This is a genomic window from Parvimonas micra (genome assembly GCF_021300775.1).
In the GTDB taxonomy this organism is placed as follows: domain Bacteria; phylum Bacillota; class Clostridia; order Tissierellales; family Peptoniphilaceae; genus Parvimonas.
Genome location: NZ_JAJTJP010000002.1, coordinates 307,285 through 364,955, shown reverse-complemented (window position 1 = coordinate 364,955; position 57,671 = coordinate 307,285). Strand labels below are relative to the sequence as shown.

General features: G+C 29.8%; 60 protein-coding genes and 1 tRNA gene (1 of these 61 running past the window's edge). 1 reads left to right on the top strand and 60 read right to left on the bottom strand.

Annotated elements, in window-relative coordinates; genetic code table 11:
* The 37 genes from LW893_RS05035 to LW893_RS04855 all read right to left on the bottom strand — a co-directional run.
* A protein-coding gene (locus LW893_RS05035; protein ID WP_233056170.1) for a hypothetical protein crosses the window boundary here: on the bottom strand, positions 1–400 show its 5' portion. The gene continues 1,667 nt to the left of window position 1, outside the view; 400 of the gene's 2,067 nt are visible here — the first part of the coding sequence; its start codon is at positions 398–400; its stop codon lies off the left edge, out of view.
* Between the two features lie 408 nt (positions 401–808).
* The gene (fusA, locus tag LW893_RS05030) at positions 809–2,869 is read right to left on the bottom strand and encodes an elongation factor G (protein WP_233056168.1); all 2,061 of its coding nucleotides are present in this window, start codon (positions 2,867–2,869) and stop codon (positions 809–811) included.
* A gap of 151 nt (positions 2,870–3,020) precedes the next feature.
* Positions 3,021–3,854 (bottom strand): RnfABCDGE type electron transport complex subunit B, encoded by an 834-nt coding sequence (locus LW893_RS05025; RefSeq protein ID WP_233056166.1) that lies wholly within the window; start codon positions 3,852–3,854, stop codon positions 3,021–3,023.
* Positions 3,855–3,864: 10 nt separating this feature from the next.
* A complete protein-coding gene (rsxA, locus tag LW893_RS05020; RefSeq protein WP_233056164.1) occupies positions 3,865–4,440 on the bottom strand; it encodes an electron transport complex subunit RsxA in 576 nt (191 codons plus the stop codon).
* Positions 4,440–5,054 (bottom strand): electron transport complex subunit RsxE, encoded by a 615-nt coding sequence (rsxE, locus tag LW893_RS05015; protein ID WP_233056162.1) that lies wholly within the window; start codon positions 5,052–5,054, stop codon positions 4,440–4,442. Before rsxE ends, rsxA begins: the two co-directional genes overlap by 1 nt.
* A 10-nt stretch (positions 5,055–5,064) precedes the next feature.
* Entirely contained in the window at positions 5,065–5,643 is a 579-nt protein-coding gene (locus tag LW893_RS05010) for an RnfABCDGE type electron transport complex subunit G (RefSeq protein WP_233056160.1), read from the bottom strand.
* The gene (locus tag LW893_RS05005; protein WP_332908908.1) at positions 5,643–7,097 is read right to left on the bottom strand and encodes an RnfABCDGE type electron transport complex subunit D; all 1,455 of its coding nucleotides are present in this window, start codon (positions 7,095–7,097) and stop codon (positions 5,643–5,645) included. The genes LW893_RS05010 and LW893_RS05005 overlap by 1 nt, the downstream gene beginning before the upstream one ends.
* Before the next feature lie 10 nt (positions 7,098–7,107).
* Positions 7,108–8,433 (bottom strand): electron transport complex subunit RsxC, encoded by a 1,326-nt coding sequence (gene rsxC, locus LW893_RS05000; RefSeq protein WP_332908907.1) that lies wholly within the window; start codon positions 8,431–8,433, stop codon positions 7,108–7,110.
* A gap of 295 nt (positions 8,434–8,728) precedes the next feature.
* Complete coding sequence (locus tag LW893_RS04995; RefSeq protein ID WP_233056157.1) at positions 8,729–9,214, bottom strand: hypothetical protein; 486 nt, start codon at positions 9,212–9,214, stop codon at positions 8,729–8,731.
* A gap of 198 nt (positions 9,215–9,412) precedes the next feature.
* Positions 9,413–9,498, bottom strand: a tRNA-Leu gene (locus LW893_RS04990).
* Positions 9,499–9,524: 26 nt separating this feature from the next.
* Positions 9,525–10,406, bottom strand: a complete 882-nt coding sequence (gene sdaAA / locus LW893_RS04985) for an L-serine ammonia-lyase, iron-sulfur-dependent, subunit alpha (protein WP_233056156.1) — start codon at positions 10,404–10,406, stop codon at positions 9,525–9,527.
* 8 nt (positions 10,407–10,414) lie between these two features.
* The gene (sdaAB, locus tag LW893_RS04980) at positions 10,415–11,077 is read right to left on the bottom strand and encodes an L-serine ammonia-lyase, iron-sulfur-dependent subunit beta (RefSeq protein ID WP_233056154.1); all 663 of its coding nucleotides are present in this window, start codon (positions 11,075–11,077) and stop codon (positions 10,415–10,417) included.
* A complete protein-coding gene (locus LW893_RS04975; protein WP_233056153.1) occupies positions 11,077–12,024 on the bottom strand; it encodes a TIGR01212 family radical SAM protein in 948 nt (315 codons plus the stop codon). The genes sdaAB and LW893_RS04975 overlap by 1 nt, the downstream gene beginning before the upstream one ends.
* Positions 12,024–12,464, bottom strand: a complete 441-nt coding sequence (locus LW893_RS04970) for a peroxiredoxin (protein WP_233056148.1) — start codon at positions 12,462–12,464, stop codon at positions 12,024–12,026. Before LW893_RS04970 ends, LW893_RS04975 begins: the two co-directional genes overlap by 1 nt.
* 1 nt (position 12,465) lies before the next feature.
* Positions 12,466–13,314: a Cof-type HAD-IIB family hydrolase gene (locus tag LW893_RS04965; RefSeq protein ID WP_233056147.1), complete on the bottom strand. Its 849-nt coding sequence runs from the start codon at positions 13,312–13,314 to the stop codon at positions 12,466–12,468.
* Positions 13,315–13,370: 56 nt separating this feature from the next.
* A complete protein-coding gene (locus LW893_RS04960; protein ID WP_233056145.1) occupies positions 13,371–13,673 on the bottom strand; it encodes a DUF1292 domain-containing protein in 303 nt (100 codons plus the stop codon).
* Positions 13,674–13,817: 144 nt separating this feature from the next.
* Positions 13,818–14,750, bottom strand: a complete 933-nt coding sequence (locus LW893_RS04955; RefSeq protein WP_233056144.1) for a DUF4097 family beta strand repeat-containing protein — start codon at positions 14,748–14,750, stop codon at positions 13,818–13,820.
* On the bottom strand, positions 14,743–15,357 hold the full coding sequence (locus LW893_RS04950) for a DUF1700 domain-containing protein (RefSeq protein ID WP_233056143.1): 615 nt from the start codon (positions 15,355–15,357) through the stop codon (positions 14,743–14,745). The genes LW893_RS04955 and LW893_RS04950 overlap by 8 nt, the downstream gene beginning before the upstream one ends.
* Positions 15,350–15,670, bottom strand: coding sequence for a PadR family transcriptional regulator (locus tag LW893_RS04945; RefSeq protein WP_233056142.1), 321 nt, complete (start codon positions 15,668–15,670; stop codon positions 15,350–15,352). Before LW893_RS04945 ends, LW893_RS04950 begins: the two co-directional genes overlap by 8 nt.
* A gap of 561 nt (positions 15,671–16,231) precedes the next feature.
* Entirely contained in the window at positions 16,232–17,029 is a 798-nt protein-coding gene (locus LW893_RS04940) for a hypothetical protein (protein ID WP_233056140.1), read from the bottom strand.
* Between the two features lie 154 nt (positions 17,030–17,183).
* A complete protein-coding gene (locus tag LW893_RS04935) occupies positions 17,184–17,819 on the bottom strand; it encodes a V-type ATP synthase subunit D (protein WP_233056139.1) in 636 nt (211 codons plus the stop codon).
* A 13-nt stretch (positions 17,820–17,832) separates the two neighbouring features.
* Positions 17,833–19,209: a V-type ATP synthase subunit B gene (locus LW893_RS04930; protein WP_233056138.1), complete on the bottom strand. Its 1,377-nt coding sequence runs from the start codon at positions 19,207–19,209 to the stop codon at positions 17,833–17,835.
* Entirely contained in the window at positions 19,202–20,971 is a 1,770-nt protein-coding gene (locus LW893_RS04925) for a V-type ATP synthase subunit A (protein ID WP_233056137.1), read from the bottom strand. The genes LW893_RS04930 and LW893_RS04925 overlap by 8 nt, the downstream gene beginning before the upstream one ends.
* A 16-nt stretch (positions 20,972–20,987) precedes the next feature.
* The gene (locus LW893_RS04920; RefSeq protein WP_233056135.1) at positions 20,988–21,296 is read right to left on the bottom strand and encodes a V-type ATP synthase subunit F; all 309 of its coding nucleotides are present in this window, start codon (positions 21,294–21,296) and stop codon (positions 20,988–20,990) included.
* Positions 21,289–22,275, bottom strand: coding sequence for a V-type ATP synthase subunit C (locus tag LW893_RS04915; protein WP_233056134.1), 987 nt, complete (start codon positions 22,273–22,275; stop codon positions 21,289–21,291). The genes LW893_RS04920 and LW893_RS04915 overlap by 8 nt, the downstream gene beginning before the upstream one ends.
* Positions 22,276–22,288: 13 nt before the next feature.
* Positions 22,289–22,840, bottom strand: coding sequence for a V-type ATP synthase subunit E (locus LW893_RS04910; RefSeq protein ID WP_233056133.1), 552 nt, complete (start codon positions 22,838–22,840; stop codon positions 22,289–22,291).
* A 34-nt stretch (positions 22,841–22,874) separates the two neighbouring features.
* Positions 22,875–23,360, bottom strand: coding sequence for a V-type ATP synthase subunit K (locus tag LW893_RS04905; RefSeq protein WP_233056132.1), 486 nt, complete (start codon positions 23,358–23,360; stop codon positions 22,875–22,877).
* 44 nt (positions 23,361–23,404) lie between these two features.
* Positions 23,405–25,348, bottom strand: coding sequence for a V-type ATP synthase subunit I (locus tag LW893_RS04900; RefSeq protein ID WP_233056131.1), 1,944 nt, complete (start codon positions 25,346–25,348; stop codon positions 23,405–23,407).
* The gene (locus LW893_RS04895; protein WP_233056130.1) at positions 25,335–25,661 is read right to left on the bottom strand and encodes a hypothetical protein; all 327 of its coding nucleotides are present in this window, start codon (positions 25,659–25,661) and stop codon (positions 25,335–25,337) included. Before LW893_RS04895 ends, LW893_RS04900 begins: the two co-directional genes overlap by 14 nt.
* Before the next feature lie 442 nt (positions 25,662–26,103).
* Positions 26,104–26,427 carry a nitrous oxide-stimulated promoter family protein gene (locus tag LW893_RS04890; RefSeq protein ID WP_233056129.1) on the bottom strand — a complete coding sequence of 108 codons (324 nt, stop codon included), beginning with the start codon at positions 26,425–26,427 and terminating at the stop codon, positions 26,104–26,106.
* A gap of 4 nt (positions 26,428–26,431) precedes the next feature.
* On the bottom strand, positions 26,432–27,463 hold the full coding sequence (locus tag LW893_RS04885) for a S66 family peptidase (protein ID WP_233056128.1): 1,032 nt from the start codon (positions 27,461–27,463) through the stop codon (positions 26,432–26,434).
* A gap of 60 nt (positions 27,464–27,523) precedes the next feature.
* A complete protein-coding gene (locus LW893_RS04880) occupies positions 27,524–27,994 on the bottom strand; it encodes a YfcE family phosphodiesterase (RefSeq protein WP_233056127.1) in 471 nt (156 codons plus the stop codon).
* On the bottom strand, positions 27,975–28,577 hold the full coding sequence (rdgB, locus tag LW893_RS04875; RefSeq protein WP_233056126.1) for an RdgB/HAM1 family non-canonical purine NTP pyrophosphatase: 603 nt from the start codon (positions 28,575–28,577) through the stop codon (positions 27,975–27,977). Before rdgB ends, LW893_RS04880 begins: the two co-directional genes overlap by 20 nt.
* Positions 28,577–30,004 (bottom strand): Asp-tRNA(Asn)/Glu-tRNA(Gln) amidotransferase subunit GatB, encoded by a 1,428-nt coding sequence (gene gatB / locus LW893_RS04870; protein ID WP_233056124.1) that lies wholly within the window; start codon positions 30,002–30,004, stop codon positions 28,577–28,579. The genes rdgB and gatB overlap by 1 nt, the downstream gene beginning before the upstream one ends.
* Before the next feature lies 1 nt (position 30,005).
* Entirely contained in the window at positions 30,006–31,412 is a 1,407-nt protein-coding gene (gatA, locus tag LW893_RS04865; protein ID WP_233056123.1) for an Asp-tRNA(Asn)/Glu-tRNA(Gln) amidotransferase subunit GatA, read from the bottom strand.
* Entirely contained in the window at positions 31,412–31,696 is a 285-nt protein-coding gene (gene gatC / locus LW893_RS04860; RefSeq protein WP_233056122.1) for an Asp-tRNA(Asn)/Glu-tRNA(Gln) amidotransferase subunit GatC, read from the bottom strand. Before gatC ends, gatA begins: the two co-directional genes overlap by 1 nt.
* Positions 31,697–31,798: 102 nt before the next feature.
* Positions 31,799–32,341 (bottom strand): MarR family winged helix-turn-helix transcriptional regulator, encoded by a 543-nt coding sequence (locus tag LW893_RS04855; RefSeq protein WP_233056120.1) that lies wholly within the window; start codon positions 32,339–32,341, stop codon positions 31,799–31,801.
* 107 nt (positions 32,342–32,448) lie between these two features.
* On the opposite strand from LW893_RS04855, the gene LW893_RS04850 reads away from it, so the two are divergent.
* On the top strand, positions 32,449–33,219 hold the full coding sequence (locus LW893_RS04850; protein WP_233056115.1) for a biotin--[acetyl-CoA-carboxylase] ligase: 771 nt from the start codon (positions 32,449–32,451) through the stop codon (positions 33,217–33,219).
* 22 nt (positions 33,220–33,241) lie between these two features.
* On the opposite strand, the gene fabZ is transcribed toward LW893_RS04850, so the two are convergent.
* The 23 genes from fabZ to LW893_RS04735 form a co-directional block, all read right to left on the bottom strand.
* Entirely contained in the window at positions 33,242–33,673 is a 432-nt protein-coding gene (gene fabZ, locus LW893_RS04845; protein ID WP_233056114.1) for a 3-hydroxyacyl-ACP dehydratase FabZ, read from the bottom strand.
* A gap of 1 nt (position 33,674) precedes the next feature.
* Positions 33,675–34,907, bottom strand: a complete 1,233-nt coding sequence (gene fabF, locus LW893_RS04840; protein WP_233056112.1) for a beta-ketoacyl-ACP synthase II — start codon at positions 34,905–34,907, stop codon at positions 33,675–33,677.
* 7 nt (positions 34,908–34,914) lie between these two features.
* Positions 34,915–35,649, bottom strand: coding sequence for a 3-oxoacyl-[acyl-carrier-protein] reductase (gene fabG, locus LW893_RS04835; protein ID WP_233056111.1), 735 nt, complete (start codon positions 35,647–35,649; stop codon positions 34,915–34,917).
* The gene (gene fabD, locus LW893_RS04830) at positions 35,642–36,538 is read right to left on the bottom strand and encodes an ACP S-malonyltransferase (RefSeq protein ID WP_233056110.1); all 897 of its coding nucleotides are present in this window, start codon (positions 36,536–36,538) and stop codon (positions 35,642–35,644) included. The genes fabG and fabD overlap by 8 nt, the downstream gene beginning before the upstream one ends.
* Positions 36,539–36,542: 4 nt before the next feature.
* Positions 36,543–37,622, bottom strand: coding sequence for an NAD(P)H-dependent flavin oxidoreductase (locus LW893_RS04825; RefSeq protein WP_233056109.1), 1,080 nt, complete (start codon positions 37,620–37,622; stop codon positions 36,543–36,545).
* Positions 37,615–38,559 (bottom strand): enoyl-[acyl-carrier-protein] reductase FabK, encoded by a 945-nt coding sequence (gene fabK, locus LW893_RS04820; RefSeq protein WP_233056107.1) that lies wholly within the window; start codon positions 38,557–38,559, stop codon positions 37,615–37,617. The genes LW893_RS04825 and fabK overlap by 8 nt, the downstream gene beginning before the upstream one ends.
* A gap of 9 nt (positions 38,560–38,568) precedes the next feature.
* Positions 38,569–39,516 (bottom strand): beta-ketoacyl-ACP synthase III, encoded by a 948-nt coding sequence (locus LW893_RS04815; RefSeq protein ID WP_233056106.1) that lies wholly within the window; start codon positions 39,514–39,516, stop codon positions 38,569–38,571.
* Complete coding sequence (locus tag LW893_RS04810) at positions 39,516–40,433, bottom strand: acetyl-CoA carboxylase carboxyltransferase subunit alpha (RefSeq protein WP_233056105.1); 918 nt, start codon at positions 40,431–40,433, stop codon at positions 39,516–39,518. Before LW893_RS04810 ends, LW893_RS04815 begins: the two co-directional genes overlap by 1 nt.
* Positions 40,433–41,299, bottom strand: coding sequence for an acetyl-CoA carboxylase, carboxyltransferase subunit beta (gene accD / locus LW893_RS04805; protein ID WP_233056104.1), 867 nt, complete (start codon positions 41,297–41,299; stop codon positions 40,433–40,435). The genes LW893_RS04810 and accD overlap by 1 nt, the downstream gene beginning before the upstream one ends.
* Complete coding sequence (accC, locus tag LW893_RS04800; RefSeq protein ID WP_233056103.1) at positions 41,283–42,650, bottom strand: acetyl-CoA carboxylase biotin carboxylase subunit; 1,368 nt, start codon at positions 42,648–42,650, stop codon at positions 41,283–41,285. The genes accD and accC overlap by 17 nt, the downstream gene beginning before the upstream one ends.
* Position 42,651: 1 nt before the next feature.
* Positions 42,652–43,089, bottom strand: coding sequence for an acetyl-CoA carboxylase biotin carboxyl carrier protein (accB, locus tag LW893_RS04795; protein WP_233056101.1), 438 nt, complete (start codon positions 43,087–43,089; stop codon positions 42,652–42,654).
* A gap of 43 nt (positions 43,090–43,132) precedes the next feature.
* Positions 43,133–43,360: an acyl carrier protein gene (locus LW893_RS04790; protein ID WP_233056100.1), complete on the bottom strand. Its 228-nt coding sequence runs from the start codon at positions 43,358–43,360 to the stop codon at positions 43,133–43,135.
* Between the two features lie 231 nt (positions 43,361–43,591).
* Positions 43,592–44,110, bottom strand: a complete 519-nt coding sequence (locus tag LW893_RS04785; protein ID WP_233056099.1) for a biotin transporter BioY — start codon at positions 44,108–44,110, stop codon at positions 43,592–43,594.
* A 317-nt stretch (positions 44,111–44,427) separates the two neighbouring features.
* A complete protein-coding gene (locus tag LW893_RS04780) occupies positions 44,428–44,874 on the bottom strand; it encodes a hypothetical protein (RefSeq protein WP_233056098.1) in 447 nt (148 codons plus the stop codon).
* A gap of 101 nt (positions 44,875–44,975) precedes the next feature.
* Positions 44,976–45,560 carry a DUF3841 domain-containing protein gene (locus LW893_RS04775; RefSeq protein ID WP_233056097.1) on the bottom strand — a complete coding sequence of 195 codons (585 nt, stop codon included), beginning with the start codon at positions 45,558–45,560 and terminating at the stop codon, positions 44,976–44,978.
* Between the two features lie 118 nt (positions 45,561–45,678).
* Positions 45,679–46,749, bottom strand: coding sequence for an ABC transporter ATP-binding protein (locus LW893_RS04770; RefSeq protein WP_233056095.1), 1,071 nt, complete (start codon positions 46,747–46,749; stop codon positions 45,679–45,681).
* Positions 46,750–46,757: 8 nt separating this feature from the next.
* A complete protein-coding gene (locus LW893_RS04765) occupies positions 46,758–48,443 on the bottom strand; it encodes an ABC transporter permease (protein ID WP_233056094.1) in 1,686 nt (561 codons plus the stop codon).
* 92 nt (positions 48,444–48,535) lie between these two features.
* The gene (locus tag LW893_RS04760) at positions 48,536–49,594 is read right to left on the bottom strand and encodes an ABC transporter substrate-binding protein (protein WP_233056092.1); all 1,059 of its coding nucleotides are present in this window, start codon (positions 49,592–49,594) and stop codon (positions 48,536–48,538) included.
* Between the two features lie 330 nt (positions 49,595–49,924).
* Complete coding sequence (locus LW893_RS04755; RefSeq protein ID WP_233056090.1) at positions 49,925–51,034, bottom strand: metal ABC transporter permease; 1,110 nt, start codon at positions 51,032–51,034, stop codon at positions 49,925–49,927.
* Complete coding sequence (locus tag LW893_RS04750) at positions 51,031–51,915, bottom strand: metal ABC transporter permease (protein WP_233056089.1); 885 nt, start codon at positions 51,913–51,915, stop codon at positions 51,031–51,033. Before LW893_RS04750 ends, LW893_RS04755 begins: the two co-directional genes overlap by 4 nt.
* Before the next feature lie 3 nt (positions 51,916–51,918).
* Positions 51,919–52,629: a metal ABC transporter ATP-binding protein gene (locus LW893_RS04745; protein WP_233056088.1), complete on the bottom strand. Its 711-nt coding sequence runs from the start codon at positions 52,627–52,629 to the stop codon at positions 51,919–51,921.
* A gap of 69 nt (positions 52,630–52,698) precedes the next feature.
* Complete coding sequence (locus LW893_RS04740) at positions 52,699–53,661, bottom strand: metal ABC transporter solute-binding protein, Zn/Mn family (RefSeq protein WP_233056087.1); 963 nt, start codon at positions 53,659–53,661, stop codon at positions 52,699–52,701.
* 330 nt (positions 53,662–53,991) lie between these two features.
* Positions 53,992–57,671, bottom strand: a 3,680-nt coding sequence (locus tag LW893_RS04735) for a hypothetical protein (RefSeq protein ID WP_233056085.1), incomplete at its 5' end; no start/stop codon positions are given.

Genomic DNA, 57,671 nt, shown 5'->3' with positions numbered 1-57,671 from the left:
CAGGTTCTTCAGGTTCAACATTTTCTTTCTTTTTTAGTACAAAATTAATAATACTTTCATAATTATCAATTCCTTCATCAGTAACTGTAAAACTAATTTCTTCCATAGAATACTCATCATCTTTTAATTTAACTGTATAGTTTCCATTTGAAAGGTTTAGGTTTAACATTGACATTTTTGTTTGTACTTTTTTAATCTCACCTTTTTCATTTACAACTTCAAATGTAAAATCTTTAGTCATAATTGGACCATTTTGGTCTTGAATTATAAAAGTGAAATTTTGTTCTTCTTGAGCATATGTAATCTTACTTTCATTTCCTTGAACTGAAAATGCTGTTGTCGTAAAAATATTAAATGCTAACAAACCAACTAGAAATTTTTTAAAAATATTTTGGTTCATATAAATCCTCCTCGATTTTTTTTATTATTTTAGCATATAATAAATATTAAAAAAACATTACACTTTATATTAGCAAAAGTGTAATTTTGTTTTTTTACAATTATTCATATTATGACATCACTTTTAATAATTTCTTATTATTGTTAAAATTTTATCTATTATAAAAGTATAAAAATAAAGTAATATTACTATAAATACTCGCTAATATTAAACTACAAATATCTTAAAATTTTTCTTTTAATTTAAGTAAAAAATTTTATAAAATATCTTTGTTAAATATAAAACAAATAGATTTCTATTTTATGAAACTAAAATATTTTTTTAAAAATTATTATTTCAAAAATGTAATAAAGTATTTTAGATGCATAAAAAAACACCCTACTCTAAATGAGTAAGGTGTTGTAAAATCTATTTTTCTACTTTTGACTCTTCAATAATCTTTTCAGCTATATTTGCAGGAACTTCTTCATATCTATCAAATTCCATAGTGAAATCTCCTCTTGCTTGAGTCATTGATCTTAAATCTATAGCATATTCAAAAAGTTCTGAATGTGGAGCTTCTCCAATAACAAGTTGAGTTCCATCTTCAAGCATTTCCATACCTAAAACTTTTCCTCTTCTCTTATTTAAGTCTCCCATTACATCTCCCATGTAACTTTCAGGAATTCTTACTTCTATCTTCATTATTGGTTCAAGCAATACTGGATGTGCTTGTTCCATTCCTTTTTTAAATGCTAATGAAGCAGCAATTTTAAATGCCATTTCATTTGAATCAACTGGGTGATATGAACCGTCATAAAGAGTAGCTTTTACATTTACAACAGGATATCCTGCTAAAATTCCCTTTTCAAGACAATCTCTAATACCTTTTTCTACTGCTGGAAAGTAGTTTCTAGGAACAGCCCCACCAAATACTTCTTCAGCGAATTCAAATTCTTCAGTAGTAGGTTCAAATCTCATAAATACATCTCCATATTGACCTGCACCACCAGATTGTTTTTTATGTTTTCCTTGAACATCTGATTTTCCTTTAATAGTTTCTCTATAAGCAATTCTTAAAGGAATAATATTTGTTTCTACGCCATAAGCATTTTTAAGTTTATCTAAAACAATTTGAAGTTGAACATTTCCTTGTCCACCTATTAAATGTTGTTTAGTTTCTATATTTCTTTCAGATACAAAGCTTGGATCTTCTTCATGTAATTTGTGAAGAGCTTGTGATATCTTATCTTCATCATTTTTAGATTTTGGTTCAATAGCAAAGTATAGATTTGGTTTTGGATACTTAATCTTCTTATAAAGAGTTTTATTTTGTTTATCACAAAGTGTATCTCCTGTTTCAGTAATACTTAGTTTTGAAACTGCACCAATGTCCCCTGCATTTATTTCTGATGTTTCTACTTGAGTTTTTCCTCTTAAGAAGAAAAGTCCAGCAGCCTTATCACCTTCATCTTTAGTTGAATTGAAAATTTCTGTATCTTTAGTTATTTTTCCACTCATTACTTTAAAAATTGAAATTCTTCCAACAAATGGGTCAACAATAGTCTTGAAAACAACTGCTGAGAAAGGTTCATTTACATCAATCTTTCTTACATTATCATCTTCATTTCTAAAGCCTCTTTTTGCTCTTTCATCATTTGGAGCAGGCATATAGTCAGTGATAATATCAAGTAACATATCAATTCCAGCACCTGTTGTAGCTGAACCACAAATTAGAGGTACTGCAGAACCATTTAATAATGCACTTGTTACACCCTTCATAAACTCTTCATGACTAAATTCTTCACCATCAAAGAATTTTTCCATAAGTTCATCATCAGTTTCAGCAACTACTTCTACAATTGTATCATAAACGTGGTTTACTTCTTCAACTCTTATTTCAGGAATTTCTACTTCTTTTCTTTCAAATCCATCATATTCATAAGCTTTTTTATTTAAAACGTCAATGACGCCTTTGAAATTTTCTCCTTCTCCAAGCGTAAGTGTAAATGGAATAACTTTTTTACCAAAAGCTATGTGTAAGTCACTAACTACTTTTGCAAAGTTAACATTTTCTTTATCCATTTTATTTACAAAGATAATTCTTGGCAATTCAATACTTTCAGTATATTTTAAGACTTTTTCAGCCCCAACTTCAATGCCATTTTGTGCATCAATAACAACAAGAGCTGCTTCTGATGCTCTAAGAGAACTATAAACTTCTCCACTAAAATCAAAATATCCCGGAGTGTCAATTAAATTTATCTTAAAGTCTCTCCATTCAACTGGTGCAACAGCAGTTGAAATAGAAACTCCTCTTGAAATTTCTTCTTTATCAAAATCAGTTACGGTATTTCCGTCCTCAACCTTACCTAGTCTTTTCAAGTTGCCTGTTTTATAAAGTAAAGCCTCACAAACTGAAGTTTTACCACTAGCACTGTGACCAACTAACGCAAGATTTCTAATCTTTTCTGTAGAATATGATTTCATATCTAATTCCCCCTTACAAATTGTAAAATAGATAAATTTATTACCTTATGGATATTATAATATGGAAATGTTTTCAAGTCAAGTTTTTTTGTGAAAAAGATAAAATTCCACAAAAAAAAGAGCAAATTTCTTTGCTCTTTTAATATTAAATTTATGCTACTTCATTTACTTTTTCAGCCATTTTTTTAACTAATCCCGGATGAATTGCATTTGTAGGACATTTATCCGCAGCTTGTAAAAGTAAATCTTCATCTAAACCATGTTTGTAATTTAGAACTGCTAAATTATTTTCGATAACAAATGCTTCTGGATAAACTCTTGCACACATTTTACAACCGATACATCCAACTTTACAAGCATTTTTAACTACATTTCCTGCAGCAAAACTCTTACATTTTACCATTACTGTTTGTTCATAAGGAACTAAATCAATTAAGTTCTTTGGACAAATTTCAATACATTTGTTACATGCAGTACAATTTTCTTTATTTACAACTGCAATTCCATTTATCATTTCTATTGCATCAAATGCACAAACATCTTGACAAGTGCCACAGCCTAAACAACCATAAGCACAAGTCTTACTTCCGCCTTGCATTGAGTTGTTTACTCTACAATCTCTAATGCCAGTATATATGTATTTTTCTTTTGCTAAATCTTTATCTCCTTGACACATTACGCAAGCTACCATTCTTTGAACTTCACCAGCTTCAGTACCCATAAGTTTAGCAAGTCTTCCAACTAAGTCAGCTCCACCAACAGGACAAGAATTTATTCCAGCGCTGCCTTCAGCAATAGCTTTTGCAAGCCCATCACAACCTGGGAATCCACAAGCTCCACAGTTTGCTCCTGGCAATTCATTTCTTACTTGTATAACTTTTTCATCAACTTTTACGAAAAATACTTTAGATGCAAATGCAAGAATTAATGCAAATAAAATACCTAAAATACTAAGTAATAAAACCGGTACCATTATTTCATTCATAATCTCACCTCTATACTAATCCCGCAAATCCATAAAATGCTAGAGACATAAGTCCAATTGTAATTAATGTTAGAGGAACTCCTTCAAGATTTTTAGGAACCTCTGTTACTTCTAATTTTTCTCTTATTGAAGCTAAACATACGATAGCTAATAAGAATCCAAGAGAAGCACCCATACCATTAAAAATTGTTTCTAACAAATTATATTCTTTTTGAATATTTGTAATCGCAACACCTAAAACTACACAGTTTGTTGTAATAAGTGGTAGGAAAACACCCAAAGCGTTATAAAGATTTGGACTCATTTTCTTAAGAACCATTTCAACAAATTGTACCAAAGTTGCTATTACAAGGATAAATACGATAGTTTGTAAATATTCAAGTCCTAAAGTATCTAATAATGTCTTTTGGATCATCCAAGTTACTGCGCTTGAAATAGTAATTACGAAAGTAACCGCCATACCCATACCAAATGCAGTTTCTACTTTATTTGATACACCAATCAATGGACAAATTCCTAAGAATTGTCCTAATACATAGTTATTTACTAAAATTGATGCAACTAAAATTTTTAATATAGTACCCATTAGTTACCTCCTTCTTTTTTAGCGCTAACTCTTTTACTTAACATATTAAATCCAGCTACTAAAAGCCCGAGAATAATAAACGCTCCTGGAGCTTGTGTAATAACACCTATACTTACATAATTTTTTCCAAGGATTGGAAAACCAAGCCATGTTCCATTTCCTAAAATTTCACGCACACTTGATAATACAATCAATGCAAATGTAAATCCAACACCTTGTCCTATACCATCAATCATAGATGAGAAAACTGAATTCTTTGATGCAAAAGACTCAGCTCTTGCTAAGATTAGACAGTTTACTACTATAAGTGGTATGAAAAGTCCTAAACTATCATAAAGTGCAGGTAAATAAGCAGCTAAGAACATTTGAACTAATGTTACGAATGTAGCTATAATTACTACATAAGCAGGTATTCTTACTTTATCTGGAATAAACTTTCTTAAGCTTGAAATTACAATATTTGAACATGTTACTACGAATATTACTGAAGAACCCATTCCTATTGCATTTGTAACACTTGTTGTTACGGCTAATACAGAACACATACCAACAAGTTGAACAAGTACAGGGTTATTAGCAAATATACCATCAAAGAAAATCTTTTTTAATTTCATATTAACCCTCCTACTTTCCAATTTCTTGTAATGCGTCTATAGCACCATTCAATCCATTTAGAACAGCATTAACACTAATTGTTGTTCCTGTTATTGCTTGAATATCATTATCTGCATCAGGATGTAAATTCTTAACTAAATGTTCAGTAACTTTATTTCCAATAACGCTTTTTGCGTATTCTTCAGTTGTTACCCTACTTCCAAGTCCTGGTGTTTCACTATGTTTTAAAACTTTAAATCCAACTATCGTTTGATTTTCAGTATTTACAGCCATAAGCATTGAAATATCTCCACCATAACCATTTTTTCCTAAAGTCTTAAATACATAACCAACAGTTTTATCTGATTTCTTCGCAACTTCTATTTTTTCAATATTTTTTATCTTTGTTTTAATTGCTTCAAGTTTTGCTTCATCAAGAGTTTCAAACTTATCTGCATCGGCAAAAACTTCTTTCAAAGCTGCCTCATATTGAGTCTTTTCTCTTTCTTTAATTACAGGAGAAGTAAAACTATTAGCAAATGCAAGAACGAAACCTGCAATTGCAGTAATTAAAAACAATCTTACAGTTAATTTAATAGATTCTTTCATTACTTTTTAACTCTCCCTTCTCCAAATACTTTAGGGACACAATATTTTTCTAGAAGTGGAGTAAATATATTCATAAATAGAATTGAATAACTTACACCTTCAGGTAAATTACCAAAGTTTCTAATAAGTGCAGTTATTATACCACAACCCATAGCGAAAAATATTTGAGCTTTTCTATTAACGGGAGCTGATACATAATCAGTAGCCATGAAGAATGCCCCTAATATAAGTCCACCCATTAAAACTTGAACCGGTAAATCAGCTATAGCTGTTCCTGTTAGAGCTAATACAACAGCAGTTGTAGATATAAATACAAGTGGAATTCTAAGTTGAATAACTCCTCTGTATAATAAATATGCAGCTCCAATTAATAAGCATATAGTTGAAACCTCACCGATACAACCTCCTCTTACACCAATGAATGCTTCAAGGAAATTAACTTGAGTTCCCTTTGATAAAGGAGTTGCAAAAGTTGCAGCATCCAATGAAGAGTAAGTTGATGAATTTATTAAATTTGAAATTCCTGAGTTAGGTGGTGCATAATTTGACATTGCAGTTGGGAATGATGCTAATAATGCAGCTCTTGCAGCAAGTGCAGGGTTCATAAAGTTCATTCCAAGTCCACCGTATAATTGTTTAACTATGATTATAGCAAACATACTTCCAAGTGCTATCATCCAATAAGGAATTGTAGCAGGAACGTTGAATGCTAAAAGCATACCAGTAATTACTGCAGAAAAATCATTTATAGTAATTGGTCTATGAGTTAATTTTTCGTAAACATATTCTGAACCAACAGCAAAAGCTACTGATACCAATGTTACCAATAAAGCTCTTAATCCAAAGAAGTAAATTCCAGCTAATAAAGTTGGTATTAAAGCTATAACAACATCTCTCATAACTGTACTTACAGTTGCTTCACTTCTTATGTGAGGAGATGAGCCAACAAATAATTTCATTTGAGGTTCTTCACTACCTCTACCTCTAGCAGGTCTTTCTCTTCTTTCACTTGCAGGTTTTTCTTCAGAATCTGTACTAGCTTCTGTTGATCTTTCTCTTCTTTCTCTAGCAGGACGTTCAGCTCTTTCTCTAGGTTCCCTAGGAGTTCTTTCACGTCTTTCTCTAGCAGGTCTTTCAGCGCTTGCTTCTTCACCTGATTCTTTAGTTTCAGTTGTATCAGAAGTTGTTGTTTCTTCCTCTGATGCAACTCTTGATCTTCTCTCCCTTACAGGTCTTTCAGATCTTTCTCTCGGCTCTCTAGGAGCTCTTTCTCTTCTTTCTCTTACTGGTCTTTCTGACTTTGTTTCTTCAGTTTCAGAAGTAGTTTCAACAGTTTCAGTATTAACTTCAGCTACTTCCTTTACTTCTTCCACATTTTCAGATACCACTTCGTTTGTCTCAATGTCCGTTCCATTTTCAGAAGGGACTTCAACTTTTAAATCTTTTTCGTCCATAGTACCCTCCTTATGCTCTAGTTCCTTTACCTTGTTTTCTAACTTCAGCTTTTCCAAGTCTGATAGTTTCAACTAAAGGTCTGTTTGACGGACAAATATATGAGCAAGAACCACATTCAATACAATCCATTAAATGTAGTTTTTCCGCTTCTTCAACTTTGTTTTTCAAAGTATATAGCTGTAAATATAAAGGCTGTAAGTACACAGGACAAATATCAACGCATCTACCGCATCTAATACAAGGACTTACAGCTTTAGGGGCGCTCTCTTCTTGAGTCATGAAAAGCAATCCACCCATAGCTTTAGCTGTAGCTACATTTGGAGTATATTGTGTTTCACCCATCATAGGTCCACCAGAAATAATCTTTCCAGGTTCACTAGCATATCCCCCAATATATTCTACAACATCAGAAACTTTAGATCCTACTCTAACCATAACATTTTGCGGTTCTTTAAGTGCATGTCCAGTCATTGTAACCAATTTTTCATATAATGGCTTACCATGAAGAACTGCATCAGTAATAGCAATAGCAGTATTTGCATTTATTACTCTAATTCCAACCGCAGAAGTTGATGCTCCAGAAGGAACAACTATTCCTGTTGTAGCTTGGATAAGTCTCTTTTGATCTCCTTGAGGATATTTTGTCTTTACGACACTTACAGTTACCTCAGGATAAGACTTAGCGGCTTCTTTTAACTTATCAATAGCAAGAGGCTTATTATCTTCAATACCTAAAATACCTTTTTTAGCACCCATTGCCTTCATTGCAAGTAAAAGTCCCATAACAACTTTATCTGGATATAATTCCATCATAAGTTGGTCGCTTGTTAAATATGGCTCACATTCAGCGCAGTTTATTATTATGTAGTCTGTAACTTGTCCTTCTCTCGCTGTTAACTTAACATGAGTAGGAAATCCTGCACCACCAAGGCCGACAATTCCGGCTTCTTTAATGGCATCTATTATGTCTGTCGCGCTTACTTCGTCAATTGTTAAATTTTTTTCTTCATATCCTAATTCATCTAAACCATCATTTTCGATAGTTACTCCTTGACACACAACTCCAGTAGCTGTCATAATCTCGTCAATAGACTTAACCTTACCACTAACACTTGAATGAACATTAGCTGAAATAAAAGCTGAGGCTTCTCCAATTTTTTGTCCAACTTTTACTAAATCATTCTTACTAACCAAACAAGTAGCTGGTGCTCCTGAGTGTTGTGATAGAGGTATCGTTACTACCTTTGGTACAAAACCAAAATTAACAGGTTTTGAATTAGTCAACTCTTTAAAGTCGTGGATATGCTTTCCACCTTTAAAAGTGTTCACACTCACTTTATTCACCTCTTTTTAGTATCACAAGTTTTTAATTTTTAAATAAATAAAATTAATAATAACAAAAATCATTTATATACAAAAAATATTTTTAAAAACTTGTATTCATAATTATTTTACACCATTTTTATTTCAATGTCAATTTAAAATTGGGCGGTAAAGTGACAAAAATATACAAAAATTAGTACTTTTTTATGGTTTTTAATAAAAAATTTTTATTGATCTTTTTTACAAAAAAAAGATTGAGTTTTATCACTCAATCTTTATTAATTACCTTAAAAATTTTATTTTTATTTTATTCATAATCTCCTTTTAAATCATCTATAATTCTCCATCCATCACTTGTATAATTCTTAGTGTTTATAGGAATTATTGCAGCTATAAATAAAGATAGATTATAATAAAACATAAAGCACAAATTCCAATACAATAAACCATTTTTATCAGGATTAGCCTTAAATATGTATCCATGTATGAATATTATTAAAAGTAAAGTTGCCAAAGGTCCTCCAGCAGTAGTCATAATTGAATTAAGTTTATTATATTTTTTATATTCATAATAAATATGTCCTGTAAGCATATTTAAATAAATAGTAAATCTTCCAATTTCAAATAATTTTTTTCCTTTTGCACCAATCTCTATTCTCCATTTATTCTCACGATAAAATAGAAGATACATTAGCAAATGTCCCATCTCATGAACAAATATAGATATAAACATTAACCCCCATATAACAGGTATCATTAATATCCATTTGAATACAAACATTAGTTCATCCATAATATTCTCCTTACATAAATCATTAGAAATAAAAATTTCTTTAATCCCTTTAAAAACATCTTACTTTAAGAAATTGAAATACTTTTATCTATATGTATATTGTATCAAATATATTTTTTGTGTCAATATATTAATACTTAAACATTTTATATTTAAAACATTCCCAATAAAAAACTCCGTTAGTTTGTCTAACGGAGTTGGTGCAGAAAAAGGGACTCGAACCCTCACAAGCTGTGCTTACTACCCCCTCAAGATAGCGTGTCTACCAGTTCCACCATTTCTACATATACGGACTTAATCATCCGTTTTATTAACTTAATCTATTTGGGAATACCTTACATTCCATTTTTTTAGCAGATGGACAAGCAGCACATCCACCTAAAGCAGTTTCTCTTAATGTTTCAGGAAGTGCATTTCCAACTTCATACATTGCTTGAACTACTTCATCAAAAGGTACAATACATTCAACACCTGCAAGCGCAATATCACTTGCAACTAAAGCATTAATTGTTCCTGATCCATTTCTTAATGCACATGGGAATTCCACAAGCCCTGCAACAGGGTCGCACACTAATCCCAATACCATAAGCATCGCAAAAGATGCCGCTATTAAAGATTGTTCTGGTGTCCCTCCGTGTAATTCAACAATTGCTGCAGCACTCATTGCAGTAGCCGCTCCACATTCTGCTTGACAACCACCCTCAGCTCCAGAAATAGTTGCATTTGTTGCAATAATTCTTCCAACAGTTCCAGAAACTAAAAGAGCCATTAGCATTTGATCATCAGTATAATTAAATTCTTCTTGTATCCAAGAAAGACTTCCCGGTAAAATTCCAGCTCCCCCTGCAGTAGGTGCAGCTACAATCTTTCCCATACCTGCATTTACTTCTGATGTTGAAAAACCTCTAGCAATTGCAGTTACCATAGACTCTCCTAAAATACTTTTTCCACTTTGTGCATGTCTTAATATTTTCTTAGCATTTCCGCCAGTTATTTTAAATGGATTGATTTTATCATTAGTAATAACATCGGATGCAGATGCTTTCATAACTTCATAAGTTTCTCTAAGCATCTTCATAAGTTGTTCTTCTGTTATATCCATTTCTTCTAATTGGTATTCTAATGCAACTTCACTAATCTTCTTATTTTTCTCTTTACATAATTTTAATAATTGTGCTCCTGAAGAAATCATATAACCTCCTATAATGGTTTTAAAATCATACATTCTAACATATCTGGTAATTTACTTATTCTATAAATAGCCATTTCATCAATTCCACCATCAATTTCCATGATAGCTGAAGCAACTCCGTCTTCTCTATTCATAATTAAACTACCGATATTTATCTTGTTTTCAGCTAAAATTGTACTTACTTGTGCAATCATTCCATATCTATCATTATATTTAAGGATTATAGTATTATACAATCCTCCAAATTTAACTTCAACACCATTTATATTTGTAATTTCGATTGCTCCACCACCAATTGATGAACCAATTACATAGAAACTTTCTCCATTTTGGTCAATAAATTCAGTTTTAACAGTATTAGGATGAGCATATAACAAATCCATTGGTACAAAAGAAAAATCTATTCCTCTACCTTTTGCAATATTTAAAGCATCTCTAATTCTTTCATCATCAGTATCATATCCTAAAATTCCACCTACTAAAGCTCTGTCAGTGCCATGACCTTGGTATGTGTTTTTAAAACTACCATGTAAATGAAAAATTACTTTCTTTATATCTCTTGCATAAATTATTTTAGAAATACGTCCAAGTCTACAAGCTCCTGCAGTATGAGAACTTGATGGTCCAATCATTATTGGTCCTATAACATCAAAAAGTCCATAGTTTTTCATTATTTTTTCACTACTCCTTCAAAATTATTAAACAAATCACCTTGTCTATAATTATTTTTTTCCATTTTTTCTAAAATTTCATCTCTGATTTTCCACCAACTCGTATTCCAATTGCAGAAAAGACTATTTTCTTCTGGCACACGACCTAGCAATCTTTGTAACACTATATTTTTATCTAGATTTCTCAAAAAAGCTATAACTAAATCAATGAACTTTTCCTTCGTTATCAACTCAATTTCTCCTTTTGAGTACATTTCTCCTAAAACTGTATTTTTAACAATATATAAAGAATGTAATTTAACCTCTTCGACATCTAGAGCAGATAAAATCTTTGCAGATTCAACCATATCTAGCTCATCATCCCAAGGCAATCCAACAATAATATGTGTACAAACTCTAAATCCAAATTTATGAATTAAATTGACTGCATTTATAAATTCAGCCAATGTATGTCCTCTGTTAAGTTTTATTAAAGTTCTATAATTTACAGTTTGTAATCCAAGTTCAAAGTCAATTTCTAAATTTCTGCCATTTTGAAATTCTTTCAAGAATAATAATTGCTCTTCCAAAATACAGTCTGGCCTTGTTGATAAAGAAATTCCTATTATATCATCATCAACAATACTATCTTCAATCATCTTTTTAAAATCGTCCATCCCAAGATAAGTATTTGTAAAATTTTGAAAATACACGATAAATTTTTTAGCATTATATTTTTTTGAAATATACTCTTTATTTCTCAAAACTTGATCTTTAACAGACATAGAAACATGGCAATTTTCAAAAGAACCACCTTCTTCTCCACAGAAAATACAACCCCCTGTAGCAATATTTCCATCTCTATTAGGACAACTTAAATTTAATTTAACAGGTAATTTATAAACTTTTTCTCCATAAATATCTCTTAGATATTTTGAATACGTTCTGTAAAAATCTTCCTCTAACATTATAGTTCCTTCAACGCTTCTAAAACTTTTAAAGCATGATCCTTCGCTTTTACATTTCTAAATTCTTTTAGAATATTTCCTTTATCATCCAAAATAAAAGTGGATCTAACAGTTCCCATATATTCTTTACCATATAATTTTTTCATTTTCCAAACATCAAAATGTTCTTGAATTGATACATCTTCATCTGAAACTAATTCCACAGTTAAATTGTGTTTTTCTATAAATTTCTTGTGGCTTGCAAGAGAATCCTTACTAACCCCAATAATAACTGCATTCAATTTTTCGAACTCTTCTTTAAGTTCACTAAATTGAATCGCTTCCAAAGTACATCCTGAAGTATTGTCTTTTGGATAAAAATATAATACTATTTTTTTTCCTTTATACTTATCTAAAGAAAATTCACCATTTATTCCATTAAATTTTAAATTACAAGCCATATTATTCTCCTACAATATCTTTAAATATTTTCTTCAATTCAAAATATACCCCATCTTCATTGTTTGTAAATTCGGTTATATTATTTGTTAAAGATTTTAACTCTTCTATACCATTTTTCATCGCAAAACCCATACCTGAGTTTTTAACCATTGACTTATCATTAAATTCGTCACCAAAAGATACAACTTCTGAAAGACTAATATTCTTGCTCTTAAGGTAGTTAGTTATAGCGATCCATTTATCTGCTTTTTTAGATTGAAATTCCAAAACTTTTTTTCCGTTTGGAACAAAATACATATTTTTAACTAAATCTTCTTCATCTTTGAAATGCTCGAAGAATGCATCAATTCTTTCCTTTTGGTCTAAAAAAGCAATACATAAAACAGTTTCTAAAGACTTTACATCAATTTGACTGAAATATCTTACACTATCAACAGCAATTTTTTTATCAACAATATTTTCTTCGAAATGACTCTTCTTAGGTTGTCCATCTTTTACAGCTAGATGATAACCATCAACAAAAGAATCTACATAAATATATGGATTCATTCCACATTCTAATGCTTTATTATAAATTTCTAAAAACTTACAATTACTTACATATTCAACATTTACTAATTTATTAGATTCCTTAAATCTGCTCATAGCTCCATTATTTGCACATACCATTATATCTCTTTTTAAAGGTTTCAAAAAATCTGATACCATATAAAAATGTCTTCCAGTAGCGATTATAACTTCTATACCATTTTCAATCAAATTGTCTAACAATAAAAAACTTCTATCAGATATTTTTTTATTATCATCCAATAGAGTTCCATCTAAATCTAAACAAACCGCCTTAAACATAAATCCCCTCTTTCAAAAAAATAAAGTGCCGATAACGGCACTTTATAGACTTCTTATTATTCTTCGTCTTCTTCAACTAAAGCATCAAATGCATCAGAAACCTTACTGAATTCTTCATCATCTTCGATTTCTTCTACTTCATATTCTCCGTCTTCTTTTTCTATATATTTGCAAAGTAAGATACTTCCATCTTCTTGACTTTGAAGTGCAATATATTCTTTTTCTTCCACTTCAAAAACTCCGATAACTTCAAAAGTTTCTTCTTTTCCGTCTTCGTTTTCAAAAACTAATAATTCAGCTTCTAATTCTTCTTCGCAACCACATCCGCAGCCACATCCACAGCTTTTGTTTTCTTCCATTTTTATGCCCTCCTTAAAATTTTAAAAATCTTAGATTTTTAAATTCATAAAAGATATTTATCACAAATTATGAAATACATATCTATATTAATAATACCACATTTTAATAAAAAAACATAGCTTTTTTATAAAAAAATTTTTTAATTAATTTTTTTCTAATTTTATATTTCCTGCTTTTGATTTCAATATAATCTTTACTGTTTTAGATTCTTCTCTATTTTTATTGAAATCTTTATCTATATAAATATTTCCTACATCTGAATCTAAATCCACATCATAATTTACATTTTCATCATAAAGCAATGAACAATTTATATTTCCGGCGTTATTTTCAACTTCTAGTAATTCATTTATTTCAACATTAGAAAACGAAACATTTCCAGCTTTTTTATCTACTTTACATGAATTAAATTTAGAATCTTCCACATATAGATTGCCCGCTTTATTCACTGATCTAAAATGATTTGAATTATTAACTTTATTCAAATCAATATTACCTGCTAAATTTGTTAATTCAATATTCTCTGAATTTATATTTTTAAAATCACAGTTACCAGCATTTTGACTAATTTTTATATTTTTAATATTAACATCTGAGATTGTTACTTTACTACTAAAACTATTAAAATTAAAGTTTTCTAATTCAGGTTCAGAAAGATATAAAACAAAAGATTTATTACTTATCTCATCATTGAATAGAAGATTCTTATAGAAATTTAAATTAATAATTATGCTAAAAGAAAATTTACTATCTTCTTCTAAATCTTCTATTAATAGCTTTCCTTCATTATTTGTTATTTTGAAGTCTTCTTCATTTTCAGAAAAATATTCAATATAGTTTTTTCCATTTTCAGACTTTTTAATTTTAAAATTTGATTTTATAAATTTTACTTCTGTAGAAGTAATTTTATCTAATTCTATAGTGTATTTGTTAATTTTAGTACTGTTACCTAATCTATAACTATCTATATCGGTATCTTTTATATACTCTAACCCCCCATTTTGAATTCCTAATAAAAATAGAACAAAACCTAAAATTAACATTATTATAGAAGTTTTTAATACTTTATTATTCATACTTTTTACCTCTTCTTCTTGAAATATATGAAACAGTTTCTTTACATAAATTAATTAAAAAACTAACAATATATTTACCAGCTAAATATAACAATCCATTAAGCCCTAATATAATTAATCCGCACCCAAGAAGAAACATTCCTCCTGGAATAGATAAAAGAAAGATTGTAAATAGTCCTGCAATAAGGAACTTAAAACTAAAAAATATGCCAACTAAAGAAAGTGCAAATAATACAAAAATTATAGAAAGACAAATCATAAAAAAAGATAAAATTATACTAATCACAACAATTGTAGCTGGTATTCCAAATGGAGCAGCTAATATACAAAGTATGGCAATCAAAAAAGTTCTTAGTAGTTTATTTTCTCCAAAATTAAAAAGTTTGTTTTTCCCTTCGTTTTTACCTTCATTTTCATTTAACAACTTCGATAGAATTTCACTTGCAGCAGTACTTGGAGAACCCAATTCTCTTATTAAATCTTGTTCACCTTCAATTCCAACTTCTTCAAAATATTCTTCAAAATAATTCATAGTATCATCATAGTCTTTTTTAGGTAATCTCTTCAAATATTTTGATAGTTCTTTAAGATATTCTTCTCTATTCATTGAACACTCCTTCTATAATTATTTTGTCAACTTCATCTCTATACTCTATCCACTCAGATTTTAAAAATCTAAGCTGAGTTTTTCCACTAGATGTAATTCTATAATACTTTCTTTTTCTTCCATTAAATTCTCCATCATAAGTTGTTAAAAACTCATTTTGTTCCATCTTTTTTAAAATTGGATAAAGAGTTGATTCTTTTATATCTGAAATTTTTTTTACACTTTGACTAATTTCATATCCATAGGAATCTTTAATATCTAAAATTGATAGAATTAAACACTCAATCAATAATGCCGAAATTGGATAATACATATTTCACCTCTGTATAAATTTACAATATATAAATTTTTAATATATAAAATTTTTATATATTAATATTAGCACAAAAAATTTCTTTTGTAAATAGATTTTTTTAAAAAATTTTTAATTTGCATTTTTTCAATTGATAATGTTAAAATTATAATATTTTTTACAATTTTGTCCACAAAACTTAAAGATATTCACTATTTTTATAAAAGTTATCCACAAAATAAAGGGCAAAATATCCACTTATCCACAAGTTATTCAACTTATCCACAATTTTACATAAGGGTATTTACTTTTTTTATTATCATTTAGTCAATCATAATAATGATGTTACGTGATAAATTTACTCCTATAAAAAACACGTCAATAGCAAAAAAATAGTACAATCGTATGATAATATTGTATTATAGCATAAATTATTAGAAGGTTTCTTATACAACAAGACTTCTCACCCTTCGACGTCAATTTGCATCGGTTAAGCACATGAGAACCTTGTTACTTTGTAATAAAAAAGTTTATCAACATAAATTGATAAACTTCCTTTTTTAATATTAAGTTTTTATAAAATTATTTTTTATTTTTAAATAATTCTAAATAAAGAGTGTAAGCAGTATATCCAAAAACTGCAACTGCTCCAAGGTAAACTAAAACTGTTAAATATAACATAAAAGTTGAAGCCTTAGAAAACGCACTTTTTAAGATGAAATTTCCGATTTCTGTTACTAGAAGTCCACAAATGAAATATAAATTCTTTTTAGTATTTAAGAAATCATTTCTCTTATCAAGAATTGTAGTTTTGTAGTAGATAACTGCTAATAAAACTAATGATAAAAAGATTAAAACATGTGCAAAGTCTCTAAGATTAGCAACAGTTTTTAAAGATTCTAACTTAGACATAGTTTTTGTTAAATTTGCTACAACATTTTGTCCGTTTGAAGATGAGTTATTAAAACTACCAAAACTTATAAGTTTAATAATCATATAAAGTAAATTTAATGAAAATACGGCTGAAAATCCACAAATAATATAATCTAATAAGTTCTTTTTAGAAATAATTTCATCAAATTTTGCTTTAACGTCAACATGATCATTTGAACAGCTTTTGCAATCAGCCTTAGCTTCTTCTACTTTTTCTTCAATTTTTTCTTTAACTTTAGATTCTTCAGCCTTAGCTTCTTCTACTTTTTCTTGAACAGCTTCTTTAACTTGTTCTACTTTTTCTTCAACAACTTCTTTAGCCGCTTCTACTTTTTCTTTAACAACTTCTTTAGCTGATTCTACTTTTTCTTCAACAACTTCTTTAGCTGATTCCACTTTTTCTTCTACTTTATCAACTTCTAATCCTTCTTTTTCTAAATTATCCATGATATCCCCCTCTAATTATAATATTATATAATATTTTAACAATTATATTATACTTTTTTATTATACTATTACACAAACACTTTTTCAAGTAATTTTTATATAATATTATAGAAATTTAATAAAAAAAGCTGTTGCAAGTCGCAACAGCTTTTTATTATGCTTGTTTAGCTATTATATCCTTAACTTTCATAAGTCTTGTAATAGTAGCTCTTTCGTTTTCATCTAATTTCATTCTGATGAATTTAATTGTTTCTTCAAGATCTGGAATTGTTCTATACTCAAGAGCATTTACTCTTCTACGAGTTTTTTCAATTTCATCTGCCATAAGCTGACAAGCTTTTTCAACTTCAGCAAGTTCTAAAAGCATGTCCATTACCGAATGTAGTTCTAAAATCGCATCATCAAGTTCAGAAGATGTTTGAGCATAACCATAAGGGAAAATTGCTCCACTTGTTTCTGTTCTATCAAATTCCATTTTAGGAATATTTACACTCATTACATTCTTTGTTTCAATGGCAACAGATACTTGTTCTTTCGGAAAGGCCACAGCTTGTTCCAAAAATTCGGGACTCATAACAGCACTGGCTAAAAGAAAAGATTTAAATGAATTTGAGAGTTCTTTTTCAACTTCAATACGAAGTTTTTTGTTTTTTCTAATCATTTCTATAAATCTTCTCATAAGTTCATCTTGTTTATCTTTAAGAAGTTTATGACCTCTTTTAGCAGTTACAAGTCTACCTTTGAGATTTGAAAGAGCCATACGTGTAGGATTTACATTTAGCTTTGCCATCTATATCTCCCCTTTATTCTGTCTTTCCTAAATATTTATCAATATATTCCTCTCTAATTCTCTTAAGTTCTGTTCTTGGAACTATACTTAATAATTCCCAACCTAAGTTTAAAGTTTCTTCTATTGTTCTATTAGTTTCATATCCTTGGTCAACATATCTCTTATCAAAAGCATCTGCAAATTTTGCAAAAGCCTTATCAGCTTCAGACAATGCTGATTCACCTAAGATTACTGCTAATTCACGGGCTTCTCTACCAGATGCATATCCAGCATAGATTTGGTTCATTGTATCAGCATGATCTTCTCTTGTCTTTCCTTTTCCAATACCTTTATCTTTAAGTCTTGATAATGATGGAATTACAAAGATTGGTGGTTGAATACCTTGTTTGTATAATTCTCTTGAAAGAATAATTTGTCCTTCAGTGATATATCCTGTAAGGTCAGGAATTGGGTGAGTAATATCATCTTCAGGCATTGTTAAAATAGGAATTTGTGTAATTGATCCCGGTCTTCCTTTAAGTCTTCCGGCTCTTTCATAAATTGTTGAAAGGTCAGTATATAGGTAACCTGGATATCCACGACGTCCTGGAACTTCTTTTCTGGCTGCAGAAACTTCACGAAGTGCTTCAGCATAATTTGTAAGGTCAGTTAAGATTACCAAAACATGCATTCCTTTTTCAAACGCTAAATATTCTGCACAAGTAAGAGCCATACGAGGAGTTGCAATTCTTTCGATTGCAGGGTCATTAGCAAGGTTCATAAATAGAACAGCTCTATCTATCGCACCAGTTTTTGTAAAGTCATCAATAAAGAATTGAGCTTCTTCAAAAGTGATACCCATTGCCCCGAATACTACGGCGAATTTTTCTCCACCACCAAGTACTCTTGCTTGTCTAGCAATTTGTGCTGCTACATTGTTATGAGGAAGACCTGAACCTGAGAAAATAGGTAACTTTTGTCCTCTAACTAATGTATTAAGTCCATCTATTGTAGAAATACCTGTTTGAATAAATTCTGAAGGATAGTCTCTTGATACAGGGTTAATTGGAGAGCCGTTAATATCAATCTTCATTTCAGGAATAATCTTAGGTCCTTTATCAATAGGATTACCAAGTCCGTCAAAGATTCTACCAATCATATCTTCAGAAACACCAAGTTCAAGTGGATGACCTAAAAATCTACAAGTTGTATCTCTTAGGTTAATTCCTGATGAGCCTTCAAACAATTGAACCATTGCTTTATCGCCATTAATTTCAAGAACTTTTCCTCTTCTCTTTTCTCCGTTTTGAAGTCTAACTTCAACTAACTCTTCGTACTTAACTCCTTCGACACCTTCAACAACCATCAAAGGTCCTACTACTTCTTTTACTGTCTTATACTCTTTAAGCATTAGAGTTACCTCCTTCGCTTATTAATTTTTCAATATCAGCTTTAACTGTTTCAAATAATGTGTCAAATTTTTCTAATTCATTTTCAGAAATATTTTTACTTCTTGTTATTCCTTCACGAGAATTAATCTTCAAAATTTCATCAAGATAAACACCTGAATTTAAAGCTTTTTTAGCTTCTTCATAGAATCCTAAAATAACTTCTAACATTTTGAATTGTTTTGGAAGTGAACAATAAGTATCAACTTCATGGAAAGCATTTTGTTGTAAGAAATCTTCTCTTAAAGACTTAGCAACTTCAAGCTTTAATTGATCTGCTTCTGAAAGTGAATCTCTACCTACAAGACGTACAACTTCTTGTAAATTAGATTCCTCTTGTAAAAGTGCCATTGATTGAATTCTATGTTCTGAGAATTTTTTATTTATATTTTCATCCATAAATTTATCCATTTTATGTTGATATAATGAATAAGAGTTCAACCAGTTAATAGCTGGGAAATGTCTTCTGTATGACAATGCATAGTCAAGTCCCCAGAATACTTTTACAATTCTAAGTGTAGCTTGTGAAACAGGTTCAGAAATATCTCCACCTGGAGGAGAAACAGCTCCGATTACAGTTAAAGCACCTTCTCTATCTTCACCTAAACATTTAACAAATCCAGCTCTTTCATAGAAGTCTGCAACTCTTGATGCAAGATATGCAGGGTAACCTTCGTCACCAGGCATTTCTTCAAGACGACCAGACATTTCACGAAGCGCTTCTGCCCAACGAGATGTTGAGTCAGCCATAAGTGCTACTGAATATCCCATATCTCTAAAGTATTCCCCAATAGTAATACCTGTGTATATAGAAGCTTCACGAGCAGCTACTGGCATGTTAGAAGTATTTGCTATAAGAACTGTTCTTTTCATAAGTGATTCGCCAGTCTTAGGGTCAATAATTTCTGGGAATTCCATAAGAACGTCAGTCATTTCGTTTCCACGTTCTCCACAACCTACATAAACAACAATTTCTGCATCTGCCCATTTAGCAAGTTGGTGTTGAACAACTGTTTTTCCTGAACCGAAAGGTCCTGGAATAGCAGCAGCTCCACCTTTTGCAACTGGGAAGAATGTATCTATAATTCTTTGACCTGTTACAAGCGGTCTAACTGGATCCAATTTTCTTGAATATGGACGTCCACGACGAACTGGCCATTTTTGAATCATATTTAATTCTTTAATTCCATTTTCAGTTTCAATTTTGCAGATAATTTCATCAACAGTATGTTCTCCTGAATTAATTTCTACAATTTTACCACTTACTGATGGTGGAACCATAATCTTGTGAGAAACAACTGATGTTTCTTGTACTGTACCGATTACATTTCCTTCTGAAACTTCATCTCCAACATTTACTGTTGGTACAAAATCCCATTTCTTTTCTCTATTTAATGGTAATACACTTACACCTCTTAAAAGAAAATCTCCTGCTTTCGCTTGAAGAGCTTCAAGAGGTCTTTGAATACCGTCGAACATTTGTTCTATCATTCCAGGTCCAAGTTCAATAGAAAGTGGACTACCTGTTGATACTACAACATCTCCAGGTCCTATACCAGTTGTTTCTTCATAAACTTGGATTGAGGCTTTATCGCCCCTCATTTCTATAATTTCTCCAATGAGCTTATTATCAGAAACTTCAACAACATCATATACGTTCGCATCTTCCATACCTTCTGCAACTACAAGAGGTCCGGAAACTTTAATAACTTTACCGACTTTCAATATAAGCCCTCGCTTTCTATAATATATTTGATCCAACAGCTTTTTCAACATTCTTGTTGATATTATCTAAGCCTATATTCAAACTACCTCTATTGCTAGGTATTAAAATTACTGCTGGAATAACTTCATTGTTATATCTTTGAATAGTTTCTGGAATTTCTTGTGCTAATTGTTCAGTAACAAAAATAATTCCATATTCTTCTTTTGCTAGTTTGTCAATAATTCTTCTGGCCTCATTACCTTCGATTGCAGTAAATACATGAACTCCAAGAGCTCTAAAGGCAAGAACTGAATCCTTATCGCCAATTACAGCTATCTTATACATAAACTTCACGCAACCTTTCCTTAATAAAATCAGCAGATAATCCATTGACTTTTCCTACTAAAATAAGTCTTAAGTTCTTAATTTCCATTTCTTTAGCAAAAAGGAAACTAAAAATAACTTCTGCTCCATAATGGATGGATTTAGCTTTTCTTACAATTTCAACTAAATAGTCATCCATACTTTTTTCAAAACTATTAAGAGAATTAGTATTTTTATACTCTTCAACAATTTTAGAAAGAACTCTACCAATTTTATATGCTTTTAGCTTAATAGGTAAAATTTCTATATCTTCATAGAACATATCTAAAATCTTATCAGTTTCAACATCTCCACCTTTAATTAGAACTTTTTCTAAAGTTTCCTTTACTTGATTTTGTTTTCTACATCTTATGAAAGTTCTAAGATTTATAAAATCAATCATAGCTTTAAAATATTCTGTAATCATTTCAAGCTTAAATTCTTCAGCTAAACTTAAAACTTTTTCAAAATATTTTTTATCTATAAAGATATCAATGTCTTGAGGGTCCTTAGTAGTTTCAAAGAAATCTAAACATTCCTTAAAATCTTTGGATAATCCCTCATCATTCTTTAAAGCTAATTCTCTAAATGCTTCAATTTCATTACCATCTAACATACAATACATGGAGTCAAATTTTTCTTTTAAAATATTTTCTTTTACCAAAACTTTTAAGTTATGATAATCATATTTACAAGAAAGTATTTCAACTAAGGACTTCTCTGGAGAAATTTCCATTGCCTCTTTGTATGTCTTATTCAAAACTTCTGATAAAACCTGTTCATAATTCTCTGGTCTATCTAGTTTTGAAAGTTCGCTTGAATAAGAAGTTTCATTTAGCAACTTAATTGCATCTTCAAGATTTTTTGCATCTGCAAGTCTTTGAAGTTGTTGTTTAGTAAGGAGTTTTTTCTCAGCATGACGAATTCTAACACTTGATTGGATAAAATTTTCTCTATCCATAATACACCTCCTATTAACTAAATAACTTTTCTGCTACTTCTTGTTCCAAGTCTTCCTTTACTAAATCTATTAAACTTGAAAATTCGTTATTTAAAATTATTTTTCCATTTCTTAGTGAAAATCCACTTTCAACAGTATCTTCTGAAACCTTAATTCCAAATAATTTTTCTCCTGCAAGTTTCTTTTCACTTTCTGTAAGAATAATTTCACTATCTTCTTTAACTTCTAATTTTTTTAGAGAATTTTCTACAAAACTTAAATAATCTTCATGATTTAATGTTTTTAATTTTTCTTTAGTCAATTCAAAAACTTTATTTATCATTTCTTGTTTTGCAACCAAAACCATATCTCTTGCTGTTAAACTTGAGTTTGAGATTATTCTATCTTTAGATTGTGCGCCCTCTACTTTTGCTTTTTCAACTATCTTGTCAGCATTTTTTTGAGCTTCACTTTCTGTTTTTCCAACAAGATCTGCAACTTCACTTTTAGCATCTTCTACTATTTTTTTTGATTCATTTTCAGCATCTTGAAGGATTTCATCTATTATATTGTCCAAATTAGACATTAAATCACATCCTTTTTAATTTATTTAATGCTTATTAACTGAATGTAACGCTTGAAAGTAGTAAGAATGACATTGCAAATGCTAAGATTGCATAAGTTTCAACCATTACTGCAAGGATAATACCTTTTGTTTGATGTTCTTCGTTTTTAGCTAAGATATTAATACCTGCAACAGCAACTCTTGCTTGGTAATAAGCTGATTTTAATCCAACGAAACCAACTGGTAATGAAACCATAACATAGTATAAACCTTCAACTAAGCTCATATCTACTCTTAATTTAAACATTATGAAAAGTCCAATTACAAATCCGTAAAGTCCTTGTGTACCTGGTAATAATTGTAATACCATTGCTTTACCAAATTTTTCTGGTTCATCAATAACTAATCCTGCAGCAGCTTCCCCTGCCATTTGAACACCTCTTGCAGATCCAATACCTGCTAATAATACAGCTAGTGCTGCTCCTAATATACCAAATACAACTCCACCATTTTGTGCTAATACAGCCATAAAATCTTTCATAACAAAATCTCCTTTTCGTTTGTTTTTTTATTTTTATTTTAGAATTATTTTACTTCTATATATTTATTTTCACTTCTAAATTTCTTAAATGCTTTTCCGCCACCTTCATAGAATTTACTGAAAAATTCTACATACATAAGTCTTGAAGTATGAACATAAGCTGATAAGAAACTTAAGAATATATTAAATAATTGAGCAAATACGAAAACTATTACTCCAAAAATAATACCTACAATTCCTCCGCCTACAAGCATTTTTACGATAATATTAATTGCTACAGCAATAAATCCACCTGCAAGTCCAAGAGCCATAAGTCTTAAATATGAAACAAAATCACCTATATATGAAGTTATTCCATACAGTGAATATAATCCACCGGCTATTCTTCCAGCAATGCTTTTTGAATCTCTAGCTCCGAATGCAATGATTCCTAACATACCAACTATCATTCCATAAAATGCTATTGTATTTACTATACTTGGAAGTGTTATTACCTTTCCAACAATAACTAAAATAACAGTTGTTAAAGTTAAGTACCAAAGGAATACATCGTAGAATGCATCCATAGGCATACCGTTTTTAATTAAAACATATGCTTTCATTCCTAATCCAAAAGCTAAATGTACTCCACCAAATGCTAAAGATAACATCAAAACAGTCATAAAGTCTTTTGATGAGTCCAATATTTGAGTTGGTAAAGTAATCAAATCACCGAAAGCTGAACCGTAAATTAATCCCCATATCATAGTTGAAAAACTAAGGGCAAAGAAAAATTTTAAAAATTTCTTTGTTGAATCATTAAACTTCAATGTCATTAATGCTAATCCTGAACCAACAAATAAAATCAATCCATAAGCAAAGTCTGCAACCATCATTCCAAAGAATATCCAATAAAATATTGATAATATAAATGTAGGATCGACTTCATTATATTTTGGAAGAGCATACATATTTGTAACTGATTCAAAAAGTGATGCTATTTTATTATTCTTTAAGATGATTGGAACATCCGGATCATCTTTTTTAGCATCTTCAATTTCTAGATAAACCTTAGATGCTGAAAGTTTTTCAAGCAGTTCCTTAAAATCATTCTCTTTGTCAGCAGGAATATATCCTTGGATAATATCTAGCTTATCCGTAGCTTTAAAATTTGAAACCACTGTATTTCTTAGAGATAAATTTTGATAGTACTCATAAATACTTTGCATCTTTTGAAGATTAACTGTAAATTTTTTAATTTCATCAGTCAACTTAGAATTTTCTTCTTCTAAGATTTTCTTTTCATCTTCTAGTCTTTGAATTTCTTCGGAAACTACACCTTTGATTTCAAGATTAACTTCAGAAAAACTATTTAATCTTAAATTTTCATAAACTGCTTCTTTTTCAAGCTGATTTGTAAAGATAATACAATATGAATTTCTACCAACAATATCTATTTCTTCAAAATATGTTGATTTTAAATCAACTATTGAAGTTCTAAATTTTTCAAGACTCTTTGTTGGCAAGTATCCCATAATGAATTTTAACTTCCTAAATGAATTCAAATCTTCAATAGGTTCTTTAATAGACTTCCAAGGTGATATCTCTTTGATGGAATTGTCTATGGCTGTAATCCTTTGATTGTTTGAATCAATCTTTTTACTAATCTCACTCAATTCATTAAAATCTGTAATATAATCATAAGAATTAGCCTCTTTTTCAAGTTCATTAAATGTATAAACTACGGGACCTTTCTTCAAAGCGGATAAACCTTTTTCCTTCTCAACGAATCTCCCTACATAATCAATCATCCATTTTATTCTTGTAGATTCTTCTACATAGTTATTACCTACTGTAGATACTTCTACATCTTTAAGATAATCAAATTGCTCAATAGGATCAGATTTCGAAAAGTTTACATAACCAAATCTTTGAAGTTCTTCTAGCAATCGCTTTCTCTCAGCTTCAAAAGCAAACAAAGTGAATTTCTTCATCTTAACTATTGCCATTTACACTCACAATCCTCTCTACTATTGAATTAACCACAGATTCTAACTTTTTGTCGTCAACAGATTTAATGAGATCCACGTCAATCCTAGCTTTTTCAATAACAGGTTTTGCTAGCATTTCTCCCTCATTAATTAAGCTAAACTTGATTTCTTCGGCTTTTTTATTAGCACCGCTAATAACTTTTTCAGAAATGCTTTCACACTCTTTTTCTGAATTCTTCTTCAAAGCAATCGCTTGTTGTTTCGCTTCGTCAATTAAGGATTTCGCTTTCATCTCTGCTTCTTTAACTCTGTTTATAGCATCAGTAGTCATTTCATCACCTCCTAATATTGAACGATATTTTAAATTTAAATTAAAAATAACATTTTCATGACTATTACAACAAAAAAATTTTTTATAATTAATACTAATTTAAAACGCCGTTTTGTATGTTACGATAAAACAAAGTTGTTTTTTTTCAAAAAATCAAAAATTCTTCCCCATTTTAATCGTAACACTATTATAAACCCTTTCTCGTTTTTTTTCAAGTATTTTTTATAAAAAATCTTTTTCACAAACAATATTTTTATTAGTTGGAAACATAAAATTTACGTTATTTTTCCTATGTTTAATATATTACAAAAATCAATTAATGTCAATGATAAATAAGAAAGAACACTGTTAATAAATATTCAAATTTCAATAAAAGCTCATCTTTTTGCGACAGCATTTCAGCTTATTTTTTCCATAAATTAACTTTATTTTAAAAATTTTTTTATTTTTGTTTTTTTATCCCACTTATAATATGATAAATAACCAATATTGGATGGTAAATCAACATTCTAGGTCCAGAAAATTTCATTATTTTTTTGATTTTTTCTTTCATTTGTGGACTATAGCATGGAGTTTTACAATTTGAACAAAAAGTTTTAGTTTCCATATATCTACAATGGTCAATCCTTTTCAAAGAATAATCTAAAACTTCTTTACATTCGTCACATAATTCCACATTTTTATGATTTTTCTTGCAATAAAGTCTTATCATTTCTGTTATTACTTTTTTCTCTCTATTTCTTTTCTTTTCAATATTTTTCTTCATAAATTTATTCTTTAAATTCTATAATTTGCCTTTCAACATCTACTTTTGCATTTACTCCAAAAGGAATTATACATCTTGGAGTGCTGTGTCCCACATTTATATTATATACAATGGATAAATCTTTGTTTTTTATTTCATCTAAAAGAATTTGTTTATACTCTTCATAATACTCTTCATTTTGTGGCTTTCCGATAATCAAACCTGAAACAACATCAAATATTCCATATTCTTCAAGTTTAAGAATCATCTTTCTAAATAGCTCAGGTTTAGGTTTTTCTTCGCTTGTTTCAAGAAGTAGAATCTTATCACTCCACTCATCTAAATTTGGAAATATTTCATATTTTTTACACAGATATACTGAATCTTCATATCTTGTATTATCAAAAATATCAAATATAGACTCTAGACATCCTCCCAATATTTTACCTTCAAATTTTGCACTTCCTCTTAATAATTCAAATCCTCTATTAGGATGTTCTGCCATAGAAATTCCAATACCATTTTTACTAAAGTCTTCTCTCTCATTATACCAAACATCACTAGGAAATATTTTTTTAATTTTTCCATAAGTAATTAATTCTTCAAAGAAATGCTTAGAATAAGATAACATTTCATTTGATAATTCACAAATATCAGGTAAAAATGCTTGACCATAAAATGTTTTTATTCCTACTTTATTAAGCATGAAATGATTAATTGTTGTATCAGAAAAACCTAAAAATATTTTCTGCTTTACTGCCATTTCTAATTCATTATTTTCAAACAGATAAGGCAATAATCTATAAGTATCATCTCCCCCTATTGCACATAATATCATATCAATTGAATCATCATTAAAAGCATCTATTAAATCTTTTGCTCTTGCTTTTGGGTTATTTTTTAAAAATTCAATACCCTTTGTTGAGTTAGGTAAAAATTCAACTTCTATTCCATATTTTTTAAGTCTTTCAATTCCAATTCTAACTTCATGAGAGACAAAATCTTCGCCCAATATCCCACTAGATAAACTTACAACGCCTATTTTTCTTACTTTCATATATACCGCCTTAGAAAAAAATCAGCTAATAACCGACCAAAAGGTCGGTTATTACGCCGATTATTTTAAATTTATTCTATTTACACTTTTTTCGATTAAGTTTATGATATAGTAACCTTTTGTATCTCCCTTTCTTGGAAGAGTTGTACTACCTGGATTCAACACAGTTATTCCATCAACTCTTTCTCTTATGTGCACATGAGTATGCCCAAAAAGAGCATAGTCAGCTCCGACTTCTTTAGCTTTTTCAACAATTTTATCAATACCATTATCAACATCATAATTATGACCATGAGTTAAAAAGAATTTCTTTCTTCTAATTTCTAAAACTAATTCTTCTGGTACATCTTTTGAATTCTCATCACAGTTTCCAGCAACTGCATAAATTTCCATTCCAGTTATTTGTTCAATTTTTTTCGCATCTGAAGCATAATCTCCAAGATGTAGAACTATATCAACCTTATTTCTTTGTAAGCTATATGCTACTGGAAGTACAATTCCATGAGTATCACTAACAACTGCTATTATCATATTTATCACCTAAAATATTTTTTAAATCTTCTAATGCTCTTTTTCTATGACTAAATTTATTTTTTTCTTCAGGCTCAATTTCTGCCAAAGTTTTATCCATATTTTCAGGAACGAAAATCTTATCATATCCAAAGCCATTTTCTCCACGTTCTTCTAATGAAATAGTACCCTTTAAAATACCCTTTGCAACATATTCTTCTCCGTTTTCATCAACAAAAACCATTACTGTTTTAAAATATGCGCTTCTATCTGTTTTACCTTCAAGATTTTTTAAAAGTTTTTTTCTATTGGCATCACTATCTCCATGATCTCCAGCATATCTTGCAGATAGAACTCCTGGCTCTCCATTTAAAGCATTTACAAAAAGTCCAGTATCATCAGCTAAAACAGCATATGAACAGTATTCTCTTAATTTTTCTGCTTTAAGTTTTGAATTTCCTTCAAGTGTATCATAAATTTCTTCGAATTCTTCAGTAACACCTAATTCACTTTTAGTTACTATTTCAAAATCGTATTTATTTAAAATATCAAATATTTCTTTAATTTTATTCTTATTATCTGTAGATAATGCTACCTTTTTCATTAAACTAACCTTTCTAAAATTAATTCATTGAATTTTTGAGGGTTTCCCTTACCTTTAGAAGCCTTCATACATTGTCCCATTAAGAATCCTAAAGCTCTATCTTTTCCATTCTTATAGTCTTCTATTGAAGATGGATTATTCTTTAAAACTTCTTCAACTATCTCAATTAATGCGCTGTCATCAGAAATTTGGATTAATCCTCTTTCTTCAACAACTTTTAGTGGATCAAAATCTCCTTCTTCAAATAATTCTCTAAGAAGTTTTTTACCAACATTAGCATTAATTTTATTTTCTTTTACTAATTTTAATAGACTTGCAAAAGATTCGATATTTAATGGAATTTCTTCAAATTCAATTTCTAAATCTTTAACTCTTCTTAACACATCAGAAAGTAACCAGTTTGATACTAGAGTTGCATCATCAACCTTTTGAACAACTTTTTCAAAATATTCAGATAAATATTTATTTTGAGTTAATACATTTGCATCATATTCTGAAAGTTTGTATTCACTTAAAAATCTATTTTTCTTACTCTTTGGAAGTTCTGGCATTCTTTCTTTAATTTTTTCAACAAAATCTTTTTCAAGTTTGATATATGGAATATCAGGCTCAACACTAAATCTATAATCATTTCCTTCTTCTTTATGACGCATAATTATAGTTTCTAGCTTTGATTCATCCCAACGTCTTGTTTCCTTTTCGCCAACTATTTTATTATTAACATTTTCTATATGTCTTTTTTGTTCATATTCCATAGCACGAAGTGCAGCCTTAAATGAGTTTAAGTTTTTAATTTCAGTAATTTTAGTTTTAAAACCACTTTCTTCATCAACAACATTTAAGTTTACATCACAACGAAGAGATCCTTCTTCCATTTTAACATCTGAAATTCCAAGATACTTAATTGTTTCTTTTAAATTTGTTAAAAACGCAATAGCTTCTTCAGGACTATTCATATCAGGTTCTGATACAATTTCAATTAGTGGAACTCCAGCTCTATTATAGTCCATAAGAGTATGACCACTTTCATTATGAATTGATTTTCCTGTATCTTCTTCAATATGAATTCTTTGTAATCTAAGTTTTTTAACTCCGTTTTCAGTATCAATTTCTATATATCCATTTTTACAAATAGGAGTTCTCTCTTGAGTAATTTGATAACCCTTAACCAAGTCTGGATAAAAATATTTTTTTCTATCCATTTTCATATCCATAGAAATTTCACAATTAAAGGCATTACCAGCCATAATTGCATATTCAATAGCTCTTTTATTTATTCTTGGAAGAGTTCCGGGATGACCTAAACATGTAGGACATACATTAGTATTTGGAGGACAACCATATTCATTTTTACAACCACAGAACATTTTTGTATCAGTTTGTAATTCAACGTGAATTTCAAGTCCTATTATTGTCTTTAAACTCATATTAAAGCCCCCTTTCAAAATTCATTGCAAGATTTAATAATTTTTCATCATCAAATCTCTTAGCTATAAATTGAACGCTTCCGCCAATTTTCTTAAGATTTAAAGGAACAGAAATAGCAGGAAGACCTGCAAAGTTAACTGGAACATTAAAAGTATCTCCAGCATAAGATTTTAAAGCATTATCCTTTTCAGCACCTATCTTACCAGGAAGACAAGTAGTTGTTGGAGTTAAAATAAAATCATATTCTGTAAGAACTTTATTTACTTCTTTACTAATCAAATCTCTAACTTTCAAACCTTTTTTATAAAGTACTTGGTTATTAGAACTTGCTAAATAGAAAGTTCCCATTGCAATTCTTCTTTGAACTTCTTCTCCAAAACCTTCACTTCTTGTATTTGTAAATAATTCTCTTGTTGAGTCATAATTTTCAGTTCTATATCCATATCTGATACCGTCAAATCTAGACATATTACTTGAAACTTCAGCACTCATAACAACATTATATACATTTGTTGAATGTTTAATATATTTAAAATCTACTTCTTCAATTATTGCACCTTGACTCTTTAAATTTTCGATAGCTTTTTTATAATCACTTAGAACAACATCATCAATTTCATATTCTTCAATATTAGAAACAGTCGCAATTTTTAGCCCTTTGATTGAAAAGTTATTATCTTCTTTAAAATCAACAGTATCTCTCATAGTAACTGCATCCATCTTATCAACTCCACCAATTGTATTTATAACAGGTAAAATTGATTTAACATCATTTGATAAAATACCAACTTGGTCTAAACTGCTTGCCATTGAAACAACACCATATCTTGAAATCATTCCATATGTTGGTTTGTAACCTACACAAGCACAGAAAGACGCAGGATTTCTTACAGAGCCACCTGTATCAGAACCTAAACTAATCATCGCAAGGTCAGCACTTACACTACTTGCAGAACCTGAAGAAGATCCTCCTGGTATTAAACTATCATCTAGAGGATTTTTTGTTGCTCCAAAATAAGAAGTTTCACCTGAACCTCCCATTGCAAACTCATCCATATTCACTTTTCCTAAGATTACAGCATCTTCTTCTAAAAGTCTATCAATAATTGTAGCATTAAAAATCGGAGAATAATTTTCTAGAATTTTTGAGCCACATGTATTTTTATATCCCTTAACTAAAATATTGTCCTTAATGGAAACAGAAATTCCAAAAAGAGATCCTAATTTTTCTTTATTCTTTAATTTATTATTTAAAAATTCAACTCTTTCCATAACTTTTTCTTTTGAAAAATCAAGGAAAATATTTAATTCTATTTTATCTTCAATTCTCTTTATAACATCATTATAAAAGGAAACTAGATCCACTTTACCACTGATAAAATCTTCTCTTATACTTAAAATATCCATTATTTCACAACCCTTTGTAATCTAAAATATCCATACTCTTTGTCACTTGCATTTAAAAGCGCATCTTCTCTTGAAATACTTTCTTCAACAACATCTTCTCTCAATGGGCTGTTGTGTTCAACAACTATTTCTAGTTCTTCACATTCTGAAGTATCAAGTTCCATAATTTCATTAGCAAAAACAAGAACATCATCAAACTTTTTAGCAATAACATCAAGTTCGTTTTCTTCTACATTCAAGTTTGCAAGATAATAAATTTTCTTTACTTCTTCCTTACTAACCATAAAAATCTCCTATCTGAAATATTAATTCTTAAGTATTATTTTAACACATTTTTACCAAAAAAACAAAAAAGGCTGATTTTTAAAAACAGCCACATTCCTTATTTAAACAGTATATTTCAACTTTCTTTTCATATTTAATTTTTTAAACTTTTTAATTTGAGTATCCTTAACTTTTGGTTCCTCAATTTTTTGACTCATCTTTCTATATTCAGTCTTAAAATATGTCAAAATAGATTCAAAGCTTTTATTTAAAACTTCGTTATCTGACAAATTTAAATCCTCTAAAGCTCTATCAATTAAATTCTCATGGAATTCATCGTGAATCTTTAAAATATCTCTTGCCTTATCAGTTATTTCAACTCTAACAACTCTTCTATCTTCTTTATCCACATATTTTGTTAAATATCCTTTTTTAATAAGTCTACTTGCATTTACTGAAAGAGTTCCCTTTGTAACTAACATTGCATCTGCAATATTTCCAATTGTATTATTTTCAATCTTTGAAACATTTTCAAGTAGATGAACTTCATACATTGTTAAAGGTACTCCCTTTTCTTTCATATATTTTTCTTGTATATATAATATGAAATTAAATAAATCGACTAATAATTCATTTAATGTCTGTCTGGTTTTGCACTCCGCCATTTTCATCCTCCTAAATTCTATTAAAAGTATATAATAGTATTTTCTTTTAGTCAATATACAAAATCAATATAGTTGTTTTTTTCATTAAATTTATATATAATTACAATATGAAAACTATACAAAACAACTTAAATATACAAGAGATTAAACAAAATCTAAAGTATGAACATGATATTGAAATTTTTGACAGTATTGATTCAACAAATAAATATCTAAAATCAAAAATAAATGAAAAAAAATATGGTACTATTGTTATCAGTAATGAGCAGACAAATGGTTATGGAAAAAAGAGTAGACAATTTATGTCTAATAAAGATATTGGAATATATATGTCTATTTTAATCAATCCAAATTGCTTAATAGAGGAGAGTTTAAAAATCACAATTTTAACCAGTGTCGCTATTCTTTCAGCAATAAAATCTGTTTGTAATTTAGATGTAAAATTAAAATGGGTCAATGATATAATTCTAAATGATTTAAAGATCGGTGGCATTCTATGTGAAAGCCAAATTAACCTTAATACTAACATCATTGACAATATGGTTATAGGAATTGGAATAAATGTAAAAAAATTTGATTTTCCTTCAAGTTTAAAAAATATTGCAACATCAATAGAAAATAATATAAATAATGATATTTCAAGAAACAAACTGATTTCTGAAATAATTAATTTCTTTGATTCATATTTTTTAGAAAAGGAAGATTATCTTAAAATCTACAAAGAAAATTCTTATGTACTTGGAAAAGAAATATCAGTAATTCAAAATGATAAACAATTCAATGCAAAAGCTATTGATATTGATGATAACGGCTCTTTAATAGTCCAAGCTCAAGATAAACTAATCAAATTAATTAGTTCAGATATAAGTATAAGATAACTCTTATACTTATATCTTTTTTTTAATTTCCTACAGAACAGATTATTTCCCCACTACAAACAACCTTATTTTCTACCATTGCGCAAACATCAGCAATATAGATATTTGCTTTACTATTAACTAGTTTTACCTTCAAAGTAAGTACATCTCCTGGTAGAACCATTTGTTTAAATCTCATTTTATTAATTCCAGCAAAATAACCAATTTTACCTTTATTTTCCTCTTTACTAAGAAGTAAAACACATCCAGTTTGAGCCAAAGCCTCAACAATTAAAACTCCTGGCATAACATGTTTATTAGGAAAATGTCCCATAAACTGCATTTCATTAGCACTTACACATTTTGTTCCAACTATCTCAGTTCTTTCTTCATTAATAAAATCAATTCTATCTACAAGTAAAAACGGATATCTATGTGGTATTATTTCTTGAATTTCATTTGAATTATAAACCATATTAGTCCTCCCATTTTTTCAATATTATACTTGCATTATGTCCACCGAAACCTAAGGAATTACTCATAGCATATTTAATATTCTTTTCTAATCCCTTATTTTTAACGATATTCAAATCACATTCTTCATCAATTTCCTTTGAATTTAATGTTGCAGGAATATATGAATTTTTTAATGCTAATGTTGTAATTAAAGCTTCAACAGCTCCACTTGCTCCAAGCAAATGTCCTGTAGCAGATTTTGTAGAACTAACTAATACATCTTTATAGTTTTCGCCAAAGGCATATTTTATTGCCAATGTTTCTGACTTGTCATTTAAAGGAGTACTTGTTCCATGGGCATTGATATATCCTATATCTTTTGCTTCAATTCCAGCATCACTAATAGCATTTAACATTGCTTTTCCAGCGCCACTACCATCACTTAAAGGAGCAGTAATATGATTAGCATCACATGAATTTCCATAACCTACAACTTCAGCATAAATTTTAGCATTACGTTTTAAAGCATGTTCCAATTCTTCAAGCACTAAAACTGCACTTCCCTCTCCCATTACAAATCCATTTCTTTCTTTGTCAAAAGGAATACTAGCTCTATTTTTATCTGTACTTTCACTTAAAGCTCTCATACTAGCAAATCCCGCTACAGCAAGTGGTGTTATTGATGCTTCACTTCCCCCAGCAAAAACAATATCCATATATCCATCTCTAATTTTCAAAAAGCCTTCTCCAATTGCATTTGTTCCAGCAGCACAAGCAGTAACAACACTACTACAATATCCTCTTGCATCCAAGTCAATCGCTACAGTTCCTGCTGCAATATTAATTAATGCCATAGGAATAAAATATGGAGATACTCTACTTGGACCCTTTTCATTCAATACATTTTCACAATTTGAAATAGTTTCAATTCCACCTATTCCACTTGCTAGGATAACTCCAGTTCTATCTCTATCAAAATCTTGAAGATTAGAATCTTCAAAAGCTTGTTTTGATGCTATTCTTGCAAACTTTACAAAACGATCATTAAATTTCAAATCACGTTTATTGTAATATTTTTCAAAATCTAAATCCTTAATTTCAGCAGCAAGTTTTACCTTATGTTCGCTTGTATCAAAAAAAGTAATTTCATCAATTCCACATTTTCCATTTTCTATAGAATTCCAAAGTTCTTCTTTATCATTTCCAATTGGTGAAACAACACCCAATCCACTTATAACAACTCTTCTTTTCATATCACACCTACATTATCATTCCACCGTCAACATTTATTACTTGACCTGTTATATATTTTGATTCATCACTAACTAAAAAATTAACTAAATTTGCAACGTCCTCTGGACTTCCCATCTTATTCATAGGGATTGATTTTAAAACACTTTCTTTAACAGTTTCAGAAAGTTGATCTGTCATTTCAGTTTCTATAAAACCAGGAGCAACTGCATTACATCTAATATTTAAGGAAACTAATTCTCTAGCAACAGATTTAGTTAACCCTAAGATTCCTGCCTTACTTGCGGCATAATTAACCTGTCCAATATTTCCAGAAAGTCCAACTACACTTGAAATATTAACAATTACACCAGTTTTTTGTTTCATCATAATTCTTGAAACATTTTTAATACAATTAAAGCATCCTTTTAGGTTAACATCTATTACCTTGTCAAAATCTTCTTCACTCATTCTTAAAATTAATGTATCTCTTGTAATACCAGAGTTATTTACTAAAACATCTACTCTGCCCATTTCTTTTACAACTTCTTTAAACATGAGTTCAACTTCTTCAAAATTTGAAATATTACATTTATATAAAAGAACTTTAACATTATATTCTTCACATATTTTTTTTACTTCAAGAGCTTTTTCGTAGTCAGAATTATAGTTTATTACTACATCATATCCTGATTTGGCAAGTTTAATAGAAATAGCTTTACCTATTCCACCACTTCCTCCTGTAACTAATGCAACCTTATTCATTTAATAATTCAACCACCTTTCCAATGGACTCAAGATTTTCAACTGAATAAATATTCACATCTGGATTAATTTGTTTTACCAGACCACTTAAAACTTTTCCAGGTCCTATTTCTATAAAAGTATCTACACCATTTTCAATCATAAACTCAACGCTTTGCATGAATTTTACACTTGACTTAATTTGATTTTTCAAAAGGATTTTTACATCCTCATCACTTGTCTTTCCAACAGTATTAAATACTATTTTTTTATTTGGCTCTTTAAAATCAACCTCTTTTAATACAGTGAATAATTCCTCACTTGCATTATTTAAATAACTTGAATGAAAAGCTCCACTTACATTTAGTTTTTTAGACTTATATCCTAAATCTTTTAACTTTAAAATAGCTTCATCTATTCCTTCCATACTTCCTGTAATTACAATCTGTTTTGGACTATTATAGTTTGCTATTTCTACATTTTTTATATCTTTAATTACATCTTCAATTACTTTTGCTTCACAACTAAAAATCGCAGCCATACCAGTATTTTTAGGAACAGCATTAGACATTATTTCACTACGCTTTCTAACAAGCTCTAAAACATCTTTTACAGATAGTGCATCACTATATGCTAAAGCTGTATATTCCCCTAAACTCAATCCTGCCGCATACTCACAATCAATGCCATGGCTTTTTAAAACTTTAGCTATTCCTAAAGATACTGCGACTAAACATGGTTGGGCATTTAAAGTATTATTTAAGTCTTCAGCAGGACCTTCAAAACAAATTTTTTGTAAATTTGAAGGTAAATATTCAAATACTTCTTTAAATGCCGAACTGTCTGCCAATTCTTGTCCCATTCCTACATATTGTGCGCCTTGACCGGCAAATAAAAATGCTATCTTCATATAATCACCTCAATTCATTATTAGCTTCAGAAACCAATTCTGAAATTAATTCTTTAACAGTTGTTATCTTATCAATTCTATAAGCATTAGTCCCTGAAAATATTAGTCCATTATCAATATCACCTTTAACAGCATTTATCAAAGCTTCTGTTATACAATAAACTGTATTTTTAGGATTACATGGTAAAATACAATCAACACAATATCTAACAGGAATTCGCCCATCTTTATCCAATCTTTCTGTGAATTTATTTCTTATTGCTCTTCCAGGAAATCCTGCTGGGCTTTTAACAATAACAATATCTTCTTTTTTAGCTTTTACAAACATCTCTTTGTATTTTTCGTGAGCATCACATTCTTCTGTCGCAATAAATCTAGTTCCCATTTGAACTCCACTTGCACCTTGCTTCACATATTTTGCAATGTCCTTTCCAGTATAAATACCACCAGCTACAAAAATTGGAATTTTTTGATTATATTTTTCTTCATAATTAACAACTAATTTCAAACAGTCTTCTAAAATTTCATCAATACTTTCACAAGTATCATTTAAAATATCATCTTTTTTAAAACCAAGATGACCTCCGGCTTCACTTCCTTCAATAACTACAAAATCAGGAATCTTATTATGATGTTGATCCCATCTTCTTAATATTAGATTTAAAGCCTTTCCACTTGATACGATTGGAGCGATAAGAACATCACTCCCTTTAGTTAATTCTGGTAAATTAAGAGGAAGTCCGGCTCCAGAGATGATTGCATCCACACCTAATTTAACACATTCCTTAACATAAGATGCATATTCAGTTGTTGCAACCATTACATTAACTCCAAGTAGTCCCTTCCCACCGGAAATTTTTCTTGCCTTATCAACTTCTTCTTTCATTGCAAGAAAATTATCTTTAGAAGTTTCTTTTAAAAATGTTTTACAGCTATAACCAGGATGAGCGAAACTTAGTACTCCCATACAATTTTCTCTCATAACATTTCCTACTAAACTTGATAGGGAAATTCCAACTCCCATACCACCTTGAATAATAGGTACTTCTAAAATTTTATCTTTTAATTTAACAGACTTAAGCATAGTCTCCACCTATTAATTTTTTCAATCTTTCAAACTCTTCCTTACTTTCTTTCATTATATTTTCAAAAATTTCATTTAGAGTCTTTTCTTCTTTTATTAAACCAGAAATTTGTCCAAGCATAACGGAACCATTTTTAACGTCACCTTCAACAACTGCTCTTTTTAAAGAACCCAATGTCAATTTTTCTAATTCCTCTCTTGATGAAATTTCTTTTTCTAATTGTAAAAATTTTCTACTCATATCATTTTTTAAAATTCTAACAGGTGTATTAATAGTTCTACCTGTAACTACAGTATCAATATCTTTTGCTTTGATTACTGCATTTTTATAATTTTGATGTACTGGACATTCTTTAGCAACTAAAAGACAAGTTCCAACTTGAACTCCAATTGATCCTAAAGCGATAGCGGCATTAAAACCTCTACCATCTGCAATTCCTCCAGCAGCAATTACTGGAATATTGATTGCATCTACAACTTGTGGAACTAGTGCCATAGTTGTAAGCTCTCCAACATGACCACCTGATTCAGTTCCCTCAACAATAACTGCATCAACACCAATACTTTCCATTCTTCTAGCAAGTGCAACAGATGGAACAACAGGAATAATTTTAATCCCTTTAGCTTTTAATCTTTCAACATAAGCACCTGGATTTCCTGCTCCAGTTGTAACAACTGCTACTTTCTCTTCTAAAATAACCTCAATAATCTCGTCGCAATATGGATTCATTAACATTATATTAACACCAAAAGGTTTATCTGTAAGCTCTTTACACTTTCTAATAGAATCCCTTACCATTTTAGCATCCATAGCTCCTGTTCCAATAATTCCAAGAGCTCCAGAATTACTAACATCCGCTGCAAATTCTGCCGTTGAAATATTTGCCATTGCTCCTTGAAAAATTGGATATTTTATACCTAATATTTCATTAATCATACTATTCTCCTATATTTCAATAATTGTAGAACCCCATGTAAGTCCGCCACCAAAGCCTACTAAAATTACTTTATCTCCTTTTGTAATTTTCTTTGATTCAAAAGCTTCGCAAAAAGCCATAGGGATACTTGCAGCACTTGTATTGCCATATTTTTCTAAATTAACAAAAAACTTATCATTATCTACATTAAGTTTTTTTGCAACATTACTTATTATTCTTTGATTTGCTTGATGAGGAATAATCAATTTAATATCTTCAATTTTTAAATTTGTCATTTCTAAAATTTTATTAATTGATTTTTCTACTACATTTATTGCAAACTTAAATACTTCTTTACCATCCATTTTTAAAAAGCCAGATTTAAGAACTTTATTTTTCATTTCAAAATTCATCTCAACATTTTCTGCAACAAGATCTTTATCATTTCCTAAACTACAAGCATAAAATTCTTCATTTTTACCGTCTTTTTCAACAACAATTGCACCGGCACCATCTCCAAATAAAACACAAGTATTTCTATCTCCAAAATCAATTATCTTACTAAGTGTTTCACAACCAATTACCAATGCTTTTTTATGATATGTATTAAGCATGGAGGCAACAACTTTTAGTGCAAATACAAATCCAGTACATGCTGCGTTAACGTCAAATGCTGTTACATTTTCTCCAAGCCCTAATTTTTCTTGTACCATACATGCTACAGATGGAGTATAATTATCAGGAGTCATTGTCGCACAAACAATCAAGTCAATTTCATTCTTATCAATATTTGAATTCTTAATTGCCTCAACAGCTGATATATACGCTAATTCACTTGTATTTTCATCTGAAATTCTACGTTCCCTAATTCCTGTTCTTTGAAAAATCCATTCATCACTTGTTTCAACGAATTTTGATAGATCATCATTAGTAACAACTTTTTTAGGAACAGCTTTCCCAAAACCTAAAATCTTCATTAATATACTCCAATATTTCTATATTTTTTATACCTATTAGAAAGTAAACTGCTTTTACTAACTTTTCTTAGTTCCTTTATTCTCTTATAAATACTTTCATCTAAAAGTTTTATAACTTCAGAAAAATTGTTTTGTGCTCCACCAAAAGGCTCCTTTATTATCTCATCAACTATTCCCTTTTCTCTTAAATCATATGCAGTAAGCTTCATCATTTCACTAGCTTCTTTACATCTAGTTTCATCTTTCCATAAAATTGATGAAAAACCTTCAGGAGATAAAACAGAATAAATTGAATTTTCAAGCATTATAATACAATCTCCAAGACTTAAAGCTAAAGCTCCACCACTTCCGCCTTCACCAATTACAACACAGATAACTGGTGTTTCAAGAGTTGAAAATTCATAAAGACATTTTGCAATTGCCTCTGCTTGACCTCTTTCTTCTGCATCTTTTCCCGGATAAGCACCAGCAGTGTCTACAAAAGTAATTATTGGTCTTTTAAATTTTTCTGCTTGTTTTGCAATTCTTATCGCCTTACGATAACCTTCAGGATTACTCATACCAAAATTTCTTTCAATATTTTCTTCTGTAGTTTTTCCCTTTGCTTGTGCAATAACTGTAACTGGAATATCATGAAATAGTCCAATACCAGAAATTATAGCTTTATCGTCCCCATAAAAGCGATCTCCATGCAATTCTACGAAATTTGTAAAAAGTCTTTTTATATAGTCTTCAGCTTTTGGATGTATTCTATTTCTAGCTATACAAACTCTATCCCAAGAAGTCAAATTTTGATTTGCTTCATGACATAGTTTCTTTATTTTATTTGAAAGATTTTCTCTTTCTTTCTCATCAGTTGTATTATTCTTTTTTTCTATAAGGTCTCTAATTATTAATTCATAATCTTTATATTCCATTACTTCACTCCATGTAAGATTAAAAGTTTATGTAGAGTATCTTTTAATCTATTTCTACTTACAATAAGATCTACAAAGCCCTTTTTAAGCAAAAATTCACTTTTTTGGAATTCCTCCGGCAATTTTTCATTTATTGTTTTTTCAATAACTCTCTTTCCAGCAAAACCAATGTAAGCTTTAGGCTCAGCAATAATAATATCCCCAAGCATTGCAAAACTTGCACTTACTCCACCAGTAGTTGGATCAGTTAAAATAGTTATATACAATAGACCTTTATCATTAAATTTTTTTAAAGCTGCACTAGTTTTTGCCATTTGCATTAAGGAGATAATTCCCTCTTGCATTCTAGCTCCACCACTTGCAGTAGCCACGATTAAAGGTAATTTTTTCAAAGTCGCATATTCGATTGAACGAGTAATTTTTTCTCCTACAACTTTTCCCATACTTCCCATCATAAAATTACTATCCATAGCACAAACAACAGCTTTTATTCCTGAAATTTCACCAACTCCACAAACAACAGCTTCATTAATTCCACTATTTGTTCTAGCCTTTTCTAGCTTTTCATCATATTGGTAAAAATTTTCTTCATTATAAGTAGTAATCTCTGCATCAAATTCACTAAAAGAGTTAATATCACAAAGCTCTCTAATTCTTTCAACAGCTCCAATTCTTAAATGATGTCCACATTTGTTACAAACAAATAAGTTAGACTCCCATTCTTCCTTAGTGATATTTTCATTACAATTTGGACAAGCTTTAAAAAGATTATCCGGAATTTCCTTTGGTAAAAATGTAGGATTATTTTTTCTATATATTTTAAGTTTACTTATCTCAATTTTTCTATGATTAAATAAATTCTGCATTTTCACTTAACTCCTTTATATAATTTGCAACATAGCTTGTATCATATCTTCCACTTATAAATTTGGCACTATGTAGTAGCAAGTATTGAAATTCTATATTCGTTTTTACTCCATCAACAAATAACTCCTCAAGAGTTGCTCTCATCTTCTTGATACAAGCAAGTCTTGTAGGCGCATAAGTTATCACCTTCATTATCATTGAATCATAAAAAGGTGGAATTGTATAACCATTATATACTGCAGTTTCAATACGAACACCATTTCCACAAGGTACATTTAAAAACTTAATCTTGCCTGGTGATGGTGCAAAATTATTCTTAGTATCTTCAGCTGTAATTCTACATTCTATTGCATAACCGTTAATTTTAACATCTTCTTGCTTAATATTAAGTTTCAAACCAGAAGCAATACGAATTTGTTGTCTTACAATATCAACTCCAGTTATCATCTCAGTAATAGGATGTTCTACCTGTATTCTTGTATTCATCTCCATAAAATAATAATTTCCAGATTTATCAACTAAAAATTCAATAGTTCCCGCTGAATAATATTTTAAATGCTTACAAATTTTAACAGCGTCTTTAATCAACTTTTCTCGAATGTTATTATCGAGAATATGACAAGGCGCCTCTTCTAAAATTTTTTGATTTTTTCTTTGCATTGAACAATCACGTTCATAAAGATGAATTACATTTCCAAACATATCTCCTAAAAGTTGTACTTCAATATGTTTTGGAGATTCTATATATTTTTCAATATAAACTCTATCATCATTAAAACTAATCTTCGCTTCTGATTTAGCAGTATTATAATTTTCAACAAAATCTGAACTGTTCCAAACAATTCTCATTCCTTTACCACCACCACCACTAGAAGCTTTTATAATAACTGGATAACCAATTTTTTCAGCTTCTTGAAGTCCAATTTCAGCAGTTTCAATTACATCCTTACTTCCAGGAATAACTGGTACACCAATAATTCCCATTTGTAATCTGGCTTCATTTTTATCCCCTAACATACTAATCAATTCATGATTAGGGCCTACAAAAATTAAACCACATTCTTCAACTAATTTGGCAAATTTTGGATTTTCACTTAAAAAACCAAATCCAGGATGAATCGCATCACATCCACTACTACAAGCAGCCTGAATAATATTATTCATATTAAGATATGATTTTAAAGGATTATCAGGACCAATACATATTGATTCATCTGCTAAATTAACATGTAATGCTTCCTTATCTCCTACAGAATGAACTGCAACTGTTGTAATTCCCATTTCCTTACAAGTTCTAATTATTCTTACTGCTATCTCTCCACGATTAGCAACTAATAACTTTCTAATCATTTTAATCTCCTATTAAGATAAGCTCCTCATCATATTCAACCATATTTCCATTTTGTGCTTTAATTTCAAGTACAGTTCCACTCTTGTTGGACTTTATCTCGTTCATAACTTTCATTGCCTCTAATATGCAAATAACATCGCCTTTATTTATCTTTTGACCAACTTTTACATATGGAGCTTCATTAGCACTTGGTGCTGCATAAAAAGTTCCAACAAAAGGAGCTTTAATCCATTCTCCTTTAACATCATTAACTTGTTCTTCAACTTTTTCAACTTTTACAGGACTACTCTTTTCAACAACATTAACAAATTCCTTAGCAACATATTCAACTTTATTATTCTTTAAATTGATTTTAAAATCTTTAAGTTCTAAAGTCATTTCATCTAATCCTGAATTTTTAAACAATTCAACAATATTATTTATTTTTTCTATATCCATAAATTTCTCCCTAAAAATTAAGTAAGCTACTCTTTGTAGCTTACTACTTAGTTTTTGACTCTATTATATCTATTACATCTTGAACTGTTTGTAATTTTACAAGTTCTTCATCTTCAATCTTTACATCGAATGCTGATTCTAATTCTAATGCAAGTTCTATTGATGATAAAGAATCAATTCCTAAATCTTCATTTAATCTTGCAGATGGAACTACTTCACTTCCTTCGATATTTAATGATTCAACTAAAATTTCTTTAACTTTTTCTAACATAATTTAATCTCCTTTTTTATTTTGATTATCAAATATTTGATAGTCAATCTTTTGACAGTCAAATTATATATTATTTGTTTTGTAAAGTCAAGTTTTTTGCAAGTTTATAAAAAATTTTTAACAAAATGTTACAAAAAACAAATAAAATCGTATATTTTAAAATAATTAAATTTAAAAATTCTCTACACTGCAATAAAAAAACAACAATTAAAAATTGTTGTCTTTAAAAATTTATTTCATTATTTTAAGTATCTTTCTATATCCAATGATTGCAACTACACAAGAAAGTATATCTCCTGGTAAGAATATTAAAAATAAATTATACAATAAAAAGCTTATTGAATACACTTTTCCATTAAGAGCATATTGTAAAAATACAAAATACAACATACCAATGATGTAAATAATTAAAATTCCAATTCCAGTAGCTAAAAATATATTTTTTTCCTTAAAACTTGCAATAAAATATGTCGCAAAAGCAAATGCTACTAAATAACCAAAAGTTGGACTAAAAATATAATTAATTCCTCCACCATTTGCAAACACTGGAAAACCAGCAAGTCCAATCATCAAATATACAATTACACTTAATACAGCAAATTTACGTTCAAGTACTAATCCTGATAGAACTACAAACAGAGTTTGTAATGTAATAGGAACAATGAAAAATGGAATCTTTATAAATGCTCCAACAGCAATTAATGCACTAAATAGGGCTGCTAAAGTAAGATCTTTTGTTCTTATATTCATTTTTTCTCCTTTCAATTTAATATTACATAAGAATTAGAACACAAAAAAATCTTTTTGTCAATATTCTTTATTAATTATTTAAAATGTGAAAATTTATTTAATATAATTTAAGTTTATATTACATAAAAAATGGTCTGTCGAAATCAACCGACAGACCCTTTTTAAAATTTTTAATAATATTTTAAATATTTTTTCATAACATCCTACTAACTTTAAAATACTAAATATAAAATAATAAGGGCAAAAAAATTATCCATTATTTTTAAAAAAACAACTAATGGCAAAAAACCATTAGTTGTTTAATTAATTTTACATATTTATTCAGGGTCACCCTTTTTATATTCCGTATTCGTTTCAACATCAACAATGGTTTTTTCATCTTTTATCCAAAACTTCTTTTCAGGGAAAAAATTAGCTGTTAAATACTTTTTTCCGCCTTCTTCAAAAATTGTCGGCTCTAAAAAGTTTCCATCATCCGTAAAATCTCCACGAAGTTTTTTAACAGATTCTTTTGAACATTTATCAAAGTCTATAGGTTTAGCCTTATAATACATACAAGGCACACCATAATATTCACCATTATCTAAAACAATTTGTGAATCATACGCATAATAATATCCACAAATTTTTTCAACCTCTTTACTTGCCTTTCTAACTACTTGCTTATTTGCATTATCGTCATTAACTTTAGAACTTTTAGAACAACCGGAAAAAGCAATAAAAACCGGCAAAATCAAAGCTAATTTTCTAAAAAATTTTTTCATAATATCCTCCTTGAAATTATTCAAAGTCTAACCTAAAATATGTACATTATATCATTTTCCAAAAATTCTAAAATAATTATTTATTATATTCACAGTTAAATTTAAGGAATAATATCTCCTTTTTTTACCAAAGCAAAAATCCACTCTTTTTTTATTTTCCAAATGTTTGCTTGAACTCTGTAAATATTCCATTCATCAATATCGAATATTCTAGCCCAACTGTCTATAACTATTTGTCTTTCTTCTGGAAAAACATTCTTATACTTTCCCTCAAAAAACTCAAATCCGTTATCTATCCCTTTTTCTTTTAATCTTTTTTTATACTTTTTATCATCTTCTTCATTCAAAGGGATATAATGATGATTGAGTACATAATCCCATTTAACTCCGTCAAAATAGATTACCTCATCTTTTGGAACATCTAAAACATATAAAACCGAATTTTCTATTGGAGGCATACAATTTTTATTGCTAACTCCACACCAAACAGGCATTTCAACTTCATCAGGCTTTGGTACTCTTTTACTCGCCTCTTTTACAAAATAATTATAACAACCTAAAATATAGTCAGAAATCACTCCAAAATTTTCTTTGACATAAGAAATTTTATTCGTAAAATAACCTTTCTCTTCAATTTCTTTTAAAGATCTAATATCTTGTCTAGTATATAATCTTACAGTTTCCATATATTCACATCCCTTCTTATCTCTATAATTTATTATATTACATTAAAACACAAAAATCAAATTGAAAATAATACACAAAAAAGCTATTGAAAAAATTCAATAGCTTTAAAATTAATTTTTATGTTATTATTTTAGTGTAATCTTTTCCGTCATCGTCAAATACCATAAAGTTTTTAATTCTTAATTTGATATCTGCTTTTTCTTCATAAACTCCATAAGTTTCAACATGGTCGATAACTCTGACTACATTGTCATTTCCTAAATCTACCTTACAATCATTAACATCTCCAAGATAGAATTGGCTTACAAGTTTAGCATCAATAGTTCCATCTTTTTCATCAATTCTAAGGGCTTCAGGTCTTATTGCAACAATAACATTACCAGTCTTATCTCCATCATATGGCAATTTCTTTCCAGTATCTGCAAGTTCAACAAAGCCGTCTTTTGCAACTCCTTTAATGAAATTAACACGACCCACAAAGTTTGCAACAAAAGGATTTACAGGATTTCTGTAAATTTCTTCTGGAGTTCCTATTTGTTGAACAACACCCTTATTAATCAAGATAATTTTATCACTCATTGTCATAGCTTCAATTTGATCATGAGTTACATATACAACTGTAATTCCAAGTCTTTTTTGAATTTCCTTTATTTCAAAACGCATTTCTTCTCTAAGTTTTGCGTCCAAGTTTGAAAGAGGTTCATCAAGTAAAAGTAATTTTGGTCTAGAAATTAAAGCACGTCCAAGAGCAACTCTTTGTTGTTGTCCACCGGAAAGTTCTGATGGTTCTCTATCTTTATATTGAGATAAGTGAACTATTTCTAAAACTTTTTCAACTCTTTCTTTTATTTCTTCTTTCTTAACACCTGCTATTTTTAATGGATAGGCAACATTATCAAAAACATTCATATGAGGCCAAACTGCATATGATTGAAATACCATTCCTATTCCTCTTTTTTCGGGAGGAAGGAATGTTTTTCCTCCTGATACAACTTTATCCCCTATTAGAATTTCTCCACTTGTTGGTTTTTCAAAACCAGCAATTAGTCTTAACATTGTTGTTTTTCCACAACCTGAAGGTCCTAATAAAGTTATAAATTCTCCATCTTTAAATGTTTCTGTAAAAGGTTTTAAAACTTCTACATCACCAAAAGATTTGCTTATTTCTTTTATCGTAATAGTTGACATTTTTCCTCCTAAATTGAAAACTTACCTTTTGTAATCTTATTTAAAATCCAGTTTACTACCAATACAAAAATCAAAATTGCAGTAGCAAGTACACTTGCTATTTGTTGACTATGATATGTTTGATAATTATATAATTCGAAACCAATTGTCTTTGTATGAGATGAATACAATAATGTACTCATTGTAAGTTCATAGAAACTAGGCATGAAAATTAAGAAAATACCTGCAACTATTGATGGCATAATAAGTGGTGCAGTAACATCTTTAATCATTCTTAACCAACTAGCTCCAGAAATTTGTGATGCCTCTTCCAACGATGGATGCACCTGACTCATTCCAGAAACAACTGTTCTCATTCCCATTAACATATACTTAATCATATATGCAATTATCATAATATATATTGTATTGTAAATATTTATTCCAAATTTACCACTCATTGTCATTATAAGAGCAAGAGCTATTGCAATACTTGGTGTTCCTGACCCAACTGTAATTAAGAAGTCTGGAAGCTTTCTTCCTTTAACTTTAGTTCTTTGTAACAAATAAGCCATCATACAAGAGATTACAATTCCTATAAGTGCTGCTGCAGAAGCTGCAATTAAACTGTTTATTGTAGAACTTAATATACTATCTCTTGTTAGCATTTGTTGCCAGAATCTAAATGAGAAATTCTTAGCATTTAATGGCTTGCCCATATTGATTGTTACAGAAGTAAGTGCTACTGTTATAAATGGAACAATAACTACTATAAATGCGAATAGTGAAACTAAGATTGTAAGAGGAGTTCTCCACTTCCCTAAGTCAACTATTGTAGGTCTTGTTGATTTTCCACTCATAGTTATATATTGTTTCTTTCCAAGTACAAATGTTGAAAAATATAAAACCAAATTGGCAATTATCATTAAGAATACAGCAAGAGTAGTGGCATCAATAATACCTTCTTCATTTCCAATATGAACAAATTCAATTATTCTTGTTGTAACTGTATGAATTTGTCCTGGAGCGCCGATGATTGATGGAATACCATAACAAGATGCAGCTGTTACGAAAACTAAAAGTCCTGCAGCTATTAAACTCGGCGTCATCATTGGAATTGTAACTGTAAATAATGTCTTTAAAGGACTAGCTCCTGAAATTCTTGCAGCTTCTTCTAGTGATGGATCCATTTTTTCCATAGCACGAGAAATTGTAATAAATGCATAAGGATAATAGAAACAAGTTAATACCCAAATCATTCCCCATACGCTGTAAATATTAAAAATCGGTTCGCTAAGCCCAAATATTTTTTGAATAAACATATTTAAAGTTCCAACTCTTGGATTTAAAAGTCTAAGCCAAGCCATGGCTCCTACATAAGGTGGAACCATATATGTAATTACAAACATAGTTCTAAATATTTTTTTACCATATAAATTTGTTCTTCCTACTAAAAAAGCTAGTGGAAATGCGATTAACATTCCAAAAAATGTAGTTGCAACCGCTGTAACAAGAGTATTTCTAATAGCTATAAAGTTTGCATCGTAGCTGTAAACTCTTTTAAAAGCCTCAAAAGTAAAACTTCCATTAGGAAATACGGATTTAACAAATAGATATAAAAGTGGGAAAACTTCAAAAATAAGTAAAAGTGCAACAATAGATAACATAACTATCCATTTTATATCTAATTTAAATTTTCTTTCTGTCTTTTGCATAAAATAAACCTTTCATTAACAAGAGGGAGTTTCCTCCCTCTGTTATATTTTTTTATTGTGAAATAATATTTCTTTAAATTCTAGAAAAATAATTATTTTTTACCGATTGTATCAGTGAACATCTTTCTTAGAGAATCTCTATCTTTTACCATTTGTTCCCATTTAACATTGATACTATTTCCTGTAATTTCAGAAGTTTTAATTGCATCGTATGGAACTTCAGGGAAATCTTTTAATACTGAATGCATCCAGCCTTTAACTATAAATTTTTGACCTTCATCTGATAAAAACCATTTTGAAATAGCTTCAGCAGCTTTTGTATTCTTGTTTTCAGTTAATTTTTCATCTACAATCATAATTGGTGAAGGAACTACAATTGTTCCGTCTGTTGGATAAATAACTTCTAATGATGAGTTATCATCTTGTCTTTTCTTAAGAACTGATTCTTCAAGAATCATAAGTTCGTCCATTTCACCAGTTTCAAGTTTTGTTAAAGCAACGCTACCAGCTTCGATAGCAACTTTTCTTTCAGCTAATTTTTTGAAATAATCTTCAGTATATTTATCTTTTAATCCACTGATTGCAGCTAGAGCTGTACCAGATTTTAATGGGTCTGACATAGAAATTTTTCCAGTAAGACTTTGTTTTTCAGCGAAATCTTTAAAACTTAAAGCTAAATCTTCTTTCTTAGTTTTTTCAGGATTGTAAGCTAATACCATGTTAGAAATTCTAACTGGATACCAATATCCTTCTTTATCATATTCAAAAGCTAATTTATCTTTGTTATCGATATCAAATTTATGTAATACTTTCTTTTCTTTTAATTCATAAGCATATGAAGGTTCTGCAACCATTATAATATCACAAGCAAGTTTTCCTGCATCAATTTCACCAGCAATCTTTGTTTGTAATGTTCCAGTTCCACCTTGGAAAAATTCAATTTCACAATTTGGAAATTTCTTCTTTAAAGCAGGTTTCATATTAGCAATTATATCTTCATACATTGAAGTATAAATTCTTACTTTTCCTGTAACTTCTTCATTTGCTTTCATATCCTTGCTTGCTTCTTCTTTTTTTTCAGTCTTTCCACCACAAGCAGTAGTACCAATCATTAATGCTGACAACATAAGCGCCAAAAATTTCTTTTTCATAAATCCTCCTAAATAGAAATGATATATTTAATTGAGTAATATCTCAAGATTAATTATATTCAAAATCTTTAAAAAAATCTATATATTTTAAGTCGTTTTTTAAAATAATTTTGAAATTTCAAACTTTTTAAAAGGGTCTTTTTTGTCCCTGTAAAAATATTTATCCCAATATATTATTTTTTATTTAAAAATTACTATCTAAAAAAATAAATAAAAAAGAGAGAAAATTTGTGAAAAATTGTCTCTCTTTTAAAATTTTATTAATTTTTTGAAATAATTTAATAACAAAGCTTTGATATTTTGAAAACGATATAGAAAATCATTAAGCTTCTATTTCATCCACTCATTAAACTTATCTAATGTCTTTTTTCTACCATTTTCAGTAACTTTAATGATATCATTTTCAATATATGCAAAACCTTTATTTAATATGTCTTTTAAAACTTTTTCAAATTTATTTTTTGCATAACATAAATGTTCATTAATTTTTTGAATATTACATTCCGTACATTCTCTATCTGTATTTTCATGATTTATTAAATGTAGCATCATAGTAACTTCTGCAAATTCATTTCTTTTTCTCTTCTCATTTATTATTTTTCTGATAATTCCATTTCTTGGTTCAAAAATGAAAACTAGGAAAAATATCATACCATTTATAACTGCAATTGTTCCTGCAATGGAAAGGTCATATAGATAAGCTGCATAAAATCCTAATACACTGCTTAAGACTCCTATAAACACACTAATAAATATCATTTTTTTTAAATCATGTGTTAAAAGATATGCTGTTGCTGATGGAACAACCATATAGGATATTACAAGTATTGATCCAACTGCATTAAATGCTCCAACTGTTGTAACAGATACCAAACTCATCAATGCATAGTAGATAACAACAGGTGTAAATCCAGAAATTATACTTAAGTTCTTGTCGAATGTAGAAATTTTTAACTCCTTGAAGAATACTCCAACAAAAACTAAATCAATTATGAAGATTACAGCCATTATAAAAATAACTTTTGACATCTCATATCCAAAAAATTCAATTCTTGGAATTATTGAAAATGCAACTTCTCCAACTAAAACAGAGTCAACATCAAGATGTACTCCTCTTAAAAATTTTGAAATCAAAATTATCGCAATACTAAATAAAAAAGGAAATACAAGACCTATTGATGAATCTTCATGCAATGTTGTCTTTTGATTAATAAGTTCAGTTAAAAATACTGTAAATATTCCAACTAATCCTGCTCCGACAATAAGCAATGGACTTGTTAAATCTTTGGTAATAAAAAAAGCAATTACAATTCCAAGTAAAATAGTATGTGTTATAGAGTCAATCATCATGGACATTTTTCTAAGAATTAAAAATGGTCCTAATAATGAACAAGCGGCAGAAACTAAACTAACAGCTAATAAAATCTCTAATTGTCTCATCTAGTACCTCCTTGCAAAGTTCTCTTTCTTTTAAACACAATTCCTTTTTTTGGTGAAAATAATACACTAAAAAAAACAATCAAACTTGCAACTATTGTTATGACTGGTCCAGTTGAAAGTCCTTTATAGTACATACTTATAAAAGAACCTACAATTCCAGAAAACGCACCAAAAATTCCTGATAAAATCATCATTACATTGAATTTATCAGTCCATTGTCTTGCTGCAACAGGAGGCGCAATAAGCATTGTACTCATAAGAATTACTCCTACTGATTGAATTCCCATAACTATTGAAATTACAAGTAAAACTATAAGTATTCCTGTCATTACATTTATTGAAAATCCCTTTGTTTGTGCAAATTCCGGATCAAAAGAAAATAGTTTTAGCTCTTTCCATAATAATAAAATCACACACAATACTACAATAATTATTCCAATTAAAAAATATATATCCTTTTTTAAAAAAGCAGCAGCTTGTCCAAATATGAATTTATCAAGACCAGCTTGATTAGTATTTGCTTTTCTTTGAATTAAAGTTAATAACACAATCCCAAGCCCAAAAAATGTGGACAAAACTATCGCCAATGCACTATCAAATTTTACTTTAGATTTTAAATCTATGCCAAAAATAAGGAGTGCAGCAATAACCCCTGCTAAAAAAGCTCCAAAAAGTAAAAATTCCAAATTTTTAATTCCAAGAACCATAAAGGCAATACAAACTCCAGGTAATGTTGAATGGCTGATTGCATCACATATAAGTCCTTGCTTTTTTACCGTAACATACACTCCCATAACTCCACTTAATAAGCCTAAAAGACCAGACCCAAGAGCTATCATAACAAAAGTATAGTCGGTAAGTAAATCTAAAATTTCGTTCATAATCTATACCCTATATGCCTTATTTATATTTTCTTCTGTAAAAACATCCTTAACTGAACCAGATGTGATAACAAATTTATTTAAAAGCACAACCTCATCAAAATATTCCTCAACAGTTCTTAAATCATGATGAACAATAATGATTGTCTTTCCGTTATCTCTAAGTTCCTTTAAAATCTTCATTATTTCTTTTTCTGTTTTAGCGTCAACACCTTTTAAAGGCTCATCTAAAAAATATATTTCACTATCTTGAACTAATGCTCTCGCTAAAAAAACTCTTTGTTGTTGACCACCTGAAAGGTCGCTAATTTGTCTTTCAACATAATCTTCCATTCCTAGTTTCTTTAAAGAATCCAAAGACAACTCTTTTTCTCTCTTTCCAGGTCTCTTAATCCAACCAAGTTTTCCATAAGTTCCCATCAAAACTACATCCAAAACATCTGTTGGAAAATCCCAATCTACTGATTCACTTTGTGGAACATAAGAAATATCTTTTCTAAATTCCTTATATGTTTTACCAAAAAATGAAATCTTTCCAGATGAAGTTGGAATTAAATTCAACATCGCTTTTAGTAAAGTTGACTTACCAGCACCATTTGGTCCCATAATTGCAGTTAATTTTCCCTTTTTTATATCCAAATCAACATCCCAAACTACAGGTTTCAAATAGTAAGCAATGGTTAAATCTTCAACTTTTACTGCTATTTCGTCCATTTTATTCCTCCAAATAATTAAAAAATCTCCTAATATAAGTATATATATTTAGGAGATTTTTTTCAAGTTTTATTTTAAAGCATCAACTATTGTATCTATATTGTATTTAAACATTGAGATATAAGTATTTTCCTTTGTATTATCATCTCCCAATGAGTCAGAATATAATTCTCCACCTATCTTAACATCATGACCTTTTGCCTTACAAGATTCAACTAAAGATTCAATTGTTTTCTTAGGAACAGAAGATTCAACAAAAACTGCCTTTATTTTTGATTCAACTAAAAAATCAGATAGTTTTTTAATATCAGCTGCACTGGCTTCTGATTCTGTACTAATTCCTTGTATAGCTTCTACTTTGAAACCAAATTCTTTCGCAAAATAATTAAAAGCATCATGAGCAGTAACTAATACTCTTTGATTTTCAGGTAATTCTGAAACTTTTTTCTTTATATATTCGGAAAGTTCATCAAGTTCTTTTTCATATTTAGCAAGATTCTTATCAATTTCTTCAGCTTTTGAACTATCGGCTTTCTTTAAACCTTCTGCAACATTCTTAGCAGCTATCTTCCAATTTTGAACACTGAACCAAATATGTGGATCATTAGGACCAGCACCTTCTTCATCCCATGGAAGCAATTTATCTGATGGTATATTTTTTGCTGCAGTAACTACATTTTTATTTTGTTTTTCTAATCCTTGTAAAATCTCTCCCATTTGTCCTTCTAAATGTAATCCATTTACAACTACAACATCTGCTTTTTCAAGTTTATCCACATCTCCAGCTGTTGGCTTATACAAATGAGGATCTACTCCCGCTTTCATCATTCCTTCTACTTCAAAATTATCTCCACCAATTTGTTTTACCAAATCTGTTAACATTGTACTTGTAGCAACAACTTTTTTCTTCGAAGCCTTTTGCTCAGTTTTATTATCAACATCCTTAGTTTTATTTGCTTCTTTTTTTGTACATGCTCCTAAAATACCTACAGAAAGTACTAGAGCAAGTAATAACATAAATTTCTTTTTCATTTTTTCCTCCTAATAATACCGTTAAGAGTTTTTTTATCTCTTACTATTATATATTACCATATTTTTAAATTAATAACAATAATTATTATTAAAATTATAAAATTTTTTTTAATTTTTTATATATTATAGATATACCTTAAAAAATAAATTCAAAAAAGAACCACACCCTTCCTCGATGCTTTGCATCGGGCGGGTACCCGAGAACCTTGATACTTCGTAATAAGAACCCCACCCTTCCACGATGCTTCGCATCGGGTGGGTACCCGGGAACCTTGTTGTTTCACAATAAAAAAATAGTTGAGGATTTCCTCAACTATTTTAAAATTTTATTTATTTTTTTCTCTTTTTCTTGAAAACATATAATCCGCCTACCAATGACATAAATGTAGTTAATAATGACTCACTACCTACTGATGTTTTTGGTAATCTATTGTTTGTATTTCTTGAATCTTGAGAAATATTTGGTTTTCCGTTTAAACCTTTTAATGCATTTACTAAATCTTCTTTAGCTTTATCAACTTCTTTTTGACTTGCATTTGGATTATTTAATACGTCTTTTGCTTTTTGTAAAGCATCATCATATTTTTTCTTAGCATCTTCTGAAGCATTCTTGTATTCGTCAGAACCTTTTACAGTATCTTCCTTATCTACTTCTGATTTTAAAGAGCCTTTATCAGTTTCTTTTCCATCCAAATCGCCTTTAGCTTCTTCTAAGTCTTTTTTTGCCTTATCTACTTCTGCTTGTGTTGCATCTGGGTCATTTAATACTTCTTTTGCTTTATCTAATGCATCATCATATTTCTTTTTAGCATCTTCTGAAGCATTTTTATATTCATCTGAACCTTTTACATCATTTTCTTTGTCAGCTTCCGCTTGTAAGGCATCTTTATTTGTTGGTTGACCATCTAAAGCATTTTTTGCATCTTCTAAGTCTTTCTTAGCTTTATCTACTTCTGCTTGTGATGCTCCTTCTTTTTCGTCAACTTTCTTCGCTTCTTCTAAGGCTTTATCATAAGCTTCTTTCTTTTCATCAGTTGCATTCTTATACTTATCGTCAGCTTTAGTTGTTGGATCTTTTGCTATTTCTGCTTTTAAGGCATCCTTATCAGTTGGTTGACCATCTAAAGCATTTTTTGCATCTTCTAAGTCTTTCTTAGCTTTATCAACATCTGCTTGACTTGCATTTGAATCAGCCAATACATCTTTTGCTTTTTGTAGAGCATCGTCGTATTTCTTCTTAGACTCATCTGTTGCATTTTTATAAGAATCAGAATCTTTTACATTATTTTCCTTATTAACTTCTGCTTGTAAATCATTTTTATCTGTTTCTTTACCATCTAAAGCATCTTTTGCATCTTCTAAATCCTTCTTAGCTTTATCAACTTCTGCTTGTGATGCATCTGGATCGGCTAATACATCTTTTGCTTTTTGTAAAGCATCATCGTATTTCTTCTTAGCTTCTTCAGTACCATTCTTGTATCCATCAGAATCTTTTACATCATTTTCTTTATCAGCTTCAGATTTTAAAGCGTCCTTATTTGTTGGTTGACCATCAAGAGCATTTTTCGCATCTTCTAAGTCTTTTTTAGCTTTATCTACTTCTGCTTGACTTGCACCTTCTTTTTCATCAACCTTTTTAGCTTCTTCTAAAGCCTTATCATATGCTTCTTTCTTTTCATCAGTTGCATTTTTGTACTTGTCGTCAGCTTTAGTTGCTGGATCTTTTGCAATTTCTGCCTTTAATGCATCTTTATTTGTTGGTTGACCATCAAGTGCATTTTTCGCATCTTCTAAATCTTTCTTAGCTTTGTCAACTTCTGCTTGAGTAGCTCCTTCTTTTTCATCAACTTTCTTTGCTTCTTCTAAGGCTTTGTCATATGCTTCTTTCTTCTCATCAGTTGCATTTTTGTACTTGTCATCAGCTTTAGTTGTTGAATCTTTTGCAATTTCTGCCTTTAATGCATCTTTATCAGTTGGTTGTCCATCAAGTGCATTTTTCGCATCTTCTAAGTCTTTTTTAGCTTTGTCAACTTCTGCTTGAGTAGCTCCTTCTTTTTCGTCAACTTTCTTTGCTTCTTCTAAGGCTTTATCATATGCCTCTTTCTTTTCATCAGTTGCATTCTTGTACTTATCATCAGATTTAACATCAGTTTCTTTTGCTATCTCAGCTTTTAAAGCGTCTTTATCAGTTGGTTGTCCATCTAGAGCTGCTGCTGCATTTGCTAAATCTTCTTTTGCTTTATTTACTTCTGCTTGTGTTGAACCTTCTTTTTCATCAACCTTTTTCGCTTCTTCTAAGGCTTTATCATATGCTTCTTTCTTTTCGTCAGTTGCATTTTTGTATTTGTCATCTGCTTTAACAGTTGGGTCTTTTGCGATTTCTGCTTTTAGAGCATCTTTGTTTGTAGCTTGACCATCTAAAGCTGCTGCTGCATTTGCCAAATCTTCTTTAGCTTTATTTACTTCAGCTTGAGTAGCTCCTTCTTTTTCATCAACTTTCTTAGCTTCTTCTAAGGCTTTATCATATGCTTCTTTCTTTTCGTCAGTTGCATTCTTATACTTATCATCTACTTTAACAGTTGGATCTTTTGCTATTTCTGCTTTTAATGCATCTTTGTTAGTAGCTTGACCATCTAAAGCTGCTGCTGCATTTGCCAAATCTTCTTTAGCTTTATTTACTTCTGCTTGTGTTGCACCTTCTTTTTCATCAACCTTTTTTGCTTCTTCTAAAGCTTTATCATATGCTTCTTTCTTTTCATCAGTTGCATTCTTATACTTATCGTCAGCTTTAGTTGTTGGATCTTTTGCTATTTCTGCTTTTAAGGCATCCTTATCAGTTGGTTGACCGTCAAGTGCATTTTTCGCATCTTCTAAGTCTTTCTTAGCCTTGTCAACATCTGCTTGACTTGCATTTGAATCAGCCAATACATCTTTTGCTTTTTGTAATGCATCGTCATATTTCTTCTTAGATTCGTCAGTAGCATTCTTGTAATTATCAGAACCTTTAACGTCATTTTCCTTATTAACTTCAGACTGTAAATCATCTTTGTTAGTTGGTTGACCGTCTAGAGCATTTTTAGCATCTTCTAAGTCTTTCTTAGCTTTATCTACTTCTGCTTGAGATGCTCCTTCTTTTTCGTCAACTTTCTTCGCTTCTTCTAAGGCTTTATCGTATGCTTCTTTCTTTTCATCAGTTGCATTCTTATACTTATCGTCAGCTTTAGTTGTTGGATCTTTTGCTATTTCTGCTTTTAACGCATCCTTATCAGTTGGTTGACCATCAAGCGCTGCTGCTGCATTTGCTAAATCTTCTTTTGCTTTATCAACTTCTGCTTGTGATGCTCCTTCTTTTTCGTCAACTTTCTTCGCTTCTTCTAAGGCTTTATCGTATGCTTCTTTCTTTTCATCAGTTGCATTCTTATACTTATCGTCATCCTTAACTGTTGGATCTTTTGCTATTTCTGCCTTTAAAGCATCCTTGTCAGTTGGTTGACCATCAAGCGCTCCTGCTGCATTTGCCAAATCTTGTTTTGCTTTATTTACTTCTGCTTGTGTTGCATCTTCTTTTTCGTCAACTTTCTTAGCTTCTTCTAATGCTTTATCATATGCTTCTTTCTTTTCATCAGTCGCATTTTTATATTTAGAATCAGCTTTAACTGTTGGGTCTTTTGCGATTTCAGCTTTTAGTGCATCTTTATCAGTTGGTTGTCCATCAAGCGCTGCTGCTGCATCTTCAAGGTCTTTCTTAGCTTTATTTACTTCCGCTTGTGTTGCATCTGTTTTAGCGTCGATTCTCTTTGCTTCTGCTAATGCATCGTCATATGCTTGTTTCTTTTCGTCAGTTGCATTCTTGTACTTGTCATCAGCCTTAACTGTTGGATCCTTTGCTATTTCTGCCTTTAATGCATCCTTATCAGTTGGTTGTCCATCAAGCGCTGCTGCTGCATCTTCAAGGTCTTTCTTAGCTTTATTTACTTCCGCTTGTGTTGCATCTGTTTTAGCGTCGATTC

Coding starts and splice junctions, on each gene's coding strand:
- fusA (WP_233056168.1), bottom strand. CDS start 2,869: ATGAAATCATATTCTACAGAAAAGATTAGAAATCTTGCGTTAGTTGGT.
- LW893_RS05025 (WP_233056166.1), bottom strand. CDS start 3,854: ATGAATGAAATAATGGTACCGGTTTTATTACTTAGTATTTTAGGTATT.
- rsxA (WP_233056164.1), bottom strand. CDS start 4,440: ATGGGTACTATATTAAAAATTTTAGTTGCATCAATTTTAGTAAATAAC.
- rsxE (WP_233056162.1), bottom strand. CDS start 5,054: ATGAAATTAAAAAAGATTTTCTTTGATGGTATATTTGCTAATAACCCT.
- LW893_RS05010 (WP_233056160.1), bottom strand. CDS start 5,643: ATGAAAGAATCTATTAAATTAACTGTAAGATTGTTTTTAATTACTGCA.
- LW893_RS05005 (WP_332908908.1), bottom strand. CDS start 7,097: ATGGACGAAAAAGATTTAAAAGTTGAAGTCCCTTCTGAAAATGGAACG.
- LW893_RS04995 (WP_233056157.1), bottom strand. CDS start 9,214: ATGGATGAACTAATGTTTGTATTCAAATGGATATTAATGATACCTGTT.
- sdaAA (WP_233056156.1), bottom strand. CDS start 10,406: ATGATTTCTTCAGGAGCACAATTATTAAAATTATGTAAAGAGAAAAAT.
- sdaAB (WP_233056154.1), bottom strand. CDS start 11,077: ATGAAAAACTATGGACTTTTTGATGTTATAGGACCAATAATGATTGGA.
- LW893_RS04975 (WP_233056153.1), bottom strand. CDS start 12,024: ATGTTAGAGGAAGATTTTTACAGAACGTATTCAAAATATCTAAGAGAT.
- LW893_RS04970 (WP_233056148.1), bottom strand. CDS start 12,464: ATGGCTTGTAATTTAAAATTTAATGGAATAAATGGTGAATTTTCTTTA.
- LW893_RS04965 (WP_233056147.1), bottom strand. CDS start 13,314: ATGTTTAAGGCGGTTTGTTTAGATTTAGATGGAACTCTATTGGATGAT.
- LW893_RS04960 (WP_233056145.1), bottom strand. CDS start 13,673: ATGGAAGAAAACAAAAGCTGTGGATGTGGCTGCGGATGTGGTTGCGAA.
- LW893_RS04955 (WP_233056144.1), bottom strand. CDS start 14,750: ATGAATAATAAAGTATTAAAAACTTCTATAATAATGTTAATTTTAGGT.
- LW893_RS04950 (WP_233056143.1), bottom strand. CDS start 15,357: ATGAATAGAGAAGAATATCTTAAAGAACTATCAAAATATTTGAAGAGA.
- LW893_RS04945 (WP_233056142.1), bottom strand. CDS start 15,670: ATGTATTATCCAATTTCGGCATTATTGATTGAGTGTTTAATTCTATCA.
- LW893_RS04940 (WP_233056140.1), bottom strand. CDS start 17,029: ATGGATAATTTAGAAAAAGAAGGATTAGAAGTTGATAAAGTAGAAGAA.
- LW893_RS04935 (WP_233056139.1), bottom strand. CDS start 17,819: ATGGCAAAGCTAAATGTAAATCCTACACGTATGGCTCTTTCAAATCTC.
- LW893_RS04930 (WP_233056138.1), bottom strand. CDS start 19,209: ATGCTTAAAGAGTATAAGACAGTAAAAGAAGTAGTAGGACCTTTGATG.
- LW893_RS04920 (WP_233056135.1), bottom strand. CDS start 21,296: ATGTATAAGATAGCTGTAATTGGCGATAAGGATTCAGTTCTTGCCTTT.
- LW893_RS04915 (WP_233056134.1), bottom strand. CDS start 22,275: ATGGATAGAGAAAATTTTATCCAATCAAGTGTTAGAATTCGTCATGCT.
- LW893_RS04910 (WP_233056133.1), bottom strand. CDS start 22,840: ATGTCTAATTTGGACAATATAATAGATGAAATCCTTCAAGATGCTGAA.
- LW893_RS04905 (WP_233056132.1), bottom strand. CDS start 23,360: ATGAAAGATTTTATGGCTGTATTAGCACAAAATGGTGGAGTTGTATTT.
- LW893_RS04900 (WP_233056131.1), bottom strand. CDS start 25,348: ATGGCAATAGTTAAGATGAAGAAATTCACTTTGTTTGCTTTTGAAGCT.
- LW893_RS04895 (WP_233056130.1), bottom strand. CDS start 25,661: ATGACTACTGATGCTATAAACAGAGTTAAAGAAGCAGAGATGAAAGCG.
- LW893_RS04890 (WP_233056129.1), bottom strand. CDS start 26,427: ATGAAGAAAAATATTGAAAAGAAAAGAAATAGAGAGAAAAAAGTAATA.
- LW893_RS04885 (WP_233056128.1), bottom strand. CDS start 27,463: ATGAAAGTAAGAAAAATAGGCGTTGTAAGTTTATCTAGTGGGATATTG.
- LW893_RS04880 (WP_233056127.1), bottom strand. CDS start 27,994: ATGATAATAGCAGTTGTTAGTGATACTCATGGAATTGTACTTCCAGTA.
- rdgB (WP_233056126.1), bottom strand. CDS start 28,577: ATGAAAAAGGTAGCATTATCTACAGATAATAAGAATAAAATTAAAGAA.
- gatB (WP_233056124.1), bottom strand. CDS start 30,004: ATGAGTTTAAAGACAATAATAGGACTTGAAATTCACGTTGAATTACAA.
- gatA (WP_233056123.1), bottom strand. CDS start 31,412: ATGGATATTTTAAGTATAAGAGAAGATTTTATCAGTGGTAAAGTGGAT.
- gatC (WP_233056122.1), bottom strand. CDS start 31,696: ATGGTTAGTAAGGAAGAAGTAAAGAAAATTTATTATCTTGCAAACTTG.
- LW893_RS04855 (WP_233056120.1), bottom strand. CDS start 32,341: ATGGCGGAGTGCAAAACCAGACAGACATTAAATGAATTATTAGTCGAT.
- LW893_RS04850 (WP_233056115.1), top strand. CDS start 32,449: ATGAAAACTATACAAAACAACTTAAATATACAAGAGATTAAACAAAAT.
- fabZ (WP_233056114.1), bottom strand. CDS start 33,673: ATGGTTTATAATTCAAATGAAATTCAAGAAATAATACCACATAGATAT.
- fabF (WP_233056112.1), bottom strand. CDS start 34,907: ATGAAAAGAAGAGTTGTTATAAGTGGATTGGGTGTTGTTTCACCAATT.
- fabG (WP_233056111.1), bottom strand. CDS start 35,649: ATGAATAAGGTTGCATTAGTTACAGGAGGAAGTGGTGGAATAGGTAAA.
- fabD (WP_233056110.1), bottom strand. CDS start 36,538: ATGAAGATAGCATTTTTATTTGCCGGTCAAGGCGCACAATATGTAGGA.
- LW893_RS04825 (WP_233056109.1), bottom strand. CDS start 37,622: ATGCTTAAGTCTGTTAAATTAAAAGATAAAATTTTAGAAGTACCTATT.
- fabK (WP_233056107.1), bottom strand. CDS start 38,559: ATGATTAATGAAATATTAGGTATAAAATATCCAATTTTTCAAGGAGCA.
- LW893_RS04815 (WP_233056106.1), bottom strand. CDS start 39,516: ATGAAGATTTTAGGTTTTGGGAAAGCTGTTCCTAAAAAAGTTGTTACT.
- LW893_RS04810 (WP_233056105.1), bottom strand. CDS start 40,433: ATGGAATATAAAGATTATGAATTAATAATTAGAGACCTTATAGAAAAA.
- accD (WP_233056104.1), bottom strand. CDS start 41,299: ATGCAGAATTTATTTAATCATAGAAAAATTGAGATAAGTAAACTTAAA.
- accC (WP_233056103.1), bottom strand. CDS start 42,650: ATGATTAGAAAGTTATTAGTTGCTAATCGTGGAGAGATAGCAGTAAGA.
- accB (WP_233056101.1), bottom strand. CDS start 43,089: ATGGATATAGAAAAAATAAATAATATTGTTGAATTGTTTAAAAATTCA.
- LW893_RS04790 (WP_233056100.1), bottom strand. CDS start 43,360: ATGTTAGAAAAAGTTAAAGAAATTTTAGTTGAATCATTAAATATCGAA.
- LW893_RS04785 (WP_233056099.1), bottom strand. CDS start 44,110: ATGAATATAAGAACAAAAGATCTTACTTTAGCAGCCCTATTTAGTGCA.
- LW893_RS04780 (WP_233056098.1), bottom strand. CDS start 44,874: ATGAAAAAATTTTTTAGAAAATTAGCTTTGATTTTGCCGGTTTTTATT.
- LW893_RS04775 (WP_233056097.1), bottom strand. CDS start 45,560: ATGGAAACTGTAAGATTATATACTAGACAAGATATTAGATCTTTAAAA.
- LW893_RS04770 (WP_233056095.1), bottom strand. CDS start 46,749: ATGTCAACTATTACGATAAAAGAAATAAGCAAATCTTTTGGTGATGTA.
- LW893_RS04765 (WP_233056094.1), bottom strand. CDS start 48,443: ATGCAAAAGACAGAAAGAAAATTTAAATTAGATATAAAATGGATAGTT.
- LW893_RS04760 (WP_233056092.1), bottom strand. CDS start 49,594: ATGAAAAAGAAATTTTTGGCGCTTATGTTGTCAGCATTAATGATTGGT.
- LW893_RS04755 (WP_233056090.1), bottom strand. CDS start 51,034: ATGAGACAATTAGAGATTTTATTAGCTGTTAGTTTAGTTTCTGCCGCT.
- LW893_RS04750 (WP_233056089.1), bottom strand. CDS start 51,915: ATGAACGAAATTTTAGATTTACTTACCGACTATACTTTTGTTATGATA.
- LW893_RS04745 (WP_233056088.1), bottom strand. CDS start 52,629: ATGGACGAAATAGCAGTAAAAGTTGAAGATTTAACCATTGCTTACTAT.
- LW893_RS04740 (WP_233056087.1), bottom strand. CDS start 53,661: ATGAAAAAGAAATTTATGTTATTACTTGCTCTAGTACTTTCTGTAGGT.